45 protein-coding genes (1 of these 45 cut by a window edge) are annotated in these 45918 nt (G+C 48.2%); 33 read left to right on the top strand and 12 right to left on the bottom strand.

What is annotated here, in order from left to right; translation table 11 throughout:
• Positions 1 to 778 carry the 5' portion of a macrolide 2'-phosphotransferase MphJ gene (gene mphJ, locus C7R94_RS17605; RefSeq protein WP_106783310.1) on the bottom strand. The gene continues 149 nt to the left of window position 1, outside the view, so the window shows 778 of its 927 coding nt (coding positions 1–778); it begins with the start codon at positions 776 to 778; its stop codon lies off the left edge, out of view.
• 226 nt (positions 779 to 1004) lie between these two features.
• On the opposite strand from mphJ, the gene C7R94_RS17610 reads away from it, so the two are divergent.
• The gene (locus C7R94_RS17610; RefSeq protein ID WP_106783312.1) at positions 1005 to 1766 is read left to right on the top strand and encodes an exodeoxyribonuclease III; all 762 of its coding nucleotides are present in this window, start codon (positions 1005 to 1007) and stop codon (positions 1764 to 1766) included.
• 62 nt (positions 1767 to 1828) lie between these two features.
• Here the strand turns inward: C7R94_RS17610 and C7R94_RS17615 are convergent, their stop codons facing one another.
• The gene (locus C7R94_RS17615; RefSeq protein ID WP_106783315.1) at positions 1829 to 2380 is read right to left on the bottom strand and encodes a dihydrofolate reductase family protein; all 552 of its coding nucleotides are present in this window, start codon (positions 2378 to 2380) and stop codon (positions 1829 to 1831) included.
• A gap of 132 nt (positions 2381 to 2512) precedes the next feature.
• Here C7R94_RS17615 and C7R94_RS17620 point away from each other — a divergent pair, with 132 nt between their 5' ends.
• The 3 genes from C7R94_RS17620 (at position 2513) to C7R94_RS17630 (ending at position 6216) form a co-directional block, all read left to right on the top strand.
• Positions 2513 to 2971: a MarR family winged helix-turn-helix transcriptional regulator gene (locus tag C7R94_RS17620; protein ID WP_047074607.1), complete on the top strand. Its 459-nt coding sequence runs from the start codon at positions 2513 to 2515 to the stop codon at positions 2969 to 2971.
• A gap of 130 nt (positions 2972 to 3101) precedes the next feature.
• Complete coding sequence (locus C7R94_RS17625; RefSeq protein WP_106783317.1) at positions 3102 to 4508, top strand: alpha/beta hydrolase; 1407 nt, start codon at positions 3102 to 3104, stop codon at positions 4506 to 4508.
• A 103-nt stretch (positions 4509 to 4611) separates the two neighbouring features.
• The gene (locus tag C7R94_RS17630; protein WP_106783319.1) at positions 4612 to 6216 is read left to right on the top strand and encodes a HEAT repeat domain-containing protein; all 1605 of its coding nucleotides are present in this window, start codon (positions 4612 to 4614) and stop codon (positions 6214 to 6216) included.
• Positions 6217 to 6256: 40 nt separating this feature from the next.
• Here the strand turns inward: C7R94_RS17630 and C7R94_RS17635 are convergent, their stop codons facing one another.
• Entirely contained in the window at positions 6257 to 7264 is a 1008-nt protein-coding gene (locus C7R94_RS17635; RefSeq protein ID WP_106783321.1) for an alpha/beta fold hydrolase, read from the bottom strand.
• Between the two features lie 93 nt (positions 7265 to 7357).
• Here C7R94_RS17635 and C7R94_RS17640 point away from each other — a divergent pair, with 93 nt between their 5' ends.
• From C7R94_RS17640 to C7R94_RS17650, 3 genes are all read left to right on the top strand, one after another.
• Complete coding sequence (locus C7R94_RS17640) at positions 7358 to 8161, top strand: MerR family transcriptional regulator (RefSeq protein ID WP_106783323.1); 804 nt, start codon at positions 7358 to 7360, stop codon at positions 8159 to 8161.
• Positions 8162 to 8298: 137 nt separating this feature from the next.
• Positions 8299 to 9078 carry a cyclase family protein gene (locus C7R94_RS17645; protein WP_106783326.1) on the top strand — a complete coding sequence of 260 codons (780 nt, stop codon included), beginning with the start codon at positions 8299 to 8301 and terminating at the stop codon, positions 9076 to 9078.
• Positions 9079 to 9088: 10 nt separating this feature from the next.
• Complete coding sequence (locus C7R94_RS17650; protein ID WP_233220589.1) at positions 9089 to 9487, top strand: hypothetical protein; 399 nt, start codon at positions 9089 to 9091, stop codon at positions 9485 to 9487.
• On the opposite strand, the gene C7R94_RS17655 is transcribed toward C7R94_RS17650, so the two are convergent.
• The 3 genes from C7R94_RS17655 to C7R94_RS17665 all read right to left on the bottom strand — a co-directional run bounded on the left by C7R94_RS17655 (position 9476) and on the right by C7R94_RS17665 (position 11901).
• Entirely contained in the window at positions 9476 to 9748 is a 273-nt protein-coding gene (locus C7R94_RS17655) for an Ada metal-binding domain-containing protein (RefSeq protein WP_106783330.1), read from the bottom strand. The two genes, C7R94_RS17650 and C7R94_RS17655, sit on opposite strands and share 12 nt — an antisense overlap.
• A gap of 82 nt (positions 9749 to 9830) precedes the next feature.
• Entirely contained in the window at positions 9831 to 10949 is a 1119-nt protein-coding gene (locus C7R94_RS17660; protein WP_047074595.1) for a deoxyribonuclease IV, read from the bottom strand.
• Between the two features lie 19 nt (positions 10950 to 10968).
• Positions 10969 to 11901 carry a DNA-3-methyladenine glycosylase 2 gene (locus C7R94_RS17665; protein WP_106783332.1) on the bottom strand — a complete coding sequence of 311 codons (933 nt, stop codon included), beginning with the start codon at positions 11899 to 11901 and terminating at the stop codon, positions 10969 to 10971.
• Between the two features lie 172 nt (positions 11902 to 12073).
• Here C7R94_RS17665 and C7R94_RS17670 point away from each other — a divergent pair, with 172 nt between their 5' ends.
• Together C7R94_RS17670 and C7R94_RS17675 are read left to right on the top strand one after the other, a co-directional pair.
• Positions 12074 to 12640: a bifunctional transcriptional activator/DNA repair enzyme AdaA gene (locus C7R94_RS17670; protein WP_106783334.1), complete on the top strand. Its 567-nt coding sequence runs from the start codon at positions 12074 to 12076 to the stop codon at positions 12638 to 12640.
• Between the two features lie 70 nt (positions 12641 to 12710).
• Entirely contained in the window at positions 12711 to 13817 is a 1107-nt protein-coding gene (locus C7R94_RS17675; protein ID WP_047074590.1) for a threonine aldolase family protein, read from the top strand.
• Between the two features lie 120 nt (positions 13818 to 13937).
• Here C7R94_RS17675 and C7R94_RS17680 read toward each other — a convergent pair whose 3' ends face one another.
• On the bottom strand, positions 13938 to 15026 hold the full coding sequence (locus C7R94_RS17680; protein WP_106783336.1) for a response regulator transcription factor: 1089 nt from the start codon (positions 15024 to 15026) through the stop codon (positions 13938 to 13940).
• Positions 15027 to 15161: 135 nt separating this feature from the next.
• Here C7R94_RS17680 and C7R94_RS17685 point away from each other — a divergent pair, with 135 nt between their 5' ends.
• From C7R94_RS17685 to C7R94_RS17725, 9 genes are all read left to right on the top strand, one after another.
• Positions 15162 to 16559 carry an MFS transporter gene (locus tag C7R94_RS17685; RefSeq protein WP_106783339.1) on the top strand — a complete coding sequence of 466 codons (1398 nt, stop codon included), beginning with the start codon at positions 15162 to 15164 and terminating at the stop codon, positions 16557 to 16559.
• On the top strand, positions 16556 to 17644 hold the full coding sequence (locus tag C7R94_RS17690; protein ID WP_106783341.1) for a saccharopine dehydrogenase family protein: 1089 nt from the start codon (positions 16556 to 16558) through the stop codon (positions 17642 to 17644). Before C7R94_RS17685 ends, C7R94_RS17690 begins: the two co-directional genes overlap by 4 nt.
• Positions 17645 to 17679: 35 nt before the next feature.
• Complete coding sequence (locus C7R94_RS17695; RefSeq protein ID WP_106783391.1) at positions 17680 to 18183, top strand: DinB family protein; 504 nt, start codon at positions 17680 to 17682, stop codon at positions 18181 to 18183.
• Between the two features lie 212 nt (positions 18184 to 18395).
• Positions 18396 to 19034 carry a nitroreductase family protein gene (locus C7R94_RS17700; protein ID WP_106783343.1) on the top strand — a complete coding sequence of 213 codons (639 nt, stop codon included), beginning with the start codon at positions 18396 to 18398 and terminating at the stop codon, positions 19032 to 19034.
• Between the two features lie 23 nt (positions 19035 to 19057).
• Positions 19058 to 20005 (top strand): ring-cleaving dioxygenase, encoded by a 948-nt coding sequence (locus C7R94_RS17705; RefSeq protein ID WP_106783345.1) that lies wholly within the window; start codon positions 19058 to 19060, stop codon positions 20003 to 20005.
• Positions 20005 to 20622 (top strand): alpha/beta hydrolase, encoded by a 618-nt coding sequence (locus C7R94_RS17710; protein WP_199197943.1) that lies wholly within the window; start codon positions 20005 to 20007, stop codon positions 20620 to 20622. Before C7R94_RS17705 ends, C7R94_RS17710 begins: the two co-directional genes overlap by 1 nt.
• Positions 20623 to 20897: 275 nt before the next feature.
• Positions 20898 to 21578: a response regulator transcription factor gene (locus tag C7R94_RS17715; protein WP_106783348.1), complete on the top strand. Its 681-nt coding sequence runs from the start codon at positions 20898 to 20900 to the stop codon at positions 21576 to 21578.
• Positions 21575 to 22984, top strand: a complete 1410-nt coding sequence (locus tag C7R94_RS17720) for a sensor histidine kinase (RefSeq protein WP_106783350.1) — start codon at positions 21575 to 21577, stop codon at positions 22982 to 22984. The genes C7R94_RS17715 and C7R94_RS17720 overlap by 4 nt, the downstream gene beginning before the upstream one ends.
• Before the next feature lie 26 nt (positions 22985 to 23010).
• Positions 23011 to 23451: a hypothetical protein gene (locus tag C7R94_RS17725; RefSeq protein WP_106783353.1), complete on the top strand. Its 441-nt coding sequence runs from the start codon at positions 23011 to 23013 to the stop codon at positions 23449 to 23451.
• 20 nt (positions 23452 to 23471) lie between these two features.
• Here C7R94_RS17725 and C7R94_RS17730 read toward each other — a convergent pair whose 3' ends face one another.
• Positions 23472 to 23945 carry a hypothetical protein gene (locus C7R94_RS17730; RefSeq protein WP_106783356.1) on the bottom strand — a complete coding sequence of 158 codons (474 nt, stop codon included), beginning with the start codon at positions 23943 to 23945 and terminating at the stop codon, positions 23472 to 23474.
• 69 nt (positions 23946 to 24014) lie between these two features.
• Complete coding sequence (locus C7R94_RS17735; protein ID WP_035290894.1) at positions 24015 to 24389, bottom strand: ArsR/SmtB family transcription factor; 375 nt, start codon at positions 24387 to 24389, stop codon at positions 24015 to 24017.
• Between the two features lie 142 nt (positions 24390 to 24531).
• Here C7R94_RS17735 and C7R94_RS17740 point away from each other — a divergent pair, with 142 nt between their 5' ends.
• Positions 24532 to 24828, top strand: coding sequence for a hypothetical protein (locus C7R94_RS17740; protein ID WP_048036073.1), 297 nt, complete (start codon positions 24532 to 24534; stop codon positions 24826 to 24828).
• 190 nt (positions 24829 to 25018) lie between these two features.
• On the top strand, positions 25019 to 27250 hold the full coding sequence (locus C7R94_RS17745; protein WP_106783358.1) for a heavy metal translocating P-type ATPase: 2232 nt from the start codon (positions 25019 to 25021) through the stop codon (positions 27248 to 27250).
• A 52-nt stretch (positions 27251 to 27302) separates the two neighbouring features.
• Here the strand turns inward: C7R94_RS17745 and C7R94_RS30840 are convergent, their stop codons facing one another.
• On the bottom strand, positions 27303 to 29306 hold the full coding sequence (locus tag C7R94_RS30840) for an ABC transporter ATP-binding protein (protein WP_083995254.1): 2004 nt from the start codon (positions 29304 to 29306) through the stop codon (positions 27303 to 27305).
• 283 nt (positions 29307 to 29589) lie between these two features.
• Here C7R94_RS30840 and C7R94_RS17755 point away from each other — a divergent pair, with 283 nt between their 5' ends.
• From C7R94_RS17755 to C7R94_RS17765, 3 genes are all read left to right on the top strand, one after another.
• Positions 29590 to 30240: a polysaccharide deacetylase family protein gene (locus C7R94_RS17755; RefSeq protein WP_233220590.1), complete on the top strand. Its 651-nt coding sequence runs from the start codon at positions 29590 to 29592 to the stop codon at positions 30238 to 30240.
• 70 nt (positions 30241 to 30310) lie between these two features.
• On the top strand, positions 30311 to 31276 hold the full coding sequence (locus C7R94_RS17760) for a helix-turn-helix transcriptional regulator (protein ID WP_106783360.1): 966 nt from the start codon (positions 30311 to 30313) through the stop codon (positions 31274 to 31276).
• Positions 31277 to 31360: 84 nt separating this feature from the next.
• Positions 31361 to 31876 (top strand): DinB family protein, encoded by a 516-nt coding sequence (locus C7R94_RS17765; protein ID WP_106783362.1) that lies wholly within the window; start codon positions 31361 to 31363, stop codon positions 31874 to 31876.
• A 176-nt stretch (positions 31877 to 32052) separates the two neighbouring features.
• Here C7R94_RS17765 and C7R94_RS17770 read toward each other — a convergent pair whose 3' ends face one another.
• Entirely contained in the window at positions 32053 to 33066 is a 1014-nt protein-coding gene (locus tag C7R94_RS17770; RefSeq protein WP_106783364.1) for a hypothetical protein, read from the bottom strand.
• A gap of 10 nt (positions 33067 to 33076) precedes the next feature.
• Positions 33077 to 33331: a response regulator gene (locus C7R94_RS30335; RefSeq protein ID WP_199197944.1), complete on the bottom strand. Its 255-nt coding sequence runs from the start codon at positions 33329 to 33331 to the stop codon at positions 33077 to 33079.
• Between the two features lie 181 nt (positions 33332 to 33512).
• On the opposite strand from C7R94_RS30335, the gene C7R94_RS17780 reads away from it, so the two are divergent.
• The 10 genes from C7R94_RS17780 to C7R94_RS17825 all read left to right on the top strand — a co-directional run bounded on the left by C7R94_RS17780 (position 33513) and on the right by C7R94_RS17825 (position 45671).
• Positions 33513 to 35162, top strand: a complete 1650-nt coding sequence (locus C7R94_RS17780) for an AraC family transcriptional regulator (protein ID WP_106783367.1) — start codon at positions 33513 to 33515, stop codon at positions 35160 to 35162.
• Between the two features lie 112 nt (positions 35163 to 35274).
• Positions 35275 to 36273: an ABC transporter substrate-binding protein gene (locus tag C7R94_RS17785; RefSeq protein ID WP_106783370.1), complete on the top strand. Its 999-nt coding sequence runs from the start codon at positions 35275 to 35277 to the stop codon at positions 36271 to 36273.
• Between the two features lie 19 nt (positions 36274 to 36292).
• Positions 36293 to 37300: a FecCD family ABC transporter permease gene (locus C7R94_RS17790; protein WP_106783372.1), complete on the top strand. Its 1008-nt coding sequence runs from the start codon at positions 36293 to 36295 to the stop codon at positions 37298 to 37300.
• On the top strand, positions 37293 to 38312 hold the full coding sequence (locus tag C7R94_RS17795) for a FecCD family ABC transporter permease (RefSeq protein WP_106783374.1): 1020 nt from the start codon (positions 37293 to 37295) through the stop codon (positions 38310 to 38312). The genes C7R94_RS17790 and C7R94_RS17795 overlap by 8 nt, the downstream gene beginning before the upstream one ends.
• Before the next feature lie 18 nt (positions 38313 to 38330).
• Positions 38331 to 39662: an alpha/beta hydrolase-fold protein gene (locus C7R94_RS17800; protein ID WP_233220591.1), complete on the top strand. Its 1332-nt coding sequence runs from the start codon at positions 38331 to 38333 to the stop codon at positions 39660 to 39662.
• Positions 39663 to 39938: 276 nt separating this feature from the next.
• Positions 39939 to 41165: an MFS transporter gene (locus C7R94_RS17805; protein ID WP_106783378.1), complete on the top strand. Its 1227-nt coding sequence runs from the start codon at positions 39939 to 39941 to the stop codon at positions 41163 to 41165.
• 31 nt (positions 41166 to 41196) lie between these two features.
• Positions 41197 to 41580, top strand: coding sequence for an MmcQ/YjbR family DNA-binding protein (locus C7R94_RS17810; RefSeq protein WP_106783379.1), 384 nt, complete (start codon positions 41197 to 41199; stop codon positions 41578 to 41580).
• Positions 41581 to 41660: 80 nt separating this feature from the next.
• Entirely contained in the window at positions 41661 to 43031 is a 1371-nt protein-coding gene (locus C7R94_RS17815) for a sigma-54 interaction domain-containing protein (protein WP_106783380.1), read from the top strand.
• 405 nt (positions 43032 to 43436) lie between these two features.
• Positions 43437 to 44819 carry a GntP family permease gene (locus tag C7R94_RS17820; protein ID WP_106783381.1) on the top strand — a complete coding sequence of 461 codons (1383 nt, stop codon included), beginning with the start codon at positions 43437 to 43439 and terminating at the stop codon, positions 44817 to 44819.
• Positions 44820 to 44885: 66 nt separating this feature from the next.
• Positions 44886 to 45671, top strand: a complete 786-nt coding sequence (locus C7R94_RS17825) for a 3-hydroxybutyrate dehydrogenase (protein ID WP_106783383.1) — start codon at positions 44886 to 44888, stop codon at positions 45669 to 45671.
• Positions 45672 to 45918: the final 247 nt, after the last annotated feature.

A 45918-nucleotide genomic window follows, 5' to 3' on the forward strand; every position in this document is an offset into this window, starting at 1 on the left:
GCCAAACACGGCCTCCTGCTTTCTCATACCGTTGGATGAAATCGGCCAAGCCAGTATCACCGAACAACAGGTAAACGACTGTGAAATCAACAGCAGGGTCAGCGACTTCTGCCTCCGTCCAATCGAGGAGCCCCGTTACCTTGCCGTTTTCAGCAACCAGGATATGTCCTGGATGGAGGTCACCATGCACAAGAGCAGAGTGAGCAGGCCAGAATGTGTCATCCGCAAGCCATTTTTGCCATCGATCCCATAGCGCCCCAGAAACGCCAAAGACGTGTTTGACTTCATTCATCTTTTCTCGAAGGCTTGCTCGTGCTTCGCTAGGCTGCTTGACGCGGATACCAGCATCTCGAGCAAGATCATGATGAATAGCGTGTAATTCCACCAATGCTTCCGCCCACGTTTGGATGCATAGTTCAGGTAGAGATTCAGGATTCAGATACCACTCATAATTTTTTGTTTCCATATTGATCGTCGCTATCGGTGTGCCACCTAGGATCGGATAAGCGATGAATTCAGAGGTGTGAACCTGCCAATCCGGTACTTCGACATGTAGATGTTTTGCCACGAGATCTAACACCTTTTTCTCATAACGGGCTGTCTCCACGACATCGTCCCGGCGCGGTTGGCGTAATACCCATGGAACACCGTCTATCGTACTTGCAAAAATCGCAAGGAAATCTAAGCCGGATTCATTCACTTTCACGGTAGTTGAGTCTACAAGGATTCCGTTATTTTTCGCGATTGCAAGCATTTGCTCTACATTGTTTTTTGACATAACAAAAACACCTCATTCATGAATAGTTAAAATCAATTCAAACACAAATAAACCCATACCATTCCGTTTTTGAAAATGGCTGAGCCTACATGGGGTGTTGGCGATTTTAACGAAGTCTCATGAATGCGATGCCCATTGCAATGTCCATCATCGTAACCTCCTATAATTGAAAACAAAGATAGTGTACCATGGAATCTAACGAATAGCGACAAGGAGATTAGCGATGATGAAATTGGTTTCTTGGAATGTAAATGGACTTCGGGCATGTGTGAACAAAGGTTTCTATGAGTACTTCAATAAAGTGAACGCCGATATATTTTGCTTGCAGGAAACGAAGCTGCAAGAAGGTCAAATCGAGATGGAGATCGGCGAGGAGTATCATCAATATTGGAACTACGCAGAGAAAAAGGGTTACTCCGGAACGGCTGTCTTTACAAAAATGGAACCACTATCTGTTCGTTATGGCTTGGAAGAAGACCATGAGCCTGAGGGACGAGTCATTACGCTGGAGTTCCAGGATTTTTACCTGGTCACCGTATATACCCCGAATGCGAAGCGTGAGCTATCAAGATTGGATTATCGGCTGGAATGGGAGGATCGGTTTCGGAATTACTTGTTGGAGCTAGATGCGAAGAAGGCCGTGGTGGTGTGTGGGGACCTGAATGTCGCCCATCAAGAGATTGATTTGAAAAATGCGAAGTCCAATCGCGGTAATTCTGGCTTTACTCCTGAAGAGCGTGGGAAGATGACGAGTTTGCTGGCAGCCGGGTTTGTGGATACCTATCGATATTTTTATCCGGATCAGACAGATGCCTATACGTGGTGGTCTTTCATGCCGAAAGTGAGAGAGCGGAATATCGGGTGGCGCATTGATTATTTCCTCGCGTCTGAGAGATTGGCTCCATCGCTGCTTGGGGCGGGAATTGACTCACAGGTAATGGGAAGCGATCATTGTCCGGTTGTGTTGGAGCTCGGGACCATCGAGTGAGTATACTATGCCGGTAGAAACGGGGCCGAATGATGTGGTCCCGTTTCTCTTAGTATGCAAAACTATATATAAACAATGTTGTACGTAGGCTTCGTTACGCCGTTCGCGTACTGTTTCATGTCCACTAACTCGAGTTTGAGACGTGGCTTCGCACTTCCAAATAGAGGGACACCTTCCCCGACCATCACCGGATTCACTTTCAGCACTAATTGATCAATCAGTTGATGTGCCAGTAACGCTCCTGCCAATTCACCGCCCCCACATAGCCACAGCTTGCCGTTTTCTTGCTGTTTGAGATTCTTGATAAATTCGATGGCATCGCCTTTGACCAACTCGACTTCTGCATTGGATTCAAATTGCATGGATTTTGAGAAAATATAATGCTTGATTCCCTTATAGCCTGGTTCGCCGGGCTTGGCACCGAATTTAAACCCAAACTCGTAGGTTTTGGCGCCCATCAGCACAGCATCATATTCCTGAATTTCAGATAAAAAGTCGGGTACATGGTCCCCCTCAAATAAAAAGAGAGTGCTGTCGATATTTCCGTCCATCATGGCTTGATCGGCAATGAAATTGTCTAGCGAAACGGCAACGTGATACGTTAAGGTAGCCATACAGAGATCCCTCCTTTTTCGTACTTCCATTTTATGTGAAACAGCTGGGATTTGAACACACTAGAATTGACATAGTCGTAGATTATCGTTTATTTTAATAGTTAAGTTAGCTTAATTATTGGCGGTGGTTAAATGAATGAAGAGCTCGTCGCTTTTGTCCGGGAGCTAAACGAAATCGAGTATGCTTGCCAGGTGATGCTGACGCAAGAATACGCGGATGTGCTGGATGAGACGATTACGAATAACCAGATCATTATGATTAACTTGTTGCATGATCGCGGTCGACTGCTCACTGGTGAATTGGCAAAGCAAATGGACATCACGGCAAGTGCAGTCAGCCAAATGTTGAACAAGATGGAAAAGCGCCAGTTAGTCAAACGTTCGATTAACCCCGGGAATCGCCGGGAAATTTTTGTTGAGCTGGATACTGCCGGAGTGAACTATATCGAAACAAGCCGCAAGATTGAATTGTCGATCATTGAGCGCTTCTATTCCAAGCTTCCTTACGAAGATTTGGTAGCGCTAAAGGAAATAATGTTGAGGTTTCGGAGAATTATTGAGGAAGAGCAGACGCGGAAGACAGTTGAATAAGTACGAAACAAGGGTAAGCGGCTGGGGCATCAGGAAACGGGCGAATGTCCTGGCTAACCTGCGTCTAATATTTAAGTTTAATTAAATATTAATATGCATTAATAATTTGTGCGAAGGAGGCAGATTCACTATGCGGATTTTTGAAGTTGTGTTTGTCATTATGGCTATAGGCTTATTGTGGTACTTAATTTGGGCTCGGAAAGCTTCAGGGCGGCTATTTCTATGGGGAATGCCTATTTTGCTGGTCAGTACAGGGCTGTTTCACCTGATTTTTGAAAAGGCGCGTTGGCAAATGGGTCTAGCTTATTTGGTTGCTCTAATCGCCCTATGCATGTACGGAGCCAGGGCTTACCGGAACACGATAAGGGATAGAGAATGGAAGAAGTCTATTTTACTCAGTGTGCCGGCTTTTCTGATCAGCGCACTCGCCATTTGCCTGCCATTTATGTTACCTGTCTTTTCCTTTGAGAGGCCGACGGGCGCTTATCGAGTAGGAACGGTTACCTACACATGGTCGGACAACTCTCGCATAGGGAGTGACGGGAATTCCAGAAAGATCAATGTGCAGATCTGGTATCCAACTAATTCGTCATCTTCTGCTACTCCGGGTAAATACATTTCCAATCTGCCGGCGTTTGCCAAAGCTATCGAGGAACAGTACGGATTTTCTGGGAAAGTATTGAGTTACCTCGAGCAGGTGGAGACGCATACTTACGCGGGAACTTCCTTCGCTTCAGACTTAAAAGAAGCACCAATCATTTTCTTATCGCACGGGAATATGCTAGGTAGCCGCTTCACGAATACGTTTCAAGCGATTGAATTAGCCAGCCACGGTTATATTATAGCCGCGGTCGAGCATCCTGGGACGGCGATGATGTCTGTTTATCCAGATGGCAGCTATGCTCCTTTCATAGATACGAGCTCTCATCTCCCTATGGAATACAACGTACAGAACCATGCTTCTATTCCCGTTATCAAGGAGCAGACGCAAGATATCGAATTTGCCCTTCAGCAGCTTATGGATATGAGTGAAAGTGTAACGGAGAGTCCGTTTGCCCATCGAGCTGACTTTTCGAATGTGGGCATCATCGGTCACTCCTTTGGGGGGGCAACTGCGGTGGATGTTCTATACAAAAATCCTGCATTTAAAGCAGGTATTAATATGGACGGCTACTTGTACGGTGAGGATCGTGACAAACCGTTAACGAAACCGCTGATGATTATGAACGGAGGCTTCAAATTACCAGAAATGGAGGATTCGCCGGAGATGAAACTAGCTGAAGAAGGGCGGCGAGAGCGAGTATTAGCTCAATCAGGTGTGGAGTTGGATATCTGGCAGGCGGGGCATCTCAGCTTTACAGATTTTCCTCTGTATTCACCACTGATGGACGCGCTTAGTCCTGAAGTGCGGCGCAATCACACCATTATTAACGAAGTATCGCTAGCCTTCATGGACCGGAATCTCAAGGGTGATCCAAATACTTCCTATTTAGATGTTGTGGAGCGCTATCCAGATGTTACGATAAGGATGAAGTGATGTACCTGCAGTGTTGTAGAGGGGCCATGCAATGGGTGGAGATGTAAGCTAGTTTTGGTGCTGATTTGGGATACTGACTGACTCATAGGGTAGGAGGATCGGGATGAAAAAAATGACGACGGAGGAACGAGTCCTTTTTGACGAATTATATAGATCGGATGAGAGGAAAGTAGAAATTCTCCACTCCTTGGGCAAGCTGGGAAGCATGATGACACTGACCTTTCTCTTGCCATTTGCCTTGGAAAAAAGAGAAGAAGTACGAAAGGCAGCACTTGCGGCTGTCCATCAAATAACCACACGCCTGCGTAAACAAGATTTCATTAGCTTGGACCAATACTTACGGAGGTTGACCCCTTATTCAAATAGAAACCAGTTGGCAGCGTGGCATGAATTGTTACCTGAGGATATTCGTGCTTTTTCTATCAACGATGAGTCAGACCTCAATTTCATCGGAATTTGCAGCTTTCATCGTAACGGTTATGTAAGAGAAGCGGCGATTGAAGTGTTGTTAAAACAGGTTACGGGTGCGGAGCTTCCCTTTTTGTTGATCCGTTTGAATGATTGGCAGCCTAAAATTCGTTATCTGGCGTTTAAGGCATGTAAGCTGAGATTCCGTCCCAATTATGTGAAACACTTTCTCGAATCGATTTTCTTGTTGAAGCATTTGTCCGCATACTATAACCGTGAAAAGTTCTCCGATTTCCTAGAGGAGATCGACGCAATGTTTCGTCATCCAAATAATCGAGACGTGTTGCGAAGTGGTTTTCACTCAAAAGACCCGGTTGTTCGGCGATTTTGCTTTGATTTGGCAATCAACCTGCTTGATATCGATCCGGATGAGGTCATTGCAGAGGCTTTGATTCAGAAGGATGCTTTGATCAGGCTCCAGACGGTTAGGCATATGTGCAAACAGGACGAAAATGAGCGCCTGCGAAAATGGCTGGGTCGAATCCGACGTGACGTTTTTCCTTCTATTCGCCAACTGGCCCTACAAGCTTATGTGGATCGCTTTCCAGAGGAATCGACTGATGCGTTGCTTGCGGGACTGCTTGATGGACATAAATCGATCCGAGAAATGGCCCGGTTTTATTTGAAAGACAAAAATATCAATTTCGCTGCCTTCTATCGGGCAAAATTGGTGGATACCGAGGAACATGTGATACCCATAGCGATTGTGGGAGTAGGGGAAACGGGTGTGAGGGCAGATGATCAATGGATGCTCCCGTTTTTGCGCCATGAAAATGAACGAATACAAAGAGCAGCCGTGAAGGCACTCGCTATGCTGAATCCGGAAGATCACATCGAAATTTTTATCCGCGCGCTTCAAGCTGATAAACGAAGCGCATCTCGTGAAGCAAGACAAATACTAGCGGATCGGGTGGAGCTTCGTCATACGGATATGCTCTGGGAGATGCTCGAAAAAGATGTATGCCTTCATGTGAAGAAAAACATTCTCTTCTTATTTTCGAAGATCAACAAGGCAGACAGTATTTCATTATTATTACGGGCATGTGTTGTGGAAGAAAAGGAAATACGCGATGATGCAATCCTGTATGTCGAGCATTGGCTGTATGGATATAATAGAAGGTTCTATTTGCGATTAAAGGATGAACAGCGTGAGAAAATTATCCATATTCTTGAAGCAGTTCGAAAGTTTCTTCCGGAAGATATAGCTGAATCTGTCGAGTCACTCCTTGCGAAAAAATAACAAAGGGGCACCATTATAGGTGTCCCACTACCTCGTAATTTCATTCTGTCCCTAATAGTTCTTTTAAGGTGGAATCAATAAACTCGGTATCGACAGGGTTAAGTCCAAACCCAGCCAAGTGTCCCCAGATTGATTCAATCGGCTTAAAGGTAGCGTTAGGGATGTGCTTCGTCTCATATTCACTGTCTTCTGGCGTGAAATACAAATCAGTCCGTACAGGCATCACAACCGTTCGTGCCTGGATGCTTCGTAACGCTGCCTCAAAGTCTCCCTTGTACTGATCATTTTGGCTAATGTCGGCATGCTGCCACGTCCACATCATCGCCAGCAAATCGTTTGCATCCGAAGGTACAAAGCTTTCCTCCCAAAATCCCGAGATAAATTCGGAAAGTGTCTCATAGCCCAAAGCTTTATAGCATGCCTCGCGGTAAAATGGCTGTGAAAACCCCCAACTCGCATATACGCGCCCCAAGGTACGCAGGCCAACCTCTGGAGATGCTGTATACTGCCCGTTATTCCAAGCTACATCGGCCTGCAATGCTGCTCGGATGCCTTCGATCAAGACGATGTTATGCGGCCATGTTTTTGCGGTTCCGGCAAAAGGAGCCAATCTCTCGACCATATCTGGGTAGATCGCCGCCCAATGAAAAGCCTGGATGGCCCCCATCGACCAACCGGTTGCCAACGCAATTTTTTTGATGCCAAACCTCTCCGTAATGAGTCGATGCTGAAGTACGACATTATCGTAGATCGTAACGTGTGGAAAATTGGCCTGATCATACGGGCTTGCCGTGTTGCTCGGTGAGGACGATAGCCCGTTGCCGAGCATATTGGGAATGATGATAAAATATTGATTCGGGTTCAAAGCCTTATCTTCCCCGATGAGCCATTCGTTTTGGTAATGCTGGTCTCCAAACGATGTAGGAAATATAATGACGTTATCCTTGGCGGCGTTGAGCGTACCATACGTTTTGTAAGCAATAAATGCAGGCAGTGTCACGCCTGACTGCAAGCGAACCTCTCCCAAGTGAAAAATGTCGTAATCCATCTCGCATTGCTCCTTTGTAGTCATGATTTTTTTCAACTATAAACGTTCCCGTACAGGGGAAAGTCAAGGGAATGATAGATTGGGGGTTTTTCCATGTTTAAGATCAGTGAATTTTCCCGATTGAGCAGAGTATCCCTAAAGACGCTTCGTTTTTATGACCAAATTGGCATTTTGAAGCCAGCGAATATCGACAAAGAGACTGGCTATCGGTTTTATGCAGCAGAACAATTGGTTACACTCAATCGAATCCTCATGTACAAGGACTTGGGTTTTACGTTGCAACAAATTCAGCAATTGCTGCATGAAGAGATGTCCTTGGAGCAAATGCAAGGCATATTCAGGCAAAAAGAAAGGGAAATGGAACAGCTTCTTGAGGTGGAGCAAGCACGTTTGAATCGAATCAAGGAGCGTCTGCTCTCGATCGAGCAAAAGGGGTACGTAGAACAAGAGGTTGTCTTTAAACGAGTCGAAGCCCAAAAAGTTGTTTCGTTCCGTTCAGAAGGTACGGTAGAAGAGCTGCCGATGCTTTTCGATCGGCTGGCTCATTATGCAGGGAAGCAGCAGAGAGGGATGCTTTCTCCCATCGTTTTGTGGAAGGAGTCGGAGCGAGACGAGACGGCATTCGAATTGGAGATCGGCTATGTACTCAAACAGGACATTTCCTTGCCATCCGACATGCTGGCAATACGTATGCTGCCAGAGGAGCCGATGATGGCCACCCTGGTTCAACGTGTAGAGCCATTCGTTCCTTCTACGGCCTGTATTGACTTGGCAAAATGGATAGAGCGCAATCAATACCGGATCAAACAAGATCAGCCAGGCAGAGAAAACTATCTGCAATCCCCACACGGGGGCGATATGTATGTAGAAGTACAAATTCCAATTGAATCCCCCTGAAGAAGGCCAGTACCTGTATAGACGAAGAGGTACTGGCCTTTTGCTTGTGTTCATTTGACGCTGGTGGAGGGCAGATAGTACAGTAAGGTTGATCGAGGATACAGAAAATTCCAAATAGGAAAGAAGGGAATCCAGCTATGAATAGAAAAGCACGTCGGTTCATTGATCTGAGTGTGCCTCTTGATCGTCTGGCAAAAGAACCGTTTCCACCTGAGATTCAATATAGTAGTCATGAAGAAGGGGCTGTCCAAGCCGCGCAGTACTTCGGATTGCAACCAACGGATTTTCCCGAACAGAAGGCTTGGGCGAGTGAAACGGTGACACTCACGACACATACAGGGACACATGTCGATGCGCCTTGGCATTACTGGCCTACTTCTGAGGGAGAGCCGGCGAAAACGATTGATCAGTTGCCGTTGGAGTGGTTCTACGGGGATGGTGTCCTGCTTAATTTTAGTGAAAAGCCGTCTGGCTATGAGATCACGGTGAATGATGTAAAACAGAAGCTCTCACAAATCCAATACGAACTGAAACCGTTCGATATTGTCCTGATCAGGACGGACGCGGATAAAAGATACTATGAAGAGCACTATTTTCAATCACATGCGGGAGTATCCGCCGAAGCGACACATTGGCTGATTGATCAAGGAATCAAGGTCATGGGAACCGATGGGTGGGGATGGGATATCCCATTTTCCGTTCAAGCCGCTGATTATAAGCAAAATCCACGCGATGGCGTTTTATGGGCGGCTCACTATGTGGGAAAAGAGAAAGAGTATTGCCAAATTGAAAAACTGGCGAATCTGGAGCAATTGCCTAGGCCCTACGGATTTACCGTATCTGTGTTTCCTGTAAAAGTGAAAGGAGCGAGTGCGGGATGGGCGCGCCCTGTCGCGATTTTTGAGGAAGAGGAGTAGTTGTATGGGCATGAACAAGAGAGCGAAAGTTCTGTTCCTCCTATTCTTCTTCTTGGGCCTTTGTTTCATCATGATCGCGTATGTTTCGCTGATCTGGCATCCTGCATTGCCATTCGAATCCAAGTCCAAAAGAGAAGTAACGGAGCTGTTGGGTGAAAACACGGGAACCATTGTCAAATTGACCACGGAGGAAAACGTCGATTGGTATGGGTATGGGCCGCAAGCGAATGAGGCTTCAGCGGCAGATGCTATGAAACGAGCAGTGACAGAAAAAGGCTGGACCTTTATCCAACAAGAAGGGGCCGGATACTTTTTTGAACGGGGGAAAGAGAAGATGATCATTACGTCACAAATGTGGACGGGCAACTATGTACTCTTTCGAATCCCTGCAGGTGTTCTAGAACCTTGAAGGGGGAAGGGCTTTCCACAACAAATATTTCTCTCGTAAACAAACAGCACAAGGCCGATACCCCGCAGCAATAGCGGTAGCTTCGTCTGCAAAAAATACGCGATGGCGCACATAACCGCCTCGCGTAATGGCTCTGGTGGCAGATGGACAATCCAGTCGGCCATATATTTTGCCTGGTCTGTAGCCGCCAAATGTACCAGGTGTACTGCTTTTATAAAACTGGCGATCGGCTCCCAGCAGGGTGTAAGTTTTGGCAGGCATGTGGCTTCCTCCTTTATGGGTTGGTGTCAGTACATTCACTTCAACAGGAGGAAGCCACAGCAAGCCTACATGGATTTTTACCTTATGAGAATTTCGGAATCGCGAAGTAGGCAGTCAAACGGTGGTTGATCTGCTCTTCGGTGAGCTCTGGGAACAATCTCGCTTCCTTCACCATATCGTACAGACGCTCCATCGGCTCGCGGCCATCGGCTTTCTTTGCCTTCGCGTCGTTTTTGAGCAGCTCCCAAATCCCAACCACATACTCGCGTCTGGTGACATCTTGTTTGCGGAAAAAGAAATCGAGGCGCTCCACATGGTCCATGAATTCGTCGCCGAAGCGCTTGTCCACTTCCCCGCGCAGGAGGGCGATTTCAGCCTCGTACATCGGACGCTCGTTGCCTTTTTCCTTGCTGATCCAAGGTGTCTCCAGTACAAGCGGCAGGTGGCGGATTTTCTCGTGGTTCACGATGTAATTCATCGCATCAAAGCCGATGAGTCCCGCACCGATTGGCGCATGGCGGTCTTTGCCTGCCCCGCGGAAGTTTTTGCTGTCATTCAAGTGAACGACGGCGAGACGATCCAAGCCAATTGTCCGGTCAAACTGTTCCAGGACACCGTCGAAGTCGTTGACGATATCATAGCCAGCGTCGTGAATGTGGCAAGTATCCATGCAGACGGTCAGCCTGCTGTTGTCTTCTACTTTCTCGATGATGGCGGCGATTTCCTCAAAGCTGCGACCGATTTCTGTCCCTTTGCCCGCCATAGTCTCTAACGCGATTTTCACGTCGGTGTCTTTGACGCCTGTCAAAACCTCATTCAAGCCTTCCGCGATCCGGGCGATGCCGTACTCCGCGTCCTTGTCTGTGTAAGCACCAGGGTGCAGAACGATATTTTTGACGCCAATGTAGTCGGTCCGGCGAATCTCTTCTTGCAGAAAGCGGACAGCGAGCTCATAGGTATCGTCCTTGTAAGACCCCAGGTTAATAATGTACGGGGCATGTACCACAATTTCATCCACGCCTTGCTTCGCCATTACTTCTTTGCCTTCCGTAATGTACTGGTCCTCGATCGGTTTGCGGCGGGTATTTTGCGGTGCACCTGTGTAGATCATAAAGGTACTCGAGCCGTAAGAAGCTGCTTCTTGGGCGGCATTCAGCAGTCCCTTACCGGAGAATGATACGTGGGAACCTATTTTTAGCATAGGATAGAACCTCCTTTGATTAATAAAGAAAACGCCATAAATAAAAAGTAGCGTACGACTCCCAATTCGTCCAAGCCTTGGACAGCTCTCGTATTTCTGCTTTGGTCGGCTTTTTTTCTTTGCCTAGTAAAAATTTGATCGCATTGTGCAAGCCGACATCATCAATGGGAAAAGCAGAGGGCATTCGCAGACAGCGCATGAGCACATAGTTGGCCGTCCACGGTCCAATCCCGCGGATGCTGGTCAAACGTTTCTCCGCGGTTTGATAATCTCCTCCGTCCCATAATAGCTCTTTCGATAGTTTCCCTTCAACGATGAGTTGTGCGACGTCAATCAAATACTCGCATTTCTTGGTCGTCATGCGCAAGCCATCCAGATCAGCGACGGTCAATCCGGCGATTTTTTCCGCTGTGGGAAAAAGCCAATACGTCTGTCCTTCGAGCTCTACTCTTTTTCCGAACGTCTCTACCAACCGCCGCTTGAGGGTGTACGCATAGGTCAGGTTAATTTGTTGTCCAATGATTCCCCAACTGAGCGCTTCAAACAGGTCGGGAATACCCATGGTCCGCAGCCCGTAAAACTTTTCAACAGCCTGCTTAAGAAGAGCATCTCCTGCGGCAAGCTCATAAAACGGAACGAGATCCCTGTCCAGATCGAACCAGTCTCGCACATAACGTGCTACTTCTGTTCGTACTTTTTCATTGGGGAGCGAAGGATTTAGAAAACGCACAGTTAATCCTTGATCGGTATCTGCGTGAATTTCGACCACTTGTGGATCTTGTTCCATCGAGATAGCTTTGTAGAGGCGCCCGTTTTGAATGTGAAACATGCATTCGTTGGATGCTCTGGACAAGTAGTGAAGATTTTGCGAAAAACTGAATTCCGCAGGTATGGACAAAATTATTTCTTCTCTATTATCGACCCAAGCCGAGGGGGATAGACCGCTTGTCATGTGAAAACCTCCTGTCTGACTTCCTCCTAGTTTTATAACAAGATAAGCGGGACTGTCATTTCGTTATTTTGCTATTTTAATCTTCTAGCAGTACGGATCACATAGCGTGGGGGTATACTGTCGGTAAGAGCAAGCGATTCGAAAACGGCTATGGCAAAGGAGATGACATGTCTTGGAGGAACGGGTAACCGATGAGCGATGGCAGGCTATTATTCATAATGATGCGTCTTACGATGATCAATTTTTTTATGCGGTAAAAACGACGAAGATCTTTTGTAGACCGTCGTGCAAGTCGAAGCCGCCGAAGAGGGAGAATGTGCGGGTTTTCCAAAATGCAAGCCAAGCCCTTCGGGAAGAATTTCGCCCGTGTAAACGCTGCAAGCCAACGGGAGAGAGATTGCCTGATCGTGAGTGGGTGGCACAAATTACACAGTACATTGATTCCCATTATAACGAAAAGCTGACGTTGGAGCATTTAGCTGATATGTGCCATGGGAGTCCGTTTCATTTGCAGCGAACGTTTAAGCGACTCATGGATATGACGCCCGTGGAGTACATCCAGAAAAAGCGGATAGAACGGGCGCGAGAGCTGCTGGCTCATTCGAACAACCAGATCGCGGATGTTGCGCAAATGGTAGGAATGCCGAATACGCCGTATTTTATCACGTTATTTAAAAAAATGACGGGCAAGACACCGAGTGAATATCGCCAATTGTACATCAAACAACAAACGACATAAGCTGCTTCTGAAATGATATCTTTAGGAGTAAGAAGCATTGAAGATGAGACACAAAAGGAGTCCTGCCAAGATGAACGATACGAAAACCTTGCGAGAAGTATTTAAACAGACCACTTATCAAATCGCCGGGCACAGCAAGAGAGACCTCCACCAATTGCAGCAGGTCCTATCCAGGGTGGATGGGAATGTGGAGGGCGATATGTACGGAACAGGCGAACTCATCGAGAATTTCCAACAAAAGATGGCCGAATATTTGGGTAAAGAGTCCGCCGTATTCTTTCCCAGCGGTACGATGGCCCAACAAATCGCGCTACGCATCTGGTGCGATGAGAAAGGAATCAAAAAGGTCGCCTATCATCCGCTCTGCCACTTGGAGATCCACGAGGAAGATGGGCTGAAGGAGCTGCATCAAATCGAGGCTGTCTTGCTGGCCGATAAGGACAGAGTGATTGAGCTGGACGATGTTCTCGGCATGGACGACGATATCGCGTGCCTGTTGCTGGAATTGCCACAGCGTGAGATTGGCGGACAACTGCCCGCGTATGAGGATTTGGAGGCGATTTCCCGTTATTGTCGGGAAAAAGGAATTCGGCTGCATCTAGATGGCGCCCGGCTTCTGGAAATCCTGCCGTTTTATCAGAAGTCTGCCGATGAGGTATGCGCGTTGTTTGATAGCGTGTACATATCCTTTTACAAAGGAATAGGCGGAATCGCTGGAGCGATCCTGGCTGGGAATGAAGAATTCACGAAGCAATCGAAGGTATGGAAAAGACGCCATGGCGGTGACCTGATTAGTTTGTACCCGTATATTGTCACGGCAGAATACCATTTTGAGCAGAGAAAGCATAAATTCAGTCAATATTACGAGCATGCAAAAGAGCTGGCGGGATTGTACAACCAATGCCAGGGGATATCCACGAGACCGGCCGTGCCTGTATCCAACATGTTTCATGTGCACGCAGATTTGCCGAAAGAAGAGCTCGAGCGTATCTTGCTCTCACTTAGTGAAGAGACAGGGATTGGCTTCACCCATTATGTCAGACAGGAGGACGAATCTTCTAGCTCCTATGAGGTAAGTATTGGTGATCGGTATGCGATGATCCCGAAGGAAGAGTTGGCATTGGCATTCGAAAAGCTGCATCAGAAAATAGGGGAGCAGAAATCAAAAGCTGAGTAAATGAATCGATTTCGGGCGCGAATGTTTCCGAAAAGAAGAGAAAGGAACCGAATGATAGCTAATAGCCCCTTTCTGGCAGCGAATGCTGTAAGAAGGGGGCTTTTGATTTTGGCTAGGTTTTCACTGGTTCGCCTGTACGCCAAATCGGGTAAACAATTGCCAGATCAGCTCTCGTCTGCTGGATACCCCGGTTTTTAGGAAGATGGACTTCAAATGATCCTGAACCGTATAGGCGGAGATGTGCAGTGTGCGTGCGAGCTCCTTCGTGGAAGCGCCGCGGACAATCCGGTCGAGTATTTGCTTCTCCCGTACAGACAATCCGTATGCTTCGGCGATGAGTGGCAGCATATCAGCAGGTTTTGCGGGACCGAACAAAACAGCCAAGTGGATCGTACTGCTTTGACTGTTCATGGGGCTTGCCTGAATCGTCATGTAAGGGCCATTTGGCATGCGAATGCAGACTTTTGCCATGGATGTCGTGTGACCTGCTTCTGCCGGATTGGAAAGTGCCCGCGAACAAACCGCTCGCACTGGTCGGGGCAAGGTATTGCGATCAATCGACTCCCATTGGCGCAGCAGGGTCAGCCATTTTTCCGCTGTGGGATTGGCAGCGAGCAAGGTGAATTGATCCGACAGCATCAATATCCCCATCTCTTCTTCCATCCACGTATTCTCCTCAGTGGGTAAGGACAGACTCGTCTTTCGCAACTGATAAGCAATCAACGGAGCCAAAGCCAAAATACATTCACGTTCTGGATCTGAAAAAAAGGCACGCCCCTGGGATCGAAACAACGTTAAATAGCCCCAGCATGCACCGTCGTACTTGAGGGCAGCACGCATTTCATCATGAAACCCGGCGGGAAGCAGCACATTGCGATAGCGGTCACTTCGTTCAAGGTGGCCCTCGGTCGCCTCACTCAGCGTCGCGACAGGCTCAGCTGCTTTGCACAAATCATCATACCGGTTGAAGTCCTCGCGCAAGTATTCATGCTCAAAAATACCATGATGAATGGCTTCCACCCCGTCTTCTGTAATGGCCCCGGTGGACAAAAGTGTTTGCGGATCAACGGCAGTACAGCAGGCCCCGTCAAAAGGGACGAACTCTCGCAATAGCTGCAAGAGCGCTGTCCGATAGTTTTGTGAGGAGTCAGAAAAGCGTTCAGCCAGTGCCATCACTTTTCGTTTGCTCGCTTCCTGATTTGTGTTCATCTGCATTCTCCTGTGCGTCTATTGGCAAAAGGAAAATCCCAGCTTTGTGGGATGGTGCTCTCCTCGATCCTCTCTATAATTGAGAATAATTCTTAGTCTAAATTTACAAGATTCGTGAGGAGTTGGAAAGACCATATGAGCCAGCGGCAGCGCTTTTTCATGATGATCGCGATTTGTCTGGGTGCATTCCTGTCTCATTTTACGGCGGGGATTGTCAATGTCTCGCTTCCTCAGTTCACATACATTTTCCAGACGGAGCTGGCGATCGCACAATGGATTACAACGGGTTATTTGCTTGTCATTGCGTCTTTTCTTCCTTTCATGGGCAAGCTGGGAGATCGATACGGGCATCGTGTGCTGCACAATTACGGCTTCCTGCTGTTCACGGTAAGCTCTGTCTTGGTGGCATTTTCGACGACGATCACGATGCTGCTCATGCTTCGAATCGTGCAAGCCATCGGAGCGGCTATGTTCCAGGCGACCAATATCGCGCTCATTGCGATTTTGCTCCCAAAAGAAATGCGGGGAAGGGCAATGGGGATCATGAGTACAGCTGTTGCGCTTGGCGGCATGACCGGGCCGATTGCAGGTGGGATGATCGCGTCGTGGTTGAGCTGGGAGTGGCTGTTTCTGATTCATGTTCCTGTAGCGATACTGGCTACGGGGCTGGCTTTTCGTTACATTCCTTCCCTAGAGCAGACGAGGAGGACCCGTTCACTTGATCTCGTTGGGGCAGGTCTGTTCATGCTACTGGTCAGCTTAGTCATTACCGCGATCTCCAATGGAAACAGGTGGGGCTGGGCTTCAGAAGGGATGCTCATTCTTATTGGGGGTGTACTCGTCTTGGCATGGGCGTTCGTCTGGTGGGAACGGGGACAGTCAGTGCCGTTTCTACCCATGGCGGTCTTTCGCCTATCAGCTGTGTCCAGTGGACTGTTTATTAGCTTCACTTCGTTTGTGCTTGCGAATCTCGTACTGGTTGTCCTGCCGTTCTACTTGCTTGATCAGGCGCATGTTTCCCCTCTGACGGCAGGGTATATGATGACTGCTTACCCACTGCTGCTGGCGCTGACCGGTCCTTTTAGTGGCTGGGCTTCAGACCGCTATCGGGTACGGCCCCTCATTTTTGCAGGTCTTGGTGCGATGGGGGCAGGGATGACCGTCTTGGCGATCTGGCTAGAGGCATTATCTACGGTGGAAATCATCGCGGTACTGGCTTTGACAGGGGCAGGTATGGGGCTGATTGCTTCGCCCAACAACAGCTACATCATGCGCCACGTCCCGATGGAGCATGCGGGCGCGATCGGAGGCATGATCGCCTTGACGAGGAATGCAGGGATGGTAGTCGGCGCAGCGTTGGGACTGGGCATGATGAACGGCGATTCGAGCCAAGCTGCGCAGCCGACGATCGATGCGTATCGTGCGGTTTTTGAAGCAGGGGGCCTGATTTGCTTGAGCGGTTTATTTGTATGGTGGTATGCGGGTCGTCTGGAGCGGCAAAAAAAGAAAGACGCAGAGGTGGAGAAAGTATGAGCAAGGATCGAATTGTGGTCGTCGGAGGGTACGGTCATGTAGGGGCAACCATATGCAAGGATTTGGGTAACGCATATCCGGGATGGGTGTATGCAGCCGGACGCAGCTTGGAGAAGGCTGAAGCATTTTGCCGACAAGCAGATGGGAAGGTGCTGCCGCTGCAACTCGATATTCACAAGCCGTTGGACCAAAGTATGCTGGAAAAAGTAAAGCTGGTGGTCATGTGTCTGGATCAGACGGATACGGCTTTTGTGGAAGGGTGTTTGCGGAATGGAACGCATTATCTCGATATTTCAGCGACTGGCCATTTTTTGACGCAAATCGAGCAATGGGGGAGACAGACTGAAACGAAGGACATGGGAACCGCCGTGCTCAGTGTAGGACTGGCGCCAGGACTGACCAACCTGCTCGCAGGGGAAGCTCATCGCTTGCTGGAGCAGGTGAATGAGCTGGACATATTCATTATGCTTGGTCTTGGTGATCGGCACGGGAAGGCCGCGATTGAATGGACTGTCGATAACTTGTGTACGAGCTACGAGGTGATGAACAAGCATCAGCGAGTGACCGTAGAGAGCATGACAGAGGGCAAGGTCGTTGATTTTGGGCCGGAGCTGGGGAAAAAGCATGCGTATCGATTTCCGTTTTCCGATCAGCAGACATTGGCGCGCACCTTGGGTGTCCCCACAGTATCTACGCGACTTTGTTTTGATCTGGATGGGATGACGAGAGTAGTGGCGACCCTTCGGAGTATTGGAATTTGCCGATTACTCCATCAACCAAAAGTACGGGAAGCCGTGATTAAAGCGTTTGGGCATTGGAAAATGGGGGATGATCGGTTTGCCATTAAAGTAGAAGCACGAGGAAAACGGGGAGCTGACGAGGCTACAGTAGAGTGTCTGCTTTACGGGCGCGATCAGTCAAACATGACCGCAATGGTGGCGGCTGCCGTAGCAAAATCGCTATATAAAGAAGCGTTTCCTCCAGGAGTCCACCACATGGAACAACTGTTTTCATTAGAAAAAATGAGATTTTGGCTGGAGCAGGAAGCATCACTGACCATTTTTGTCAGGGAAGCCGGTCTATGATAGAGCTATCGACGAACGAAAGAGGGGGCTTTATCATGACACACTATGCCAAAAACATGTACGACTTTCACGCGTGGGCGAATCAGACGTTAATCAATCGCTTGAAGGAACTTCCGGAAGGGGTTTACGAGCAGGAGGTCCAAAGCGTTTTCCCGACAGTAGCAAAAGTGATGGAGCATATTTATATGGTTGACCAAGGCTGGATTCTCATATTGCAGGGGATGGATATGAAAGCGGCATTGAATGAGGCATGGCAGAAGGAAAAGGAATTAACGGGGAAAAGCTTGGAGGAAGTAGAGAGGTTGTATGCCGAGCTGGTTGAGCAATTCAGAGCTTTTCTCAACCAAGAAGAAGATTTGGAGCGGCGCATCGTCCTTGATAATCCGTACACGAGAGTACGCGATACGAGCTTGGCAGAAATCATCATGCAAGTGGCCAATCACGGAACGTATCATCGTGGAAACATAACGGCGATGCTGCGCCAAATGGGGTATCCTTCTGTCATGACCGATTATGCTCTATACTGGTACGCCAACTGACAAGAGCCTTAGGCTGGAAGAGATTTCATTCTTCTGGCCTTGGGCTGTTGACAAGGGAGAATTTACGTCCTATAATTATCTTAAATTCAAGATATTTAAATTTCGTAACATCGTCATCCTACTTCCCCAAGCAGGAACATTTTTAAATCAATTATCTCTAATTTAAGATATTAAAAAATGAATGAGATAGAAAAAATCGAGGAGGAAGTCCCATGAGTGAATTCACTACCCTTGTAAAAAACAGAAGATCCGCAAACAAGTTTCTAGCTGACGTAACGATAACACCTGCTGAGATCGATGAAATCATGTCGCTGGTCAAATTCGCGCCATCAGCATTCAATTTGCAGCATGCCCATTATGTAGTTGTCATCGATCCAGAAGCCAAAGAGCGTGTATATGAAGCGGCATATAGACAATATAAGGTAAAGACCGCTTCGGCAGTTGTGCTTGTATTTGGTGACAAGGAAGCGTACCAAAGCGTAGAGAGCATTAATGAAGGTCTTCTTCATTTAGGAGTCATGGATCAACGCGAGTACGACCACAACAATTCTTCTGTAAGAGCAATGCACGAGGCTGGAGGAGAGCAGTTCAAGCGTGATGAAGCGATCCGCAATGCCAATTTGTCTGCAATGCTGTTCATGCTCGCTGCAAAGGATAAAGGCTGGGATACGTGCCCGATGATCGGATTCGACCCAGCAGCGGTCCAAGAGATAGCAAAGGTTCCGGACAGCTTTGTGCCAGCTTTGATGATCACGATTGGGAAGGAAGATACATCCAGCCAGCGTGTCAGAGGGTACCGCAAGCCCGTTGGAGAGTTCGTAAGCTACAACACATTCCAAGCAACTAAATAATAAATTTGAGGAGGTTATTCAAAATGACACAACAAACGGCAGGAATTCACCATATCACGGCTTTTGTCACAAGCGCTCAAAATAACGTTGATTTTTATGCAGGTTTTCTCGGATTGCGCATGGTGAAAAAAACGATCAACTTCGATGCACCAGATGTATATCATCTTTACTTTGGGAATGAGGTCGGCAGTCCAGGTACCGCGATCACCTTTTTCCCTTGGGAATCTGGTCGCCGCGGACGTGTTGGCGGTGGTCAGGTTGGCTATACGACTTTCTTGATTCCGGTTGGGGCGTTTTCCTTCTGGGAGGATCGACTGAAAAAATTCGGAATCGAGTACCGCCGCGTGGAGCGTTTTAATGAAACGTATCTGCAATTTACAGACAGAGACGGCTTGCAGCTGGAGATCGTGGAACGTGAAGGCGGTCCAGCGAGTAAATGGTCCTTTGGCGGAGTGCCAGCTGACAAGGCGATCAAAGGCTTCGGCGGAGCGATCTTGTACAGTATGGCTCCAGCCCACACCATGGATGTTCTCGAGAGACTGATGGGACTGACTAGAGTTGGCGAAGAAAATGGCCTTGTTCGTTTCCAGGCTCACGGCGATTTGGGCAATGTCATTGATGTGAATGCCGAGTCGATACCAAGAGGAGCAGGTGGTGCAGGTACGATCCACCATATCGCATGGCGCGCCGTAGATGATCAGGATCACCAACTGTGGCAGCAGCGTGCAGCTCAATCTGGTCTCCATCCGACGGACATTATCGACCGTCAATACTTCAACGCCATCTACTTCCGCGAGCCGGGCGAGATTTTGTTTGAGATTGCAACAGATCCTCCAGGCTTTGAAAGAGATGAGCCATTTGAGACATTGGGTGAAAAACTGATGCTCCCTGAGTGGTATGAGCCACGTCGCGCCCAGATTGAGCAAGGCTTGCCGCCGATTACAGTCAGAGTGTTGGAGGAAGATAAATAATGAATTTGCAGCACATTTTTCGAAAAGGAACCGATTCAGAAGCACCAACTCTGTTGCTGCTTCACGGAACAGGCGGAGATGAGAATAACCTCTTGCCGCTGGCCAATCGCATTTATCCAGGCGCTTCTGTTCTGAGTGTCCGTGGGAATGTTCTCGAAAACGGCATGCCGCGATTCTTCCGACGCCTAGCAGAGGGAGTATTTGACGAAGAGGATTTGATCTACCGCACGCAGGAGCTGCATGAGTTTTTGGATCAGGCGGCGGTTACGTATCAGATCGAGCGAGACAATATCGTGGCAGTCGGCTATTCGAACGGGGCGAATATCGCAGGTAGTCTCCTGTTCCATTACCCGAATCCGCTAAAAGGAGCGATTCTTTACCACCCAATGGTTCCACGCCGTGGGATCGCTCTGCCTGATATGTCAGCCATCCCGGTGTTCATCGGAGCGGGCACGAATGATCCGATCTGTACTGCACAAGAGACGGAGGAGCTGAACCAACTACTGACAGAAGCAGGTGCTGACGTGACTGTGCATTGGGATTCATATGGTCATCAGCTGACGGTGAAGGAAGTAGAGGCTTCGGCCGCGTGGTTTACAGAGGTGTTTCGTAAGTAATCGATGAGTAACAAGAGCGGCGGACCCAGGTGTCTGCCGCTTTTTTGTGTGTTTTTCCGGGAAAAGAGCAGGCTTCCCGCAGATTTAATCAAATGTGTAAGAGTCGTCAAGAGCCAGCAGGATTCGTTCATCCCTTGTTCATATTGCTTCTTTACGATTGATCCGTGTAGATAGGCGCAAGCCAGTGACGATTTGCAGGAGGATAGACAAGTGAGTATCATTCAAAATAATGAAGCAGGAGAACCAGAGGGCGAAGTAACAAGGGGGCGAGCTTGATGAAACTGACGATTCTGATTGCAGATGACGATCCACACGTACGTGAGCTATTGCGATTTTACTTATCAAAAGAGGGATACAACGTCTTGGCTTGTGTGGATGGAAATGAGGCTTCGCAGCTATTGGAACAGGAATCAGTCCAGCTCGCCATCGTGGATGTGATGATGCCAGGCAAAAACGGCTGGGAGCTGTGCCGGGAGATACGGGAATTTTACGACCTCCCTGTCATCATGCTAACGGCAAAAGGAGAGGTGCGGGATAAGGAAAAAGGTTTTTTGGCGGGGACGGATGATTATTTGACCAAGCCATTTGAGCCTACCGAATTGCTGTACCGCATCAAGGCCTTGCTGCGTCGCTATCAGATGGTCAGCAAACAAATCATCGTTTTAAACGATACCGTCATCGATCGGATTAGCCATGTCGTGAAGGTGAAAGATGAGTTGATTCATTTACCGTTAAAGGAATTTGAACTACTTGCCCAGCTTGCCAGTTTTCCTGATCGGATCTTTACCCGAGATCAACTATTGGAGCTTGTGTGGGGGAGCGACACCGAGAGTGATAGTCGTACCATCGATGTGCATATTAAGCGGCTGCGAGAAAAGTTTACGGAGAAAACAAATGACTTTGTCATTTCTACCGTTCGCGGCTTAGGCTACAAGCTGGAGGTACGAGGCACGTGAAATCACTCTACGTTCGGGTCGTTCTTACCTTCGTCGCAATTGTACTGATCAGCGGCACACTGGGATTTTTGCTGGCAAATGAGTATTATCAACGAAATCTGCGCGCTTATAATGAACAAAAAATCATGAGCATCGGACAGCAAATGATTGATTTGTATGAGCATAAATCGTCGCTCGACCTGCCCGCCTTCATGGCCCATATCGCCAATTTGAATTTTCAGCTGCAGCTCGTGGATGAGAATGGCGCAGTAAGCCAATTCGGAGCACCTTTCCGCGATCAGCAGATAGAGCCTGCCATCGTTCAAAAAGTGTTAGCGGGTGAGACCTACAGAGGGATTACAGAAGAACAGCACGGCTTGTTTGTGACCGGATTTTTCGAAAACACGTTGAAAAACAGCATTGGCTTGCCGCTTACAGCAGAAGGGAAGAAATACGCCCTGTTTGTACGGCCAAATATTGAGCAGCAGTTTGGTGAGGTGCACATTATGTTTGCCCTGCTGCTGGCAGCGATGTTTATCCTTAGCTTGATCCTGATCTTGATATTTACCCGTTATTTGGTGAAGCCGATCGAGAAGCTAAGCCGTGCGACCAAAAAGCTGGCAGAAGGCCAGTACGATATCCACCTGGACATCGCGCGCCGGGACGAAATCGGCGATTTGGCCATTCATTTTGCCAGGATGACAGAGTCACTCAAACAACTGGACGAGATGCGCCAAGAGTTTGTCTCCAATGTCTCTCATGAAATCCAGTCTCCATTGACATCGATCCAAGGCTTTTCTCAAGCCATCCGCAGCGGTGGTGTGACAAACGAACAGCAGGAGACGTACTTGACTATCATCGAAGAGGAGAGCAGACGGCTGTCTTCCTTGAGCAAGCAGCTGTTGACGCTCGCTTCCCTGGACAAAGAGACAGGTCTGTACGAACCGACACGGTTTCGTCTGGATGAGCAGATCAGGCAAGTCCTCTTAGTTTTGCAGCACCAGTGGCAACAAAAAAAGCTCACGATGGAGCTGACTTTACCGGAGACCTTCATCGTGGGTGACAAGCAGCTGCTCAATCAAGTGTGGATGAACCTGCTTGCGAACAGTATCAAATTCACCCCAACAGCTGGCTCTATTTACATTGCGATACAGAAGGATACGCGAATTGTAGTGACCATTCGAGATACGGGGATCGGCATGTCAGAAGAAGAACAGGAGCATGTCTTTGACCGTTTTTACAAAGGAGACAAGGCACGCAATCGAGAAGCGACGGGAAGCGGTCTCGGTCTTTCTATCGTGCAAAAAATTTTGCAGGTCGCAAAAGGCAGCATTCACATTCAAAGCCGTATAGGCGAAGGGACAACGGTCACGGTCAGCCTACCGACGGGGGAGAATCCTACTGCACGAACGCTAAACGAATCATAACAAAACGAAGCAAGGGAGTGATTTCCATGAATATCGGCATGCGTTTTCTTGCCGCAGTCACATCCTCTTTCTTTACCGGTCTGTATGCTGCGTTGATCATCTACAGCTTTCGTGATCCAAGCGCGCCGTACGGGTTCGGGCAAGAGTATTTGCTGGGTGTACTCGTAAGCATGGCATTGAACCTGGTCGTCTTCTTATGGCTGTCTGTGTTCCTGGACTGGCTTGTGAGTAGGTCACCCTTGATCGGGTGGAAAAAATACGTTGTGCGTTTCGGGGGATATGCTGTCATCGGCTATGTGCCTGTGCTTTCGCAATGGCTAATGAGTGTTGATCCACATGCTGTCTTGTTTTATCCGCAGGCAACAGTGTTTGTGTTCGCCGCAATATGTTACTTCCTTATATTTGTGGGAATAGAGGCAATCAGGCAGCGGTTTACCCGGAAAACGAGTATAAACCGCCATGGTTAATCAAATGTTTAAAATACTGACTAAGCGGTTGTGTACCATTGAATGACATAATAATGGTGTGCGTTACCACCGAATAAAAGAAAATCATTCCACTCATCATAAATCAGCGTGTTAGTGGACGAAGCTGTCACAATGGAGCCAAAATCAATTTCAATACCGAGTTCATCTAGTTTGCCAAGCGTATTTTTCACGTCTATTTCCATGAATAATCCAAATCTTAGGAGGGGATCAATGACCCGACTAAGTACGAGCTGTCTGTTGCTATTCTTGACATTCATCTCTTCCCAAGCCCATTCTTCTCCCCAGTATTCGAGGCGCTCCATTAAAAGTAGAAAAGCATCCACCGGATGAGGGACTTCTGTTTTTTCGAGAGACAAAAGATAGGCTAAAGCCTCCCAGCGTGGCTGCCGGTCTTCTTGAATATGAAAATGATCGACGAACTTTCGGTTATGGATACCCTGTAAACAATGGATTACCGCATCCTTGTTTATCATGTGCGAACACACCTCCTGACTATCACTTAAAAAAGTCATCTTAGTCCTATAACAAAAAAGCCCGAGCAATCAGGTAGCTCGGACAATGGTTTTCTGTTCTTTGGCGTGTTCAATCCCCGCAGATATGAGATGGCGTACATGATCATCATCCAACGAGTAAAAAACGAGCTTTCCTTCTTTGCGGTACTTGGCCAGTCCCATGTTGCGCAGAAGTCGCAGATGGTGGGAGGTGTTAGCGATCGAGCTTCCGATGATGGCAGCCACATCGCAGACACAGAGCTCGTCTTCCATCGAGAGGATGTGAATGATTTTGGCGCGGGTGTCATCGGCCAACGCCTTGAAGATTTTTGCGACCCCTTCTGATTCTGTGGCGAACGGCTTTAACCGATTTACTTTTTCCTCATCAAAACATTGGATTTCACAGATGTCGTCCACTGTAACCATCACCTCATGCTCTACAATGTCCTACTATTATAGACATTCGCAGAGAAAGTGAAAAGGAAAAACGACATTTTCATGGCAGTGTAGTGTCCCTCTCTGTTTTCGTGTAAGATGAACATGATCCAAGAAATGGGGAGAGAATACCATGAGTGCGCAACCAAAGTGCCCGAAGTGCCGTTCTGCGAAAATCGATTTGACGGAATCGATCAATAAGCCATTATACATAACGATTTATGTAGCGGTTTTGGCAGTGCTTGCCTTGATCGGCATTTCGGTGAAAGGGACTCCTGTCATCTTTTTATTCCTCGGACTGTCAGGGGCTTTTATCCTGTTTGCCGTTCGTCTTGCCTTAGAAAAGCGAAAAGTAATCAAGTGCAAATGTCTGGACTGTGGGGAGCGTTGGCAGACGACCCCAGCTCCAGTAGAAGCTCGTACCAAGTAACACGACTCCTCGTAATAGGGGTCTTTTTCTTTATTCTGGACCTGTAAAAAAATGGGCGAAATATTCAAAGCAATTCTTGAACGAACCAGAAGGATGCGATAATATAATAATTAAATATTTGTTTGAATGTTTGTGGATTGATTTCATTCGAAGCTGGGCAAAATAGATGCTTGGAAAAAGGTGAAAACAAATGGCAGAAGAACGAAAAAAAGATGAGTGTTGCAGTGGGCATCAATGCGGAAGTGAACATAAGCATGCTGGTAAAATTCTCATGGTTCTCGAGCCTGCGGCTGCGGCAACAGAAAGCGCAGGCATTCTTTCTTCACAGGCTGTCGTCTATCGCGTTACAGGTATGGATTGCAGTTCGTGCGCCAAATCGCTGGAAAAGCATATGCAGACGTTGCCTGCCGTAAAAGAGGTAAACGTGAACTTTTCCACGGGTAAAATGCAGCTCGTCACGGATGGGCTGGGAGAAGATGCAGTGGTCAAGGAAGTCGCCAAGGCTGGCTACAGCGCCATGCTGCTTACGAGGAGCACGGCCAAAGCAGTACCGAAAACGGATCAAGCAGGGACGGTACTGACGACGATTTCTGGTGTGTTGTTGGCTCTCGGCTTTCTAGGTTCCTTATCGCCTAGCATATCTCCGCTGGTCGTTACAGTGCTCTATGCGTTGTCGATCATAAGTGGCGGCTACCGACCTGCACGCAGTGCTTTTTACGCGATCAAAAGCGGTTCACTGGATATGAACGTATTGATGTCTGTTGCAGCAGTAGGAGCAGCATTAATCGGGGAATGGCTGGAAGGAGCGACAGTCGTCTGGCTCTTTTCCATCGGAAACTTGTTGCAGACCAAGTCGATTGAAAAAACGCGCGACTCCATACGCAATCTGATGGATTTGGCTCCGCCTGAGGCATGGGTCAAGGTGGGGGAGTCTCTTACACGCAAGCCAGTTGAGGACATCTATGTCGGCCAAGTCATTGTGGTGAAGCCGGGAGAGAAAATCCCGCTGGACGGTGTCATTGTACACGGGACATCGAGCGTCAATCAGGCCCCGATTACAGGTGAATCGATTCCCGTGGATAAGCTGGTCGGCGACAGTGTTTTTGCAGGGAGTGTCAACGAAAGCGGCGCGGTGGAGATCAAGGTAACCAAGCTGGTAGAGGATACGGCGATTGCCAGAATCATTCATCTCGTGGAGGAAGCGCAGGAGAAAAAAGCGCCTACTCAGGCATTCGTCGACAAGTTCGCTGCGATCTACACGCCAATCGTGCTCGTGCTTGCTTTGCTCGTGATCGTATTCCCGCCATTACTCGGACTCGGCACCTGGGGAGAATGGTTTTACAGAGGGCTTGAGCTGCTGGTTGTTGCTTGCCCGTGTGCACTGGTCATTTCCACGCCAGTTGCGATTGTGTCCGCGATTGGAAATGCAGCGAGAAACGGCGTCTTGATCAAGGGCGGTACGTTTTTGGAAAAGGCAGGAGCAATCACTGCCATTGCTTTCGACAAAACGGGTACATTGACGGAAGGGAAACCACAGGTTGCAGCGGTTATCGAGATGGAGGGAAGCGAGGACGAAGTAGTGTCGATCGCCAGAACGATTGAAGAGCGTTCTTCCCATCCGATTGCACAAGCGATTCTCACCTATGCGAATCAAAAGCAGGTTGCTTCTCAGAGCGGGCAAGATTTCAAGGCGATCGTCGGAAAAGGGGCGAGCGCTGTCATCGGAACCGAAACATTTTATGCAGGTAAGCCCGCCCTGTTTCAAGAGCTGGGAATCGATCTCTCGGCATGGCAAATGAAAATCGAGTCGTTGCAGAGCGAGGGACATACGCTAGTAGTTATCGGTACCGCAACGAAATTGATCGGGATGATTGCTGTTGCCGATACTATTCGTGAGATTACGGTTAGTGCCATTGGCAAGCTCAAGGCAGCAGGAATCGAAGACATCGTGATGCTGACGGGTGACAATACGGGTACGGCGAAAAAAGTAGCGAGCCAGACAGGAGTCAATCGTTATTTTGCAGAGCTGTTGCCACAAGATAAGGTAGAGGCGGTTAAGAAGCTCCAACAGGAAGGCAAGGTAGTCGCCATGGTGGGTGACGGGATCAACGATGCGCCTGCTCTCGCATCAGCTGACTTGGGGATTGCCATGGGTGGAGCAGGCACCGATACGGCAATGGAAACTGCGGATATCGTGCTGATGGCTGACAATCTCGAAAAGCTGCCGCACACGATGAAGGTCAGCAGAAAAGCACTCATGATTATCAAACAGAACATCTGGTTTTCGATCATCGTAAAGCTGGTGGCACTCGTGCTGATATTCCCGGGCTATCTAACCTTGTGGCTGGCGGTGCTCAGTGACACAGGAGCCGCCTTGCTGGTCATCTTAAACAGCATGAGACTGTTGCGCATGAAGGACTAAATAAAAAAGGGAGATGAGCTGTCGAAGCTCTCTCCCTTTTCTTATATATGGTTTACACTAAGACGCCGCCGCCGTATCTTTCGAATTCTTTTTGTGTGCAAGCGACAAAGTGTCCGCGCTCAATTTCTCGCAAGACGCGTTCTTCCCCTTGGTCTCGCAAATATTCCTGATCATCGAAAACGATGCGCTTACGGTTGCGCTCATAATCAGGGTCTGGCAATGGAATTGCCGAGAGCAACGATTTGGTGTACGGATGAACTGGATTCTCGTACAGGCGATTACTTTCTGCCAGCTCTACAATACGTCCGCGGTACATGACACCAATACGGTCACTGATGTACTTAACCATGGACAGGTCATGGGCGATGAACAGATAGGTCAGGCCTTTTTCTTTTTGCAGGCGCTTGAGCAGGTTAATGACCTGCGCCTGAATGGACACGTCGAGGGCAGAGATCGGTTCATCGGCAATGATGAATTCCGGATCAACAGCCAATGCCCGCGCAATTCCGATCCGTTGGCGCTGTCCGCCGCTGAACTCATGCGGGTAACGGTTTGCGTGCTCGCGGTTGAGGCCAACGGTTTCCAACAGCTCGTGTACCTTGGCGATGCGTGCTTCCTTGGTCGCCAGACGATGAATGTCCAGACCTTCCGCAATAATATCGGATACGGTCAGACGTGGATTCAACGACGAGTATGGGTCTTGGAAGATCATCTGGATTTTGCGGTTGAGCCATTTCTTTTCTTCAAGTGTTTTCTTTCCGTGTACACTTTGTCCATTGAACAAGACCTCTCCGCCCGTTGCATCGTAAAGGCGCAGGATGGTGCGTCCTGTGGTGGATTTACCGCAACCGGATTCACCCACAAGACCGAAGATTTCCCCTTTGTAGATGTCAAAGGTGATACCATCTACAGCTTTCAGCGTGTGACCATTCCCGAGGTCAAAATGCTGTTTCAAATCTTTGACTTCAACCAGCTTCTCACGGTTCTCGTAGTTAAACGTTTTTTTGGTGCTTACTGGCGCCTCAGTCGCATCATCCGAATTGACTTTTCGTCTCACAGCCGAAGCAGGTGGTTTGATGTCAGGTGCCATTTCATGCAAGAGCCATGTTGCCGCATAGTGCGTGTCGGAGATTTTGAACATCGGTGGCTCATATTCCAGATCGACCTTCAGCGCAAATGGGTTACGAGCTGCGAAGGCATCACCTACAGGTGGCTTGAACATATCAGGCGGCGATCCAGGAATGGACATTAGCTCGTCATCGCTGGCATCGAGGCTAGGCATGGAACCTAACAGACCCCATGTATACGGGTGCTTAGGATCATAGAAAATTTCATCGACTTTACCGATTTCCACAATTTTACCTGCATACATAACCGCTACACGGTCTGCCATGTTAGCAACTACACCGAGGTCATGCGTAATGAAGATGATCGAGGTGCCCATCTTCTTTTGCAGTTCCTTCAGCAACTCCAAAATCTGCGCTTGAATCGATACGTCCAGAGCAGTCGTCGGCTCATCGGCGATGATAATTTTTGGATTGCAGGCCAGTGCGATGGCAATGACGATCCGTTGGCGCATTCCACCAGAAAACTGGTGCGGGTATTGATCGACACGTTCATTGGCAAGCGGAATCCCTACCATTTCCAACAGTTCAATAGCACGGCTGCGGGCTTCAGCGCGGTTCAGCTTTTGGTGCTTGATGAAGCTCTCCATGATTTGGTTCCCGATAGTCATCGTCGGATTCAAGGAAGTCATCGGGTCTTGGAAGATCATCGAGATATCGCGACCGCGAACATCCTGCATTTCTTTTTCGGAAAGCGTAACCAAATCCCGTCCTTCAAAAAGAACCTGTCCTTTTGGAATGCGTCCAGGAGGAGAAGGAATAAGTCGCATAAGTGCTTGGGAGGTGACCGATTTACCGGAACCAGATTCACCAACGATCGCCAGCGTTTCTCCTTTTTCCAGATCAAAGGAGACGCCACGTACGGCTTTGACTTCACCTGCATACGTATCGAAAGACACATGCAAATCTTTTACTTCTAAAACTTTTCCCATATCATCATCCCTTTCGAGCATGCTTTGTCGTGATTAACCCTCCGTGTATATCTAACAATCTCTCTAGTAGGAATTTTTGCGAAAATGAAAATCATTATCACCATTATACTATATTCATTAACCGTTGTTAAAAAATTTTTTTCTACGTTGCATACTCATGCAGAATCATCTTCAATTTTGCCAAAAGCCCAGAATAGTGGTTTTTTTAGCGTTACCAAATGATAGCCCAGTCATACTATGCATCAAAGCAGCAGAATACTGGCTTAGAGGGAGGGTAACGCTTGTGAGCAAGCTCAATGGGCCCAAGGAAATCGCACTCACTTTTGATGATGGACCGGATCAGTTGTGGACGCCTCGTGTGTTAGACATACTAGCCCACTATCAGGTAAAGGCCACTTTCTTTTGTGTGGGCCAAATGGTGAAGTACAATCCGAAAATACTGGAGCGGATCGTAAAGGAAGGTCACATGGTAGGAAACCATAGCTGGGATCACCCTGACTTTACGAAAATTCCTCTCTTGGCTGTTCAGGAGCAGATAGAACGTACGTCGGATCAGATCGAGAAGGTAGTAGGTGTGAGACCTAGGATGGTTCGACCGCCATATGGAGCAGTGAATGAGGAGGTCATCCAGCTGCTTGCGGCGAGCGACTACGAAATGATTTTGTGGGATATAGATAGTTGGGATTGGAAAGGTCTCACCGGCCCACAGGTAGCGAGAAACATCTTGGGACATGTCACCCCAGGTACAGTCGTGCTTCAACATTCCGCTGGCGGTACGAAAGACACGTTAAAGGGAAGTATGGACGCTTTGCCCTATGTCATTGAGGTGTTAAGTGAGCAGAAATATACCTTCTCAACCATTTCCGCCTTGTTTCAACTGGCAGCTTATCGAGAAAGAACCTGTCCTGTCGAGAAATGGAGAAGGGGCAGATAGAGGAAATGGATTGAATTCTGTGGTAATTAGTAGAATCAGAAGATTTTTTTTTAGGGGAGCGAATCCGTACATGTCCAAAGCAGATAATATGCTCTCCATTTTGTGGCTGTTGAAGACTGGCAAGCGAATGACAGCCAAGCAATTGGCAGAGATTCTCGAGATTAATATTCGCACCGTTTATCGCTATATCGACTCACTGTGTGCGAGCGGTGTACCCATCATTTCCGATGCCGGACACAATGGCGGCTACAGTTTACTTCAGCATTTCAATGAAGCTCCGTTGTTTTTCGACCTCAACGAGCAAAAAGCCCTGATTCATGCAGCGGCTTTTGCCCAAGAGGCCGGGTATCCCTTCGGAGCAGATTTACACCGGGCCATTTCCAAGCTAAAACGTTACACAAATGAAGAGCAGCGTGACGCGATAGACCGGCATAGTATCGGCTTTGAGGTGATCCAGCCTCCTGTTGATCCTTCTCTCGAATCTACCCTACAGGAACTGGAGCTGTCTGTTGCCAATGGATACACCCTTTCGATGGAGTATCAGAAAGCCTACCAGACAACGAGACAGAGGCGTCATATCGATCCATACGGGCTCGTTTATTGGAAGGGAAACTGGTATATCGTTGCCTATTGTCATCTCCGTAGTACCATTCGCAGCTTTCGTGCAGATCGTGTCTATGAGATCCAACGTACAGAAGCCAGCTTTCAACGCCCTCCTGAATTTTCTGCGCGCCATTTTTTTCTCTCGAATTTACTACCGGAAGCAGACAAGCAGGGAAGCACTATTTTGATCAAAATCAAAGGAAGAACACAGTCACTCGCTGATTTGTGCAGGCATTGGTATCTCGGACATACTGTGATTGAACGCAGCGAGACACAGGTGATTTTTCAAGTAGATGAGCAAATGGCCCATTCGATCCTTCCTCACTATCTGTTGCCATACGGAAAATCCATTCAAGTTGAAGAGCCAGCTTTTGTAAAAGAGCGGTTGGCTGCCATCGCTGCCGATTTATTTCATTTTTATCAGTCGACATGATTTCACTGACCATTTCTGTCAGTAGAGTTGATTTATATTGAAAGCAAAGAAGAGATGGAAAAAGGAAATGGAGGCAGATTGATTATGAAGCATGAAGCATTGCGTTTGTACGAGTATCATGTATGGGCAAATGAAAAGGTATTCGAGCGGTTGCAGGAGGTACCAGAGGAAGTAAGTGAGCAACAGGTTCCGAGTGTGTTCCCGACCATCACCCAGACATTGGCTCACATTCTCAAAACGGATTATGTTTGGTTGTTGGCAATGAAGGGGGAGAGCTACGAAGAGGTAGGACCAAAAGTAGCGGTTCTCTTGCAGGAATTAAAAGGGAAGAACGTACACGAGCTGCGAAAGCTGTTTGCCGAATCAGCCCAGCAATTCAGAGATTTCTTCGGGCAAATCTCGATGGAAGACACCGCGCCTTATAGGCACCCGGCATTGGGCACGGTTCATGCTCGCTATGCCGACATCGTCCAGCACGTCGCCAACCACGGCACCTATCACCGAGGCAATATCTCCGCCATGCTCAGACAAATGGGTCACGCGGGAGCTTCCTCCGATTACATTTTTTATTTGTTTGAAACTTCTGCGGTAGAACAATAGAGGTTTTTTCTTTCCATCAACTAACGAAAAAACAAGCAGCTTGTAAGAGGGAACAGGAGAAAACAGCGAAGATCTTAGTGACATTGACTAAGACTCCCCCAGCGGGTGGCCCTAGAAGCTGAGTCGTTTTCTCCTGTTCCCTCTCCTCCACTACAGCCACGCAAACTGCTTGTTTTTTAAGGATTCATCGTCCGAGCAATCCGCAACTCGAGCCCGTTCAAGAACTGACTAAGGTTGGGCTTTCGTTCTCCGATGATACTTTCATTAGGCTTGCCAGGTTCGAAAATTACGTCGTTGTTTTTAGCGACCTCGCTCAAGTAATCCTTGACGATACGCCCTGTTTTCGTAGCCTCATATTTCGTGACAAAGTTCTGATACTCTTCCTTGACAGGCGGGGGCAGCTTCATTGTTGCTTCGTCAATGGCATCATAACGATAATCAGACAAGTATGCTTTGAGATAGTCGATGTAGAGTGTACGGAGCTTCACTGCACGTGGGCTGCTGCGATAGTTGACCAAATACTCTTCGACTTCAACCATTCTGGGGCCGAGCTCGGCTCGCGTGATTTGCAACCCGCCGTCACCCAAATACGGTTTGCCCGTTTCCGTTTCTTGAATGGACAAGTAGTCCTTCCCTTCCTCATCGAGCGAAGCAGCATATTTTTGCAGTGCTTTGTAATCCACTTGCCAGTAGAAGGACATGTCGTTCGTTGCCTTTAAAATGAGTCCGCCCTCTGTTTGATTGAGGAGCCAATGCTTGAAGCTGTCATCGACTTCTAGCCTGTTGAAATCATATGGGTATTGCAGGGCGTACAGCTTATCGGCATTTCCCGGCTGGCCGAGGAGTGCCTTGAAGTTATCGTTTATCGTAGGCAGATGTTTTTCATAATACTGATCAAGTGCAAAAAATAATTGATCGGCAGTTTTCGTGTCCGTTTTCGCCAGATGCTGATCCAAAAAGGCAGTTAGCTCATTCGCTTCCTTGGCTTGCGCAGCTAGTACGGTGAACTGCTTAAGCAAATCATCCGTTGGCTTTTCGCCTTTTGTTGCATCAGCAGGAGACTTCCCTGTGTTTTCCGTTGCAGGTGGGGTAGGGTCTTTTACCGTCAGTTGATCAGAGGCTAAGGTGCACCCTGTCACAAAAGTAATCGCGACGAGGCTAGAGACAAAAGGGAGAACATATCGTTTCATATCTTCATTTTCACTCCGTAATGTTGAATGGTTTCAGTTGATAAATTGTTGTAAATACTTGGGGCGGGCCGAAAATCGAAAGAGCGAGCCGCTGTCCATCGGGCGACCAGGATAGCTGCGATGCAATAGGCGTCCTTGACACTTTTCGCAAAGCCTCCCCGCCAGCTGCTGCTACTTCTACTTGGAATCCCTCGCGCACAAGCGCATAAGCAATGGCAATGACGATTGTCTGCTCGTCATCCGCGACGACAGCCTTGCATTCCACGGACACTTCCTCCCATCGGTTCCCTTTCTATTGGTACGTACCATACCACGTTCAAGTTATCGTTTCAAATCGATCAAATATTCCTGATAGGAAGCAAGCACGACATTTGATATACTTTCTCTATTAATGATAATGAGAATGATTATCAATTTTACATAGAGGATTGGACAGAGGTGAGAACATGAACGAAACACAAGCCTTGGTTCAACAATTCACAGAGAAGACCATGGCAGAAACCATTTTTAAGCTGCGTGACATTACATGGCTTAAAGCACAAGGACATGACCGACTACGCCAACAATTCACTCATTCGCATATTTTGCTGGTCGTAACCGGGGGACGAGGGCGTCTGCGGCTGGAGAACGAGGAGTACCAATTGCGGCAAGACGCGATTTATGTATGTCCTCCCATGCTTACGTTTGGCATCGTCCCTGATTCGGCTGATCATTTGGAAATGTACATGCTCCGTTTTGATGTCTTTATGGAAACGAGAGACAGGCATCGGAGGTTCCAAGCCCTTCGGGAAAAGGATCTGTTTCCTTTTCGGGGAGAGATCTCTGTCCAATCGGCAGGGCAGCTTCCTGTCTATTGTGATTTGATCCAGAATCTGTGGAAGCAGGAGACGGCACTTGAGCGTTTTCGAGGTCAACACACTTTTCAAGAGCTGTGGTACCACATCGTCAAGCATGCTCACTTCTCGGCCACAGATTCTGGAATGGCGCTGGAGCGGGCACGCGCACATATGGAAGAGCATTACTCGGAAAATGTGACGATTGAACAGCTGGCTCGCATCGCAGAGGTGAGTCCAAAATATTTCGTCGACCTGTTCAAAAAAACGTATGGCATCTCAGCTATGGACTATTTGGCAGAGCTTCGCATCAGCCGGGCGAAGCAGATGATGGTGCAGTCGCATGCCAAGCTGCGCGATATCGCTCATCAAGTGGGCTACAACGACGAATTTTACTTTAGTCGAAAATTCAAGAAAGCTGTCGGAGTTTCTCCGACTCTCTATATGAAAAGTCGCCAACGAAAAATTGCGGCGTACGGCTCGACCATCATCGGGCATTTGCTGGCTTTGAAAATGATTCCTTACGCGGCGCCACTGCACCCGAAATGGACGGCATACTATCATCACAGCTATCGAAACGATATCCCGGTACATCTGAGCGCCTTTCGAATTAATCAGAATTGGAAAGCCAACATCGAATTGCTTCGCGATGCCAAGCCGGACGTTATCATTGGCTTGGACGAGACGAGTTTGCAGGAACAGAATCAGCTGAACGAGATTGCGCCCACCTTGTATGTACCGTTTGAAGAGCGGGGATGGAAAGAACAACTACAGCTTATGGCCGACTTTTTAGGTGAGTCCGTGGAAGCCCATCATTGGCTTTGCGAGTATGAGAAAAAAGTGAAGAGGGCTCGGGCTAAGCTTCAACACGTTCTAGGCGATGAAACGGTGCTCATCGTGCGGGTTTTGAAAAACCAGCTCTATGTCCACTGCAATCGCAGTATGAATGAAGTGTTTTATCAGGATCTGCAAGTAAAACCTGCTTTTGTCTCAGAGCAGAAGGAGTACGACCAGCCAGTGACCGTACAGGAATTGGTTGCGCTCGCGCCAGATCGCTTGCTGCTGTTGGTTTGCCAAGAAGCTGAAACTCTGGCATGCTTCCAAGCCTTGAAAGAATCTGGACCATGGCAAGAGATCGAAGCAGTCCGCAACAATCGGGCGCATGTCATTATGTCGGACCCTTGGCGAGAATACTCGGCAACAGCTCATGAACGGATCGTGGAGGAGAGTGTGAGATTATTTTCAGGAGATCGTCCATGTTGATTCTGGATTTCGTCCATGGTCGGGCATGAGTGGATGCTTTATAATCACGAATGATAATCGTTATCACTTGCGTGGAGTGAAACATTACATTTCTGAGAGGGGTCTTTCAAGAATGAAAAAGATATACCTAGGCTTTAGCATCGCAGCGCTGACATTGGCTCTGACAGCGTGCGGCGGAGGAAAAGAAGCAACGACTAACACGACTACTCCAGCGCCTGCGACAACAGCTACAGCAGAAAAGCCGGCCGATGAAGCGAATAAAGCAGAGACACGCACGATTAAATATTTGGATAAAGAATACACCATTCCTAGCAAGACAGAGAGAATTGTCATTGCAGGCAGCATGGAGTCTATGGAAGATTCCCTTGTATTGAACGTAAACCCTGTAGGAGCGATATCTGTCGGCGGCAAATTCCCAGAGATGTTTGCACCAATTACGGGCGAAGCCAAATCCATCGGGGAAAAAATGCAACCGAATCTGGAAACCATCTTGTCCTTGAAACCGGACGTTATTATGGGCAGCAGCAAGTTCCCGCCAGAAGTGGTGGAGAAATTGAGCAAAATTGCGCCTACCTTCCCAGTTTCCCACATTTCGACCAACTGGGAAGCGAATCTCCAGCTCTTGGGTGAGCTGACCGGCAAACAAGCGGACGCAGAAAAAGCGCTCCAAGCGTACAAAGCAGAGGCAGAAGCAGCCAAAGCGAAGCTGGGTGAGAGCTTGAAGGATAAAAAAGTACTCGCGATTCGTCTGCGTCAAGGCAACATCAACATCTATCCGGATAAGGTATTCTTCAATCCGGTTCTGTACGCAGACCTTGGTTTAACTGCTCCTGCAGAAGTAAAAGCGGCGAAAGCGCAAGAAATCATCTCGATGGAAAAATTCAGCCAGATCAACCCGGACTATTTATTCGTCCAGTTCTCCCTGGATGAGAATAAGGACAATCCGAAAGCATTGGAAGATTTGCAGAACAACCCGATTTGGAAGAGCGTGAATGCAGTGAAAAACGGCAATGTTTACGTAAACGTGGTTGATCCTCTCGCACAAGGCGGTACTGCTTGGAGTAAAACACAATTCCTGAAGGCGGCTGTAGAAAAATTGTCTGCCAAGTAAAAGTGGGCGAGGGTAGGCTATGCAATCCAAAAAAGCAACTTCCATGATCATACTAGCTGTTTCGCCAGTGGTGATCCTGCTTACAATCTTGCTTTCCATTCATTACGGGGCCAAGTCGATTGATGCCGGGACCATTTATCAAGCTTTCTTTGCCTTTGATGAAGGGAATGTCGATCATCAAATTGTCATGCACTCTCGCTTGCCGAGAGTCTTGGGCGCACTCATGATCGGAGCATTTTTAGCGATATCAGGAGCGCTGATGCAGGGGATGACGAGGAATTACCTCGCGTCCCCCTCTATTATGGGCGTGTCTGACGGCTCGGTCTTTGCTGTTACGCTGTGCATGGTTTTCATTCCATCCGCTACGAGTGTCACGATGATTACCATGTCCCTGATCGGTTCAGCACTTGCTGTTGCGATGGTTCTCGCTTTTTCCCGACTATTGCCAAACGGCTTGACGCCAGTAGGGATGGCGGTTATCGGTACGATCACGGGCACCTTTTTAAGCAGCATTTCAGCCGCGATCTCTACTTATTTTCAAGTCTCGCAAAACGTCAGCTTTTGGTACAATGCGAGGCTGCATCTCTTGGAGCCTGAGCTGGTGAAGCTGGCGGTTCCTTTTGCCATAGTCGGTATTGTCCTCGCACTTCTTTTGTCCAAATCAATTACGATCTTGTCCTTGGGCGACGAAGTATCTCGCGGTCTTGGACAAAGAACCGTGATGGTCAAAGTGCTGGCAACCGCAGCTGTTGTTATTCTGACAGGCATTTCAGTAGCGTTGGCAGGAAAAATCGCCTTTGTCGGGCTGATTATTCCGCATATAACCCGCTTTTTGGTAGGTCTCGATTATCGATGGATCATTCCATGTGCAGGATTACTGGGCGGCATTTTCCTGGGCTTGTCTGACGTTCTCAGCCGATTTATGAACAGTCCATTTGAGACCCCAATCGGTGTGGTAACGGCTTTTATTGGCGTTCCGTTCTTCCTCTATTTGATTTACAAGAGAGGAGGGGGAAAGCATGCCTGATCGAAAGGCTAGATTTCGTTTGCTGTTACTCGTCAACATCACCTTGATTTTGCTGGCGATTTATATCAGTCTGACCAACGGTGTATTTGACATGACGGTGTTGGATGTCATCCAGACATTATTGCGTATTGATCCTGTAGCGGAATACGATTTGGTTATTTTCGATTTTCGCCTGCCGCGGATCGTTATTGCGGCATTGGTCGGCTTTGGCTTAGGGGTCGCTGGTACCGTCATTCAGGGGATCACCCGTAACGGGCTGGCTGATCCGGGGATTTTGGGCATTAATGCTGGAGCAGGAGCCGCTATCGTCACTTTTATGTTTTTCTTCGGTGGACAATTCATGAATGCGAGCTGGTATTCCATCATAGCTATGCCTTTGTTCGGTTTGACAGGCGGATTGCTTGCGGCTGGACTGATTTATCTATTCGCCTGGCGTAACGGGGCGCTTGACCCGCAACGACTGATTCTGGTGGGGATCGCGATTGGCTCCGGATTGGGTGCGGTGTCGCTGTATCTCTCGTTAAAAATGAATCCCAACGATTTTGAAATGGCAACCGTATGGCTCTCAGGCAGTATTTGGAGTGCCAACTGGACGCATATTGCGGGGATGCTGCCATGGCTAGTCATACTCATTCCTGTTTTGATGCGCAAGGTGCATATTCTCGATTTGCTTCAACTGAGCGAGGAATCCGTCAAGAATCTGGGGGTGTCCGTGGAAAAGGAGCGCAATATACTCCTGCTGTCGAGTATCGGGATCGTGAGCGCGTGTGTCTCGGTTTCCGGAGGCATCGGATTCGTCGGCTTGATGGCACCGCATATTGCGAAGCGTTTGACGGGAATCCAGCACAGGTATGTTCTTCCCCTGGCAGGGACAATCGGGATGCTCATGGTCGTGGCAGCGGACTTTATCGGCAAAACTGTGTTCACCCCCCTTGAACTGCCAGTGGGTATCGTCATTTCGATTATCGGTGTGCCGTATTTCTTCTATCTACTAAGTAGAAGAAAAAAATAAAGAGGGGACGTGCAAATTGTGAAGGGACAATTGTTTGCAGACGTATGCCATCACCGAGCACTGCTCGTATATTTGCCGCCATCCTATGACAAGAGTACGTCCCGTTTTCCCGTCATGTATGTCCATGATGGCGGTGACTTGTTTGATCCTGCGTTCAGTACTGCACTCGATGTAATCGAAGATAAGTTTGCAGAGGGGAAAATTCCTGAGCTGATTCTCGTCGGCATCCAACCAGGAAACCGCAGGGATGACTATACGCCTTGGTTCTCCAAAGCGATCTCGCCTGAGCGCAACATTGATTTTGGCGGGCAAGGAGATGTGTATCTTTCATACGTTGCCAAAGAATGCAAGGCGTATATCGACAGCAAGTACAGGACAGACCCTAAGCCGGAAAAAACAGGCATCATCGGATTTTCGCTTGGTGGCTTGATCTCGATGTACGCTGGGCACCAATATCCGGATGTTTTCACGAAAATCGGCAGCATCTCGGGATCGTATTGGTATGAAGGCATGGTTCAGTTTATGCGGGAAAAGAAAATGTACCATCCCGAACTGCGCATCTACATGGATGTTGGCAGTAAGGAAGGTGCTAAAAAACAAAACATCCAGAAGCAAATGGTCCCGCTGACAAAAGAAGCGCATCAGATATTGGCTGATAGCGGCTTCACAGCAGATCAGCTCGCCCTGTTCATTGACGAAGGGGCGGATCATTTGAGCAAATATGCAAACGCCAGATTTCCGGGGGCGTTGCAATGGCTCTGGAATGAGAAGGAGGAGACAGAAATGGAACTTGCCAAATTGATTAAAGAGCGTCGCTCCATTCATCGCTTTACAGATCGTGAGGTAGATCCTGCACTGGTTACTGAACTGATGGATACAGCCGTGTGGGCGCCGAATTATCACATGACACAACCGTGGCGCTTTATCGTGACGTACGGGGAAGGCAAGAGAAGAATCGCCGAGGCCGTGCGGATCATGAAGGAGAAGCGGGAGATTGATCCGGCGAAAAAGAAAGAAGTCGGCGAGAAGTTTTACAATAAAATCATGGCGATTCCGATGCTGATGACGGTCATCATGGAAGAAAGTCCAAACCTGATTACCCGGCAAGACGATTTCGCTTCGACCAGCATTGTCATCCATAACTTTAGCTTGCTGGCGTGGGAAAAAGGCATCGGTTTGACGTGGGAGACGTACCCGTGGATTCACGAGCCGGAATTCCGAGAAGCGATGGGCATTCGACCAGGAGAAAAAGTGCTGGGGAACCTGCATATCGGTTATCCAGCCGCGATCCCTGGCGCACAGCCGCGCATTCCAGCAGCAGAGCGCATCACACTTGTCGACAAAGCATAGGACAAGATCTTGTGAATTTTTCTTGTCACAGGATTACTTTTTGTGGTACTCTTGGGTCATTCTACAAGAAAGGGTGACCATTAAGCCAATGTTCTGCTAACTCCTATTTCCACAAAACTAATCGGATAAAACGATGCGTTTTTGGATAGGGGTAGTATGTGCATATTGGCGAATAGATGGTAGATCCTTTTTAGACTCACTAAGGGTTTCTATGTCTTTTTGACGATAATATGCGTAGCCTCCTGTCCAGATCGCAATGGATAAGGAGGCTTTTTTATGTCAAATGTTTTGAAAAACCGCTATGTCAGGGCTATTTTGTTATCAGCATTTCTGTTGCAAATCGGGGTATGGGTGCGCAACATGGCGATTCTGCTATTTGTGATGGATCATACAGGAGAGGATCCGTTCGCGGTATCCATGATTTCTGTGGCAGAGTATGCGCCAATCTTTCTGTTTTCCTTTCTAGCCGGTACGTTTGCCGATCGCTGGCAACCGAGAAAAACGATGGTCTGGTGTGAGCTGCTCAGTGCTCTGTCGGTTGTCGGAGTGCTGCTTACCTTTGTTTACGGCTCGTGGAAGGCCATCTTTTTTGCCACACTCATATCAGCTATTCTCTCTCAGTTTTCTCAACCGTCTGGAATGAAGCTGTTCAAGCTGCATGTACCTGGTGAACAGCTCCAGGTGGGAATGTCCGCGTACCAGACTATTTTCGCGATCTTCATGGTATTTGGTCCGATTGTCGGTACGTTTGTGTTCCAGCAATGGGGGATGGAGATTGCCATGGTCATCACGGCGGTTGCGTTCCTATCTGCGGCCGGTGTCCTGTATTTGTTGCCGCCTGATCGTGTCGAGAAAGGAGAGCAGCAAGAAACGGCACTGCTTGGGGAAATGGTCAGCGGGATTCGTTATGTGTTCTCCAGTCGGGTATTGTCGATGCTTGGCTTTTGCTTTTTGGCTGTAGGTTTCTCATTGGGATTGATTCAGCCGCTTGGGATTTTTATCGTGACCGAACAACTGCAATTGCCGAAAGAAAGCTTGCAATGGTTAATTACCGCCCAAGGTTTGGGGATGATTGCTGGAGGGGCCATGACGATGGCAGCTGCCAAAACGATTCCACCGCAAAAGCTATTGGTCACGGGACTTCTTGGAAATGCGGTCGCAGTAGCAGTTTGCGGGATGTCCACGAATCTGTGGCTGACGCTTGTTGCCCAGTTCATCGCGGGATTGCTCTTGCCCTCCATTCAAATTGGGATCAACACCATGCTGCTTAAAAACACCGAGAGTACCTTTATCGGTCGGGTGAATGGAATACTGACCCCGTTGTTTACAGGCTCTATGGTCGTCATGATGAGTATTACGGGGGCATTGAAGCTGTACCTACCGCTCGCAGTTATATACGGGATCGCTGCATTCCTGATGATCATTGGTCTCAGCTTTATTTTGCGGCTTTATCGTATGAGGGAAGGAAACGTGGTGCAAAGTACAGAACAGACTGGTATATGAGCGTTTGGAAGCAAAAGGAGGCTTGTACCAGATGGTGCACGAACAGATTTCTTCTATGGAAGGTTTGAAGATGGTAGCTGCTGTTCGCGAGCTGGCGATGCAGTTGCCAGAAGTAACGGAGCAGGTAGACGCTTTTGGACATACATCGTTTCGCGTAAACGACAAGCCGTTTGTCATTTTGGGAGAGGGGGGCACTGAAGGCCCCTCCCTTTCTGTGAAGGTACTGAAGACGACCCAAGAGATTTTGCTTACGCAGGAGCATTTTTACAAGACGCCGTACATCGGTCATCACGGCTGGGTTTCGATCCTGGACAAAAACGTGACGAGCTATGGTGAAATGGAGGATTACATACGGGAAGGCTATATGTGCGCAGCTCCCAAGCGATTGGTCAAGCAATTACAACACCTCCTCTGATCGTTGCTGTATAATTTTGGCGTAACGAGTAGTGAGCGAGGGTTCGACGCAGCAGCATTGAGACAAAGGGGGAGCCGGTTTTGGATTGGAATCTCCAGCAGATGAGCAAATTGCTTGAGGTCGTATTTGAAAATGCCCATGAACCGATGATCGTAACGGACAAGGACGGAAAAATACTCTTATTGAATCGGAGCTATCGGGAATTTCTTAATGTACAGGACGTGATCGGACAGCCAGTGACGGATGTCATCGAAAACACCCGGATGCATATTGTCGGTCAGGCTGGCGTTGCCGAGATCGCCGACATTCAGCAAATAAAAGGTCAGAACATGATTGCGCATCGCATCCCAATCATGGACGAAGGAAAAGTGATTGCGGTTCTGGGAACGGTGCTGTTCCAGGATGTGCAAGAGCTCACTGCCTTGGCTGCGATGGTTGCTCAGCTGAAGGACGAATTGACCTATTATAAGAAAGAGCTGCGGCGGCGGATGGGGGCGACCTATCACTTTGACCAAATCGTTGGATACAGCCAGAAGCTGCAGGAGCTTAAAAAGTTTTCTCAGAAAGTTGCGAAAAGCGATTCGACTGTGCTCATCACGGGTGAAAGTGGGACGGGCAAGGAGCTGTTTGCCCACGCTATTCATGCCGAGAGCAAGCGTAAAATGGGGCCATTCATTCGGGTGAATTGTGCGGCTATTCCGGATTCTTTGCTCGAATCAGAGCTGTTTGGCTATGAAGAAGGTGCGTTTACCGGAGCTGTTCGCCGCGGAAAAAAAGGAAAGTTTGAGCTGGCCAACCACGGAACCATTTTGTTGGATGAGATCGGGGACATGCCGTTGCCGCTGCAAGCCAAGCTGCTGCGTGTATTGCAGGAAAAAGAAGTCGAGCGGGTAGGTGCTGTACGGACGACGCCAATCGATGTGCGGGTGATCGCTTCCACGAATTCGGACATGCTTCAAAGCATCAAGGAAGGAAAGTTTCGGGCCGACCTCTATTATCGGTTGAATGTCGTGTCACTCTCGATCCCTCCGTTGCGCGAGCGTCTGGAGGATTTGCCGGAGCTGGTTTCGAATCTGCTCAAACAGCTTGGCGAGTCCACTGGCGTTACGGTTAGAGCCATTGATGAAGAGGTATGGAACGTACTTCGGGGCTACTCCTGGCCAGGCAATGTACGGGAGTTGAAAAACGTGCTGGAACGAGCCCTTCATCTAATGGAAGACGATGTCCTGAAAAAAGAGCATATTTGGCTGCCAGTATCTGACGAAGGGACACTCGCATCCTTGGCGGTTCCAACTTATGCCGTTCGACCTTTGAAACAAGTCTTGGAAGAGGCTGAGCAGGAAGCGCTTCGCCAAGCGATGCAGCAAGCAGGGGGGAACAAGCTTACCGCCGCCAAGCTGTTGCAAATCAGCAAGTCCAGCTTTTACGAAAAGTGGGAGAAATACCAGTAGCACGAGGCGTGTATAAGTCGGGGATGTGGCGTTTTGCCAGGTTCGCGGCTTTTTTATCTATAGGAACATGTTTTGCTAGATTCCGGTTTTCTGGAATAGAGCAAGATGACCTCCCGCAAAAAAACGAGTAGCCTTCCTTGAGCTGATTCCCTGAAAAGTGGGCGGATTTTTTGCTAGATTCCATAAAACCGGACGAAAAATTCCGGAAATCCGGAAAATTTGCAAGCGCTATCATTTGCTTGCCAACAGTCCGGGCACGATGAAGGGGTATGGTTGAACGATTTTCCTGAAATCGGTTGAGGTTGGCATGGTCCATGCAAATGAGTTAGGCTTGAAAGCGTTTTCCTCAAATGAATCGACACAATTTCCTCTGTAAGCGGAGGAGAAAATTGAAAGGAGAATTCTATGATCATCGAAGTGTTATCCATCTTGATCTCGCTCGGTCTCCTGATGTTTTTTGCGTATCGGGGCTATCCTGTTATCGTATTTGCCCCTATTTTTACGCTGCTGGCTGTTGTCCTTTCCGGGATCTCTCTGTTGCCGAGCTACACCGAAACCTTTATGACGAACGCAGCAAACTATGTGAAATCATTCTTCCCTATTTTCTTACTGGGTGCCATTTTCGGAAAAGTCATGGAGTTGAGCGGTGCTGCCTCGTCCATTGCCCACACGATTGTGAAGGCACTTGGTTCCAATCGTGCGATTTTGGCTGTCGTTCTGGCATGTTCGATTTTGACGTATGGCGGGGTTTCCCTGTTCGTTGTGGCATTTGCGGTGTATCCGTTTGCCGCTGCGATCTTCCGTGAAGCCAATATTCCGAAGCGACTCATTCCAGGAACGATTGCGCTCGGTGCTTTTACGTATACGATGGACGCCTTGCCAGGTACACCACAAATTCAAAACATTATTCCTACGACTTATTTTGGTACGGATGCTTATGCTGCTCCTGTTGTTGGAACGATTGGCGCCATTATGGTTTTCATTGGCGGGATGCTATGGCTGGAGCGCAGACGCAAGCAAGCTGTCTCTGCTGGGGAAGGTTACGGCGAGGGACATACGAATGAACCAGAATTGATCAAAAATGAATCCTACATGAACATCTGGGTCGCGATTCTCCCGTTGGCATTGGTGCTCGTGGGTAACTATTTGTTCAGCAGAGGGATTTGGACAGTAGAGACGTGGTACGATCCGGCGATTCTCAAAGAATCATTTAAGATCGAAAAAGTGAAAAACGTCGTATCTTCTTGGGCGCTGATTATTTCGCTCTGTCTCGGAATTATTGCCGCGCTTTTAATCAATGTGGGGCAAGTCAAAAACAAGCTGGCTAGTGGTTTGACTGCTGCCGCGATGGGCTCTCTCTTGGCGATCTTCAATACGGCTTCCGAAGTTGGATTTGGAAACGTTGTGAAAACATTGCCGGGCTTCAAGCTCATTCAAGGCTGGATTATGGGAGCAAGTGATCATCCGTTGGTTTCTGAGGCACTGGCTGTAAACGTACTGGCAGGTGTGACAGGTTCAGCGTCTGGCGGTATGTCGATCGCGCTGGAGGTAATGGGCAAGCAATATTTGGAGATGGCGAATGCTGCGGGAATCAGTCCTGAGTTGCTGCACCGTATTGCCTCGATGTCTTCCGGGGGTATGGACACATTGCCGCACAACGGAGCGGTCATTACGCTTCTCGCTATTACTGGTTTGACTCATCGTCAATCGTACAAAGATATTTTCGCGATTACGGTTTTGAAAACGGTTGTCGTGTTCATTCTGGCATTTGCGGTGTCTATTTTCTAATTTTCATGAGAGATCAGCCAATTTACAGACAGAGAAAATGAGGAGCAGGAGAGGAGATAGCAGGGTATGGAGAAATTGTTGGAGCAACAGGTGGCAGTAATAACAGGGGCTGCGAGCGGAATTGGATTGGAGATTGCCCGTACGTTTGCCGAGGAAGGGGCGAAAGTCGTCATATTGGACTTGAATGGGGAATCAGCGGAAGCAGCAGCAGCCCAATTGCAAAAGGAAGGTCACGAAGCAATCAGCTTTGGCTGTAATGTCACCGACGAGGGACAGATGCAGGAGTGCATCCAGCAGACAGTCCAAGTTTTTGGCAGACTCGATATCTTAGTGAATAATGCCGGATTGCAATTTGTCTCTCCAATAGAAGAGTTTCCGACTGCAAAATTTGAACAAATGCTCAGCATTATGCTGACAGCGCCTTTTGTGGCGATTAAACACGCGTTCCCCATTATGAAGCAACAAGGTCATGGCCGTATCATCAATATGGCTTCGATCAACGGCCTGATTGGCTTTGCGGGGAAGGCAGCGTACAACAGCGCCAAGCACGGAGTCATCGGGCTTACCAAGGTTGCAGCCCTGGAAGGTGCAGCGGCTGGTATTACGGTAAATGCCATTTGTCCGGGGTATGTCGATACGCCGCTGGTACAAAACCAATTAGCGGATTTGGCTAAGACAAGAAATGTACCGTTAGAAAAGGTGATGGAAGAAGTCATCTATCCGCTGGTGCCGCAGAAGCGGCTGCTGCAAGTAAAGGAAGTAGCGAACTACGCTGCCTTTTTAGCTAGCAAGAAAGCGTCAGGTGTCACGGGTCAGGCTGTCGTCATTGATGGCGGTTATACAGCGCAGTAAACCTGTTAAAGTCCCTATTTTTATAGGGGCTTTTTTATTTTCGTTATCTTTTTTAAAAAACTAGCAAAAAAGATCTTGTATTCTTTTTTTAGATGTGATAGATTATTCCTTGTCGCCAAGAACGACGACAAAATACGAGAAAAGAAAACGAGATTCGATAAAAAAACTTATTGACTCGCAAACAACGAACGTGATAAGATATAAAACGTTCGACAAAAAAATGCTCTTTGAAAACTGAACAGCGAAA

The organism is Brevibacillus sp. NRRL NRS-603, from assembly GCF_003013445.1.
GTDB classification, from domain to species: Bacteria; Bacillota; Bacilli; order Brevibacillales; family Brevibacillaceae; genus Brevibacillus; species Brevibacillus formosus.

Bases quoted from the DNA above. Each gene is read 5' to 3' on its own strand.
- C7R94_RS17610 (WP_106783312.1), top strand. From the start codon at position 1,005: ATGAAATTGGTTTCTTGGAATGTAAATGGACTTCGGGCATGTGTGAAC.
- C7R94_RS17615 (WP_106783315.1), bottom strand. From the start codon at position 2,380: ATGGCTACCTTAACGTATCACGTTGCCGTTTCGCTAGACAATTTCATT.
- C7R94_RS17620 (WP_047074607.1), top strand. From the start codon at position 2,513: ATGAATGAAGAGCTCGTCGCTTTTGTCCGGGAGCTAAACGAAATCGAG.
- C7R94_RS17625 (WP_106783317.1), top strand. From the start codon at position 3,102: ATGCGGATTTTTGAAGTTGTGTTTGTCATTATGGCTATAGGCTTATTG.
- C7R94_RS17630 (WP_106783319.1), top strand. From the start codon at position 4,612: ATGAAAAAAATGACGACGGAGGAACGAGTCCTTTTTGACGAATTATAT.
- C7R94_RS17635 (WP_106783321.1), bottom strand. From the start codon at position 7,264: ATGGATTACGACATTTTTCACTTGGGAGAGGTTCGCTTGCAGTCAGGC.
- C7R94_RS17640 (WP_106783323.1), top strand. From the start codon at position 7,358: ATGTTTAAGATCAGTGAATTTTCCCGATTGAGCAGAGTATCCCTAAAG.
- C7R94_RS17645 (WP_106783326.1), top strand. From the start codon at position 8,299: ATGAATAGAAAAGCACGTCGGTTCATTGATCTGAGTGTGCCTCTTGAT.
- C7R94_RS17650 (WP_233220589.1), top strand. From the start codon at position 9,089: ATGAACAAGAGAGCGAAAGTTCTGTTCCTCCTATTCTTCTTCTTGGGC.
- C7R94_RS17655 (WP_106783330.1), bottom strand. From the start codon at position 9,748: ATGCCTGCCAAAACTTACACCCTGCTGGGAGCCGATCGCCAGTTTTAT.
- C7R94_RS17660 (WP_047074595.1), bottom strand. From the start codon at position 10,949: ATGCTAAAAATAGGTTCCCACGTATCATTCTCCGGTAAGGGACTGCTG.
- C7R94_RS17665 (WP_106783332.1), bottom strand. From the start codon at position 11,901: ATGACAAGCGGTCTATCCCCCTCGGCTTGGGTCGATAATAGAGAAGAA.
- C7R94_RS17675 (WP_047074590.1), top strand. From the start codon at position 12,711: ATGAACGATACGAAAACCTTGCGAGAAGTATTTAAACAGACCACTTAT.
- C7R94_RS17680 (WP_106783336.1), bottom strand. From the start codon at position 15,026: ATGAACACAAATCAGGAAGCGAGCAAACGAAAAGTGATGGCACTGGCT.
- C7R94_RS17685 (WP_106783339.1), top strand. From the start codon at position 15,162: ATGAGCCAGCGGCAGCGCTTTTTCATGATGATCGCGATTTGTCTGGGT.
- C7R94_RS17690 (WP_106783341.1), top strand. From the start codon at position 16,556: ATGAGCAAGGATCGAATTGTGGTCGTCGGAGGGTACGGTCATGTAGGG.
- C7R94_RS17695 (WP_106783391.1), top strand. From the start codon at position 17,680: ATGACACACTATGCCAAAAACATGTACGACTTTCACGCGTGGGCGAAT.
- C7R94_RS17700 (WP_106783343.1), top strand. From the start codon at position 18,396: ATGAGTGAATTCACTACCCTTGTAAAAAACAGAAGATCCGCAAACAAG.
- C7R94_RS17705 (WP_106783345.1), top strand. From the start codon at position 19,058: ATGACACAACAAACGGCAGGAATTCACCATATCACGGCTTTTGTCACA.
- C7R94_RS17710 (WP_199197943.1), top strand. From the start codon at position 20,005: ATGAATTTGCAGCACATTTTTCGAAAAGGAACCGATTCAGAAGCACCA.
- C7R94_RS17715 (WP_106783348.1), top strand. From the start codon at position 20,898: ATGAAACTGACGATTCTGATTGCAGATGACGATCCACACGTACGTGAG.
- C7R94_RS17725 (WP_106783353.1), top strand. From the start codon at position 23,011: ATGAATATCGGCATGCGTTTTCTTGCCGCAGTCACATCCTCTTTCTTT.
- C7R94_RS17730 (WP_106783356.1), bottom strand. From the start codon at position 23,945: ATGATAAACAAGGATGCGGTAATCCATTGTTTACAGGGTATCCATAAC.
- C7R94_RS17735 (WP_035290894.1), bottom strand. From the start codon at position 24,389: ATGGTTACAGTGGACGACATCTGTGAAATCCAATGTTTTGATGAGGAA.
- C7R94_RS17740 (WP_048036073.1), top strand. From the start codon at position 24,532: ATGAGTGCGCAACCAAAGTGCCCGAAGTGCCGTTCTGCGAAAATCGAT.
- C7R94_RS17745 (WP_106783358.1), top strand. From the start codon at position 25,019: ATGGCAGAAGAACGAAAAAAAGATGAGTGTTGCAGTGGGCATCAATGC.
- C7R94_RS30840 (WP_083995254.1), bottom strand. From the start codon at position 29,306: ATGGGAAAAGTTTTAGAAGTAAAAGATTTGCATGTGTCTTTCGATACG.
- C7R94_RS17760 (WP_106783360.1), top strand. From the start codon at position 30,311: ATGTCCAAAGCAGATAATATGCTCTCCATTTTGTGGCTGTTGAAGACT.
- C7R94_RS17765 (WP_106783362.1), top strand. From the start codon at position 31,361: ATGAAGCATGAAGCATTGCGTTTGTACGAGTATCATGTATGGGCAAAT.
- C7R94_RS17770 (WP_106783364.1), bottom strand. From the start codon at position 33,066: ATGAAACGATATGTTCTCCCTTTTGTCTCTAGCCTCGTCGCGATTACT.
- C7R94_RS17780 (WP_106783367.1), top strand. From the start codon at position 33,513: ATGAACGAAACACAAGCCTTGGTTCAACAATTCACAGAGAAGACCATG.
- C7R94_RS17785 (WP_106783370.1), top strand. From the start codon at position 35,275: ATGAAAAAGATATACCTAGGCTTTAGCATCGCAGCGCTGACATTGGCT.
- C7R94_RS17790 (WP_106783372.1), top strand. From the start codon at position 36,293: ATGCAATCCAAAAAAGCAACTTCCATGATCATACTAGCTGTTTCGCCA.
- C7R94_RS17795 (WP_106783374.1), top strand. From the start codon at position 37,293: ATGCCTGATCGAAAGGCTAGATTTCGTTTGCTGTTACTCGTCAACATC.
- C7R94_RS17805 (WP_106783378.1), top strand. From the start codon at position 39,939: ATGTCAAATGTTTTGAAAAACCGCTATGTCAGGGCTATTTTGTTATCA.
- C7R94_RS17810 (WP_106783379.1), top strand. From the start codon at position 41,197: ATGGTGCACGAACAGATTTCTTCTATGGAAGGTTTGAAGATGGTAGCT.
- C7R94_RS17820 (WP_106783381.1), top strand. From the start codon at position 43,437: ATGATCATCGAAGTGTTATCCATCTTGATCTCGCTCGGTCTCCTGATG.
- C7R94_RS17825 (WP_106783383.1), top strand. From the start codon at position 44,886: ATGGAGAAATTGTTGGAGCAACAGGTGGCAGTAATAACAGGGGCTGCG.